Consider the following 45,178-nt stretch of genomic DNA (forward strand, 5'->3'; position numbering starts at 1 on the left):
GCGCTTTGCGGATGGTTTTAAGCTCTTACACACGGATAATAGGTATGATCCAAAATTGGATTTCAACGGGGATGGGCCTGTTGATTTTCGCGATTTTCTCATTTTTGTTTCCCATTTTGGTGAATCGCGTTAAGGGAGTAACGCTGTGATTGTATTGCGAACAGATCGAGAGCTGGATTTGATGATTGAGGCAAACCGCATTGTGGGGCTGGTGCATCGCACACTCAAGCCGCTTGTCAAGGTGGGAACGACGACCAGAGAACTGGATAGCGTGGCCGAAGATGTGATTCGGTCACACGGCGCAGAACCCGCATTTAAGGGCTATAAGGGGTATCCCGCAGCGAGTTGTATTTCTATTAACGAACAGGTCGTACACGGGATTCCCGGATCGCGGAAGTTGATAGATGGCGATATTGTTAGCATTGATATTGGAGTGAAATTGCGAGGCTACTACGGCGATCAGGCGATTACGCGCGTTGTTGGCAATATTTCAGAGCGGGAAAAAGAATTGCTGGAGGTGACGCGAGAAGCTCTGTTTAAGGGGATTGAGCAAGCGGTTGCCGGGAAACGCCTGAGTGATATTTGCGGTGCGGTACAAAACTGGGTCGAGCAATTTGGTTTTTCTGTTGTGCGGCAATTTGTAGGGCATGGCATTGGGCGCAGATTGCACGAAGAACCCGCCGTGCCCAATTATGTGCCCCCAGAGCGCAATCCTCGTTTGCGAAAGGGGATGGTACTCGCCATTGAGCCGATGGTCAATTTGGGAACGCATGAAGTTGTGGTGGCAGATGACGGGTGGACGGCATCGGCGGCTGATGGGTTGCCTTCGGCGCATTTTGAACATGTGGTAGCAATTACACGTGGAGAACCCAGGATTTTGACGATGTTCGAGGAAGATATCGATGCGTAAATCTATTCTCCTATGCGTTCTTATGTGGTTGATGTCTTGTAGCCAGCACTATGAGGAAGGGGCGCATCCGCCGCCAAAGCCTCCACCTGTTCAGACTTCAGCAGCGGATAAAGAAGGACCACAGGCATCAGGCGCCGTGGTTTCAGGGACGATTCGACTGGCCGATGGGCTGGGCGAGCGCATTGGGAGCAATGCCGTGCTATTTGTTATTGCGCGACCTGCCCCTGTTGGTGGACCACCGCTGGCGGTGAAGCGGCTCGACATTTCCGATTTTCCCTATTCGTACACACTGACACGCGGGGATGCGATGATTGAGATTGACTGGTCTGAGATCGATGCGTTGTACGTCTCTGCAAAAATTGATGCAGATGGACGTGTGGGTGGTTCAAAGACAGGGGATATGGAGGGGATTTATCCGCAAAATCCCGTTGCGCCCGGGGCCGTGGATGTGGATATTTTGATCGATACGGTGCATTGAGTTATGAGCTATACGGTGATTCACGCGACACACGAAGCTGTGCGCAAGGCCGGTGGTATTGGAGCTGTACTCGAGGGCTTGATGACTTCTTCTGTGTACCGGGAAGCCGTGAGGCGGTCTTTTCTCGTCGGCCCGCTTTTGCGCCCAGAGGATGAAGATCTCCTTGCGGAAAGTGGCGAGGTGCTTTTTTCGACTATTTCCGGCGTGCAAAATGCGGATTGTGCCGACGCGCTCAATCGCGTCGCAGAGCGGTACAATGTCAATATTGTTTATGGGATACGTCGATTCGGTGGTGGATATGGAGCCGATGTGTTGCTCGTTGATGCCGAAGATATCAACCCTCGGCGGTCCCGCAATTTTAAGTACAATCTCTACCGGCATTTTGGCCTTGCGTCTGACCGATATGATACAATCGCGGATTACGCGCTTTATATCGATAGTGCGGAAGCTATTTACGACGCTGTTGTCGCGCTTATCGGAAAGGACCCCAGCCCACATATTGTGCTGGCCCATGAGTATATGGGCATGCCTGTTGCGCTCAAAACTATTATGGAAAATGATCCGCGCTTTCGAGCGATTTTTTACGCCCATGAGGTTTCGGCGATGCGCGAGATCACCGAGGGCAACCCGGGACACGATGTGATGTTTTACAACGCGATGGCGCGAGCACTTGCACAGGGCGAAGTGGTTGAGGATATATTTGGAGATCAGTCCGATTATTATCGGCACGCGCTGGTTCAATTGGCGTCGCACTGCGATGGTATTTTTGCCGTGGGAGACCCAACGCTCGATGAGCTTCGGTTTATGGGGCTTGAAGCGCAAGCGATAGACTTGGTTTACAATGGCATTCCCGCTGTGCAGATTTCTTATGCAGAGAAATTACAGTCTCGCTCGCGTTTACAGGAGTATGCGCAAAATTTGCTCGGATATGAGCCAGATGTGGTGATGACTCATGTTACGCGCCCGGTGATTAGTAAAGGACTATGGCGTGATTTACTCGTGCTGACACATCTCGATAAATTGTTGGGGAACAAAGGACAAACGGGTGTGTTTTTTGTGCTTACAACAGCTGCGGAACAGCGTAGTGCGCGCGATATTGAGATTATGGAGTCCGAATATGGATGGCCGGTTGTACACCATAAAGGACCACCCGATCTGGTTTCAAATGAGGTGGATATCTGGCGGGATATGGTAGGGTTTAATCGCGAATCTGTTGCCATTCAAGCCATTTTGGTCAATCAGTTTGGATGGGACCAGGCGAGTTGCGGGCAGCGCATGCCGCAAGATATGACATTTGAGGATTTGCGCCGGGGTACGGATGTTGAATTTGGACAATCGATTTACGAGCCGTTTGGCATTGCCGTGCTCGAACCTCTGACTTTTGGTGGGCTTTGTGTGCCGAGTAGTGTGTGCGGGTGTTGCGGATTTTTGGGTCGCGTGACAAAAGAACAGGCCGATCCTCTCGTCATCGTGGCAGATTATACGGCAGATGTCGCATTGGAGAGTGCCGCGTCTGCCCGTGTGATAGGTGAGTATGAACGTCGTATCCAGGAAGGCAAAGTGGCAGAAAAAGTTGCGTGGGATATCGCAGATGCGTTGCCATCATCGGATAGAGAACGCGAGGCGCGATTGCATTCGGGTTACAGGTTAGCCGGACAAATGAGCTGGGATCGCGTGTGCGAAGCGTTTTTTTTGCCGGGTATAGAACGCGCGATTTCCCGTGGTCGAGTACAACGAAACGTTTGACGCTTTGAAGCGTGTAAAGGGCTATTGTAGTCAGCTATTTTTATCCATTGAGTGATGATTATGATGAGAAAACGATTTTTACTGATTTTTTTACTTGTGACCTGTCTCGCTGGTTGCAATACCGAAAAGCGCAACCCATTGGGCGAGGGCTTTGTTGGACGCGATCCCGGTGATACAGTAGCATTGCCCGCGATTCCGCTAACGTCGGCGCGGTCCTTTCAATCTCTGATTATTCCTACTGTGATGGGGGAACAAGAGGAATTGCTGGTCGGGCAGATGAATGGGTTTTTGCTGCGGAGTCTGTTGCGTTTTAATGTGCCGGATGTGTTGTCTGGCGGTGTACCATCGGGGTTGACGATTGATTCCCTGCGCGTCAATCTGGGTATTCGGTCGGCACGATTGGTCGAAAATGCATCGCTGATTGCATTGCGGCCCGATTCGCCATGGGAAGAACTTCAGACCTATGTCGATACGACTCGCTGGGTCGAGTCCGAGGTGCTTGCAACGCCAATACCCGGTGCTGTGACGCAGGTATTTGTGGATCGCGTTCGGATCGATTTGCCCGTGTCGCTCTTGAAGTATGCGGTAGAAGCGGGAGATCAGTCTTTAGAAATCCTGTTGCAACCCGATGGTGAGGCACCTTTTTTGTTGGATATTTTTTCACGCGAAGCTACCGATATTCGTGCAGATGCGCCGATTCCCGAATTGGAGGCCGTGTACCGGGTGGAAGATGTGACAGAGCGTGCGGCTGTTCAGACCGATGCAGATACTTATTGGAGTGCGCGGATCAATGGCGGTCCTCCAAAAGATCTGGCGATTCTTGCCGAGGGTTTTTTTTACGGGAGTGTTTTGAATTTTGATCTGCCCAATATTCCACAAGGCGCGACGATCAATTCGGCCCAATTGCAATTGAATATCGATCTGGATCGTTCCTATTTTTCATCTTTTCCCATTGAAATATATGGCCTGAAAATTGCAGAAGGCGATACCGCGTTTACGCGGTTTAATGAGAGATTACTCATTGAACCAGCGACAGCGACTTACACGATTAATCAGACTTTGATTCAAGCATGGATATCTGGTGTACGAGAAAATCATGGATTGGCACTTTCGCCCGTCAATTTTGTTTCTTTAGGGGGGTTGCCAATGCCTTTAAATTCGCCCTCTCTCATCCGATGGCTTGTGTTAAAAGATGTGCGTTTAAATCTCATTTACTCTCTTCCTCCGGAATTGTAATATGATGCGAATAATTCTCGCTTTGGGTTTTATTTTGTCGATGGTACTGCCAGCTTGTGCCAATACAATTTTTTCTTTTTATGGTGTTGGAGATCCAGTCAGGCGCGTTGATGCGCGATCTCGAAGTATGGGCGGTGCCGGGCGGTCACTTGCAGATGGACTAAATTTTTCATCCCAAAATCCCGCTTTGTTGGGCGCTTTCCGCAGAGCATCTGTGAGTATGCAATTTATGGCTCAGCACCGATTTTTGAATGGCGAAAGCATTGTAAATGACGGGGATGTCGGGGCTTTTCAGATCGCACTGCCTATGAGACGTGGTCCTGTTATAGGTGTCGGACTTGAACCGCTTACAGATATGGATTTCGGGGCGATAGAAGATCGCGGCACGGGTAATTTGAAGTATCAACTGGAAGTGGAAGCGACCGGGGGTATCCAGGCTATTTCCCTGGGGTTGGGACATCGAATTGGGCGCAGGCTTTTTGTGGGAGGGCGTATAAATTGGGTGGCTATGGGGACATTTAACGAGTCCTGGATCAAGGATTTCGACAATGAGACGGTCTTCTTTTCTCACGATGAGATCACGCGCACCCACCGCGGATGGTTGCCTTCATTCGGGATTATCTATACGCCCACTTCGCGGTGGAGTTTGGGGGCAAATGTCGATATCGGAGGCAGTATCAAGCAGCGTCAGGTTCAAAGAAATCGCTTTGTGGGACAGCGTGAAGCCGTTGAGGTCGAGACGGAAAGCGATGTGGAATTTCCCCGGGAATTTGGAGCGGGGATAACGTATCTGGCGGGTTATCGCTGGCTGGCATCGGTTGATGTTTCTCGGGGGCTGTGGCGCGCGACGGGAGATGGACGATTTGATACGTGGGATGTAAGTGCAGGGATGTTGTGGCGCACGGGAGACCCCGATGTGCTGGTGCGGAGCCGGCGCTTTGAATTTGGCGCAGGTTTTCATTATCGGTCGCTTTATTTTCCGACGAGTTCTAATAGCCAGATTGGCGAATTAGGCGTCAGCTTCGGCATGGCGGTGCCATTTGTGAATAATAGCGGTCGTTTTCGCTATGTGCTCGAGGTGGGAAGACGCGGCGACCGCTCAAAACACGGCGCATCAGAGCGGTTTATTCAACACTCTTTTTCCGTAGTCGGTTTTGTAAGGTAGTTTGGGGCAGGACAGACAGTTCAAACGGCCTGTGTTCGGCGCCCGAGCGCTCGGATACGGCCGTTTTTGATTTTTTGAACAATTTGGTCGGATAGAAGGTGCAAAATGGGCAGACCAATCCCCGTGCAAATAAAATACAAGGGAGCTATTTCGGGCGCAATAGATTCAAAGCAGACGATTGCAAGAAGGCCCTGCGACAAGAGCGGAAGCCAGGCTTGAACGGGTTGCGAGGTGAAGCGCCTACATAGCAGACCACCGGCAATTTTGCCCAAAATCAAGGCTGCTATCAGTGCATAAAAATGAGGCGGTACGGAGGACATTTGCCAGTCTAAAACGAGGCCAGTAGCATAGTGTGCGAGAGCAAAAGCAATCAGTGCTTCCGCATTTGGTGGACGCATATTGGGTCTCAGTCCGCGTTTGGTGCGCAAGGACAATGCAAGGCCCACTGCCCAGGCCAAAATAAGGGGCTGAATCCAAACGTGCCATGAAGCAAGCGCGATCAGGAATGACAGGGCAAACCAACTCGTAAACTGGCCTGTGGGGGTGTGGATATGTTGCAACCAGCGATGCACGAGTTCAATGCCAACAACACCGATCAAAACGGCCAGTGCGATATCGGCGGCAAGATGAAGGAAGGAATAGAACCCGTCGTTCAGGATGAATTCGACGCCAAAAATAAGCCCTGTCAAAAAGAGCAAACAGAGACCGATTGCCGTAACACATAAAGAAAAAGGCCATGTATCTCGCAGGTTGTGTTCTGTGCGATCTAAAAATATGGGGGCTGAGATGCCCGATAGGATGGCAAGTTGCAAGGTGGTGACAAGGTGGAGGTCGAAAAAGATGAGCACTGAAAAGGTTGTGAGAACGGGTGCTGCATACAGGTAAATGCTACCCGTAAGCAAACGCTGATTTGCAAAGATAGGACGGGAGAGCGATGTGCCCAAATAAAGGCCGACCCAGGCCATTGCGATATCTGCAAAGGGTTTTATACTTTGGTGACTTTCAGCGGTTGTAATAGGTGCAAAGCCGATGGCGAGCCCCGCGGCTATCATGCCCAGGACATTGGGCAATTTGGCGCGATGAGCCAGTCGCGCACCCACGATAGAGGCCGTTATCAGAAAGCCGACCCAGACCATTTCGGGAGGGGATTGGAGAAGCCAGATCAGGATACCGATACCAAGTGTAATGCAAAGAAGGCGCATGGAAATCGTCTCAGGTGTGAGATTGTGGTGAATTCGCGGGTGGAATGAGTATCATCTGGCTTAAAAAAACGGCAATTACGAGTCCCGTAATGAGCGTGTAGTGCTGAAAGTCGAGGAGATAAATGGCCTGTACGCCAACAGCGATACTCAGCGTGCCCTGAGGGCGCCAGCTCATGGTGAGCAATTCGCGCCAGGTCTGCGGTATTTGCCAGAGGGTTTGGGATACCGTGAAACCGATTGTGCGGCCCATTCCGCGCACGAGTATCACTGTGAGAGCAAGTGGAAAAAGAGGTGACCAAAGAAAAAATATATCGCCGCCAAATTCCCCTATTATTGAGCCGGTCAGTGCGAAAAAGATCGGTTCAATCACGTCATTTGCACGTGTTGTAAATTCGACGATTTCGCGTTTTGCCACGGTTGTGTTAATCAGCCAGATACCCGATAGAAAGCCCACAGCAAGAGATGGTAAGTCCGGAGCCTGGCACAATCCTGAAAGGGCGATCACAATGCCCAGGACAAGGCCCAGTGCGCGAGCACCCGTGCGGTGGCTGCGAAATGAAAAATCGAGCGCGATGCCTCCGACCACGCCTGCGCCGAGCATGAGCAGTGCAATACCAGTTGCACCTATAAATGGCAAGTTGCCCAAATAAAAAATGGGGTTTTCTGCAAGTGGGGGAAAAGCGATGCACAACACGGCCATGGCCGCGATATTACTAAGTGGCAGGTTTTGACCTGGAACAGGAGTTGGAATAGGGCGGTTGGGCCACTGAAAAAAAGGTGTGGGAAAGCGCACAGTAAGTGCGAAGCAGGTGAGCAAGACTATGGCGAGGGGTAAATTTTGGAGCAACCCGAGGTAGCGATAAAGTATTAAACCACTGGCGAAGGCAGCAAGGACGGTGAACCCGCCTGTGGCGAGGACAACGGCTGTTTGTGAGTAAATCACCGAGATCCCGCCGCGGTCTCGCAGATTTTGGAGGTCTGTTGACAGACCTGTTTGCAGGCCAATCCACAGCAAAATAGCGCCGATGCAATTGTACCGCACCACTTCAAACAGGTGAAACACCTCATCGGCTTCAGAAAAAAACATCCCTACGAGAACACCGAGGAGCAGATAATGTGCTCTGCCTATTCGCAGACTGTCTATCAGCGGATATGGTGGCATCCGTCGAAAAATTTTTTGGCCGAGAAAAAAAGCACCAAAACCGACAATTAAGCTGAAAATAAAGGCCATAAAATGCCTGCACTTTAGGGATAACTGGTGTCGCCTTTGCTGCGGTGGATTATACTTTTTTCCAAAGTTTGGGTCAAGGGTGAAGTTGACGACCCACGCTTGACAGTCGTTAAAATATAGTGTATAGTCAAGATTGAGCTGTAATAGATGAGATTTGAGAGAGCACCTTCCCCATAGTTCTGCTAATGTTGTGCTGTGCGCGGAGGCGGATGGCCGGGTACTGGTAGCACAAATTCTGGAGACTCTATGTCCAATTCATTACCTCAGGTGCTAATGCACAGTGCCCCAAGTTTGTACAAGCATCTCGACGCATTTGCCCAGATTGTTGAGTCGGCCGTTCGGCTAGCTGGCGCTTCAGAAGATGAGCAAGTTGATCTGATGGTTGCAGTCATGGAAGCACTCAACAATGCGATTGATCATGGCAATGGTGAAGATGCTTCGAAGAAAGTACATCTCAAGATCGATATCCACCCCGCTTCCATCACGGTCTGGGTGCAAGACGAGGGAGGAGGTTTTGATCCCAATGCCACACCTGACCCGGTTGCGCCAGAAAATCTAATGAATAATTCTGGACGCGGGCTTTTGATGATGCGTGCGTTTATGGATGAGGTGGATTTTATGCCCTCTCAGAAGGGCACACTGGTTAAAATGATCAAGTATTTTTCCTCTAAGTCGTCACCATCTCACTGTTGAGGAGGATGCCCATGCAAATTGACATTTCTGGACACCATTACCATGTCTCCGACAGTACGCGTACCCATATTAAAGCTGCTGTCTCTCGGTTTGAGCGATTTTACACGCCAGTGCTGGGTTGTCATGTCGCCATCAAAAAAGAGGAGCCTGCATTTCGCGTTGATATTATTGTCAATGTGCATGGGCAAACTCTTAAAGCTTCCAACACTGGCAATAAGCTCTTTCCCGTTATTGACGGTTCGGCAAAGAAGATGATCCGACAATTAAAGAAACTTCGCGGCCGACGTAGAAAACCTCGCGTTATTTCTAGTCTAAATGAGGTATGAGCCGTGCCACAGATTTCTATTGGCAAGATGTTAGAGGATTATAGCGACCAACTCTCGCTTTCGTCCGTTGCTGGACAGGAGGGGATTGGCAATACACTATCTACCAGCGATGTCCATCGGCCCGGTCTCGCACTTGCGGGTTTCCTCGGGCTTTTTACTTTTGACCGCGTTCAGGTTATGGGCAATACGGAGATGCTCTATCTGTCGAGTCTTGACCCCGATGTTTGTCGCCAAACCCTTGAAACCATTTTTCAGTTTGATATTCCCTGTATGGTTATCACTGATGGGAATGAAGTGCTGCCGGTGATGGTCGAATTGTCCAATGCGCGGCACATTCCCTTGCTGACCACGCCGTTTGCGACCACCAAGTTCGCCCACCTTTTTTCTCATTATCTCGACGATGTGTTTGCACCGCGCACAGCCATTCACGGTTCGCTGGTTGATGTGTATGGCATTGGGCTGTTATTTGTTGGGGCAAGTGGGATCGGAAAAAGTGAGATTGCCGTTGACCTGGTTGAGCGCGGACACCGATTGGTCGCGGATGACGTCGTGCTCGTGTCGCGCAAGTTACAGGGCATAGTTGTAGGCAGCAGCGGAGAAACACTGCGCGATCATATAGAAATACGCGGTCTGGGCATTTTGAATGTTCGCAATATGTTTGGTGTGCGTGCCGTTCGCATGCAGAAGCGGATTGAGGTTGTTGTCAAACTCATTAAATGGGATGAAACCGCGGCTTACGATCGCATTGGACTCGATGAGGATTGGGTCTCGATTCTCGATCTCGAGGTGCCTCAGGTTACAGTGCCGATCTATCCGGGAAAAAATATTACGGTGATTGCTGAGACGATAGCCTTGAATTATCAACTCAAAATACAGGGCTATCACACGGCGCAAGAATTCAATCGTCGCCTTGTTGAGCGCATGAAAAACAAAATCCGGGACGATATGTCTATTCGCGCGGATATCGAGTAACTATGGAGGCATAAATGAAATTAAAGTGCGTTGTCTTATTGTTGTTTGGGCTCGTGGGGTGTGGGGGACAGAGTGCTTTGGAAAGCGATGCCCAGCGCATGCTGGCTTCTGTACGGGATCTGGAAGAAGAATTGGCCGATTTGCCGCAGGCGATTGCGCGGTATGGAGAAATCTCAGCGCAATTCCCAAATACTGAGGCGGAAAAAACAGCGCGCGCGCGACGGGTTATGCTCGAGCAGGTACAGATGCGCCTGGCGGATCGAGAAGTTATTCCGAAAGATAGTATAGAGACATTTTACGAAGGTGTGGTCGAGATCGCGCCCGATTATTTTGCCGCGTTGAAGGAGCTCGGCACCCATTACAGTAATCAAATACATCTTATCACGCGTTTTGCCGCCAATACAGGGGCGGTGCAAATAAAAGAACAGGCCATAGGAATATGGGTAAAGCAGGATAGTCTGTGGTCGCGCTACACCTTTCGCCCCATTCCATCAAATCGTTTCTGGCGGGATCAGTTGTGTAAGGACGCGCTGAATATTACAGAGATGTTAATTGCTAAGTCTTTTCGAGAGTACGACCGCGCGCAGAGTATCATCAATAAGGGATTGGATTACGCTTCGGGCGAGGATGTGATTTCACGGGCTAAAGTCTATGCCGCCTATTGTGCGTTTTGGCAGGGCAAAGCAGAAGATTTCCAGCAGGGCGTCGCACTGGCAAAAGAGGCTTTGAGCTATGAATTTTTATCGGATAATGACCGCGCGCGCGCCTATCATGTTATTGGTCTGTGTTATGCGTATATTTATCAGGATACAGAAGACATGACCCATCTCGATGAGGCGATAAGAGCACTCAATGAAGCCGTGAATATCGATGGGAATATGGGCGAGGCAAAGCTATTGCTCAAAGAGTTGCGACAACAGCGAGGAAGGGTAGCATCTTGAGATTATGAAAAAAATTGTTTGTAAATTTGGCGGTTCATCAGTTGCTGATGCCACACAGGTCGAGAAGGTAGTGTCTATTGTGCGAAGGGATGGACGCCGCTGTTTTGTCGTGCCTTCCGCGCCTGGTAAGCGGTCTGAAGATGACACAAAAATTACTGATTTGCTCTATTTGTGCCACGAACTCGCGAGACAAAATGTCGAATTTTCAGAGCCTTTTAATAAAATTAGTACGCGATTTTTGGATCTCTCAAAGGCTCTTGGTGTGTCAATAGATATGGAGAGTCTGCTCGCTGAGGTCGAGAGCGGGATAGCGAATGGTGCAGGGCGAGATTACGTGGCGTCGCGCGGCGAGTATTTGTGCGGGCGCATCTTAGCCGATGTTTTAGATGCGGTGTTTGTCGATCCAGCCGAGGCGATACTCTTTCGGGCTGATGGGCGCCTTGACAGCGATTCATATCGGCGATTGAGGGCACGTCTTTCAGATGATCGGCTGTATGTTATTCCGGGATTTTACGGTGCGGATGTAGAGGGTGAGATAGTGACATTTTCTCGTGGGGGGTCAGATATTACCGGTGCGATTGTTGCCCGCGCAGTTGGAGCAGAAATGTACGAAAACTGGACGGATGTGTCCGGATTGCTCATGGCCGATCCCCGCCTGGTGCCCAATCCATTGCCTGTAGAAGAAATTACATATCGCGAGATGCGCGAGTTGGCCTATATGGGAGCCGATGTTTTGCACGACGAAGCGATGTTTCCGGTGCGAACGGCAAAAATTCCCATTCACATACGAAATACCAATCGGCCAGAGGATGTGGGCACGTTGATTTTGCCGAGCCGAGAGCTTACAGAGCGCCTGATCGCCGGGGTTGCGGGACGTCCCAATTTTAGTATGCTATTTATTGAAAAAGATCTGATGAATCAGACAACGGGGTTTGGGCAGCGGGTCCTGGAGGTGGTTGCACGACATGGGATCAGTTATGATCACACGCCGTCGGGTATCGATACAATGTCGGTGATCATACAGGATGAGCAATTGGACGGCAAGGGCGAACTTCTCGTCGAAGATATTCAACGCATTATCGAGCCTGATCGCGCCGAACTGATCCACGGGCTTGCGCTGATTGCGACGGTTGGCGAGGGGATGTCGCACAGGGTTGGCATTGCAGCGCGTCTGTTTACTGCGCTGGCAGATGCAGGTGTGAATGTACGGGTGATTGACCAGGGGGCTTCAGAGATCAATATTATTGTGGGAGTCGAAGAAGCCGATCTCGAGACAGCACTGATCGCGATTTATCGCGCTTTTGTAAAATAAAAAAACTGGGAAGGGCTTTATGAAAATTCTCGTGACGGGGTCACACGGAAGAGTAGGGGGTAATCTGGTCAGACGTTTGCTCGACAAAGGCCACGACATACGCGGCTTTGTCTATCCCGGTGATGCCAGCCGGGCGGACAAATGGGAAGGCATTGATGAAGTCGAGGTCGTAGAAGGCGACTTGCGCGATTACGATGCCGTATCTCGCGCGGTTGAGGGTGTGGATGCCATATATCACCTGGCAGCGGCTTTTGCAAGCCCGCATAGCCATATCGAATATTTGCAGATTAATGGGCTGGGCACACTGCATTTACTCGAAGCTGTGCGAGAGAAAATCCCCAATTTGCAGCGTTTTGTCTATGCATGCACAGAAGCGATATACTGGAAGGTTGAAGAGGCTGGGCGTTTGTTTGAGAAGCCGATTTCCGAAGATATGGTCAGCGCGACTAAAGCGATGCCCTATTTTTTGACCAAGTGGATCGGCGAAGAACTGGTGATGAATTACCACGTTCAATACGGCTTTCCGAGCGTTGTGTGTCGGTTTGCGACCATTTTTGAACCGAGCGAATTTTTGACCGAAGACGGCGTTCCCAAATTTTGTACCCTCAGACCTCCGCTCGAACGGTTGCAACGCCAGAAAAACCCCACAGATGAACAGAGGGCGCAGCTCGCATCTATGGAAAAAGCATGGGCAGATGGTGCGCGGGTTCTGGTTAGCAGGTGTCCCGATGGCAGGAGTTTTAAGCAGGAATGGGCGGATGTGCGGGATATCGCCCTGGGCCTTTCTCTGAGTTTGGAGCGCGATGAAGCCGTGGGCGAGGCATTTACCCTTGGTGGAATGCTCATCGTGTGGGAAGACGATGTTCCAAAAGTTGCCGATTATCTCGGTGTAGGCTATACAGAAGCGACCATGCCTGCGCCGAATTTTTTTGAATTTGATCGATCAAAAACGCAAAATCTGCTCGGATATCATGCCGAACACGACTTGTGGAGCACGCTGAATACGGCTCTGGCGATGCAAGAGGGCAAGGAGACAGATGTTGTTCCCACAGGTGTGCGATACGGACGAAATCCCGCATAATGGGGAGGTCCTATGGCTTTCTTTTGCCGGTATATTCCGATTCTGGTATGCGCGGCATTGTTTTTGGGGGTGAGTGAGGCTCAATCTGTTGGAACTATTACCGGCACAGTGACCGATGCTGCAAGTGGAGAGAAGTTGGAAGCGGTGCAGGTCCATATCCCGGTCTTGAAACTGGGCGCAGTATCGGATGAGCAAGGCCGCTTTACTATCGACAATGTGCCAGTTGGCACGTATGAACTGAAGGCCGATTTGATCGGCTATGCGAGTGCGACAGTCGCGATTACTGTGATGGCTGGACAGACAACGACGGTTGCTTTGCTGATGGCGTTGTCCGCGCTTTATCTGGATGAAGTGGTGGTGACGGGTACGGCGTTTGAGGAATCGCCCATCAGTTTGACCTATGCGGTCGCCGTGGTCGGGCGAGAAAAGATGGCAGAGCAAGGGTCTCCACAGACCGTTGATTTTTTTAAGAATCTGGGGGCGAGTCACGGCGTGATCGGCGAGCGAAACAGTTGGTACAATGCCGGTCAAGCCGCCACGCTTCCAGAGAATATCGCCAATGTGAACCTGCGCGGCCTCGGGGCTTCGCGCACCCTGGTGTTGTTCAATGGCCGGCGTCAGGTCTATGTGCCAGCGCGCTTGATTGGGGGGCGCTTCGTAGATGTAAATGCGATGCCTTCGATAGCTATTGACCGCATTGAGGTACTCAAGGAAGGCGCGGGAGCGATCTACGGATCGGATGCTGTGGCTGGCGTTGCCAATTTTTTGACTCGCGCGGATTTTGAGGGCTTTGAGGTCTCGGCAGCCCACAATTATTTCGCAGGTGCTGGCGATACGAATGTGAGCGCGATATGGGGTAGAAAATTCGGCAACGCCCATGCCGTAATTTCGGCAGAATGGAGCGGTCAGCAGCAGTTGGCGACCGAAGAAAGAGATTATCTGCTGCTGCCATGGCACGGCGGTGGGCAACGCGGGGGATGGTCGGGCATTGGGAATCCCGGCGTCTTCACGCTTGGGGCACCCGCTATCTGGACCGCGGATATCCACGACCGCCGCTGTGAGGAATTTGGCGGGGTGGAATTGAGTTGGACGTGCCGCTTCCGCTATCAACCCTGGGACAATCTGATCGATAAAAAGCAGTATATCCGCGCTTTTGCCGAGATCAACGGTTCTCTGGACAATGGCCCGGATTACCACATTGAGGCATTGCTGTCTGAATCCGAGATTCCCGATTGGCTCACAACGCCTTCTTACCCACCCATCCCTCTGTTTCACACGACCATCATGGAAGTCGCGCCCGACCACCCGGGGCGGCGGGCATTCTGCGAGGACCAGGGAAACTACGCAGGGAGCGGTTCTTACGATGCGGACAAAGTAGCCGAAGCCTGCGCCGATGGGGAGACGAACTGGTATTTTAATGGGCGCACGTTTGGCAATTCGGGCCCTGGGCGCACACTGTCGCGCCAGTCTCGCACCTGGCGCGTAGCTGCTTCCGCAGACCGCGATTTCAAAGCATTTGGTGGGCGGGACGCCAGTTTTGACGTGGGGCTTTCCTATTCCCACACCGCGGGGAACATGAATCTGCCGGGCATCTACAACGAACGCCTGTTCCTCGCCTTTCGAGGTTACGGCGGGCCGGATTGCGGTGTGGGTGTGATCGCAGATGCTTCGAGTGACGCCAAAATGAGACTCGACCCGAGCACCCTCAGTGGCAAAATGCCGGGGCACGGCAACTGTATGTATTTCAATCCTTTTAATAATGCCATTGAGTATTCCGCCCAACCCGGTGCCTTATACCTGGATCAGCGCAATCCGGAATATCGCCCCGAACTTGCAAACAGTCCCGAACTGCGGGAATGGCTCGGCGCAGAGGAAGTCAATTTGCAGAGCACGGCGGATATGATAGTTGCCGATGCGACGCTGACTGGGACATGGACGGAAAATGTCTGGCTCAACGCGAGTTATGCCGCCGGATATCAGTTTCGCCGGATCAGCGCGGTTGGCGATCCCAATGACGCGGGCGATGTCACCATCAATCCCTGTCCGGTTGCAGGCGATAAGGGATGTACTGAGCGCGATAAGTTCGGTCCCTATGTTTTCACGAATGTGCATCGGCCTTATGAGGCAGATCAGACGGTACATCGCTTTTTTGGCGAAATTCCTCTGAGCCTGGGCGAGCGTTTTGACGTGCAATTGGCTGCGAATTACGAATTCCACGATGTGGCGAGCAGTTTTGATCCCAAATTTGGGTGGCGCTATCAACTCTCGGAATCTCCGACCCATTCCGCGTTTCTGCGCGGCTCGGTGCAGACGTCTTTTCGCACGCCATCGCTGGACGATGTCAATGAAAGCCCGTTGACAACGCTCGAATGGGTGCCACAAACGAGCACGTACCGTGCGGTGGATAGAATTGGTAGCCCCGATCTCAAGCCCGAACAAGCGTTCACCTATAATGCGGGCCTTGCTTTAAATACAGAGGCTGGCTTTGAAGCAACGTTGGATTACTGGCACTACGATTTCAGCGATGTGATCGGCGCCATGCCCCATAGTGCGATTGTCAACCTGTATGACGAATCCGCGACCAGGGATCTGGTGAAGCAATACATCGTATGTCCAGATGGTATTGGCACCGGTGCCTGTACGGCTGCAGAACTCGATCGGGTACGCATTGATCTCGTCAATTGGCCGGGGGTCAAAACTTCGGGTTTTGACGTGTATTTGAGCGCCCGGATGCAGGCGGGATCGGGACAATTTACAGCCAGCCTGGACGGCACTTATACCCTCGATTACCAGACAAAGGCTCTGATGCTGGACGATTTGGAGATCCAATCCGAACTGGACGCCGTGGGCTACCTGAACTTCGACAATCCCCTCGTGACATCTTTGCCCAAATTGAAGAGTCGGATATCCGCAGCCTATCACTATAAACACTACAGCCTGGTCAGCTACTTGAACTACATTTCGTCTTATGAAGATCGGGCGTCGGAAGATTTATTTCCCATTATAGACGCTTTTGTCACATGGGACGCCAGCTTTTTGTGGAATTTGTCCAGAGGTATCAATATCGCCATCTCCGGGCGAAATTTGATCGATACCAGGCCGCCGCTGGTCAATGTGGAACAAGCCTACGATGGTTTTACGCACGATCCCAAAGGTCGGCAGTTGAAGTTGGCGGTGACATATCAACTCGGACGTTGACGGAAGGAACGCTTTGCAAATACCTGAAGGATTACATGATAGGGAGTACCGCAAGCTATTCGGTTTAGATATTTATCTGACGCCAGTGTTTGTGATTTCCGGTATTACCATTGTCGCATTTGTGACTGGCGCTCTTGTCTTTCAGGAAGCCGCGACTGAAGGGTTTAAAAATATCCGCGAGTGGCTCACTGCGAATCTCGATTGGTTTTTTATTATTGCGGCCAATCTCGTCGTGCTCTTTTGTTTTTATGTGGCGCTATCGCCTCTTGGAAAGGTGCGCCTGGGCGGCGTAGATGCAAAACCCGAATACACCTATTTAACCTATCTCGCCATGCTTTTTGCTGCTGGCGTGGGTATAGGTTTGCTGTTTTTTGGGGTGGCGGAACCGGTGTACTACTTTAAAGCGCCACCACTCGGCATTACGCCAGGAACTGAGGAGGCCGTATCCATAGGGATAGCAGCGACGGTTTTTCATTGGGGGTTACACGGTTGGGCGATCTACGGCGTCGTTGGACTCGCTCTGGGTTACTTCTCGTACAACCGGGGGTTGCCCCTCACCATTCGCTCGGCGTTCTATCCCTTATTTGGCGACCGCGTCTGGGGCTGGCCCGGACATATTATTGATACTTTCGCCATATTCGCGGGATTGTTTGGGCTTGCAACCTCTCTCGGTCTGGGGGTTCAGCAGGTTACTTCCGGATTAAATTATCTGTTTGATATTCCCGCGAACAATACCACTATGGTGGTGCTAATTGTGGCGATCACGTCCATCGCGCTCATATCGGTGCTGACGGGTATTAATGTCGGTATTAAGCGTTTGAGCCAGTTCAATATCATTATCGCGTTTTTGTTGTTATTGACTGTTATCTCGCTCGGTCCAACGCTCTACATTTTTCGCAGTATCTTCGCTGGATTCGGTAGTTATTTCGCGCAGGTTGTACCGCTCAGCAATTGGATTGGGCGGGAGGATGTCGCCTTCGTGCGAGACTGGACGACTTTCTACTGGGCGTGGTGGTTTGCCTGGGCACCGTTTGTCGGTACGTTCATCGCTCGCATTTCAAAGGGGCGCACAGTGCGCGAGTTTGTCGTCTCTGTGCTTCTGCTGCCAACGCTTTTATGCCTGCTGTGGTTCGGCACTTTTAGCGGTACGGCGTTTTATCAACACATCGTTGAGGGCTATACCGGTGTAACAGAAAATGTCGAGGCGTGGAAGCTCGAAATCGCATTGTTCAAAATGTTTGATAAATTGCCGATGGCGACACTGCTTTCATCTGTGGCGATGCTTCTGACCGTCGTGTTTTTCGTTACTTCGTCAGATTCTGGATCTTTGATTCTCGACACCATTGCAGCCGGCGGCAAGGTTGATGCGCCAGTCGCACAACGCGTTTTTTGGTGTACGATTGAGGGGTTAGTCGCCATAGCGCTTCTGCTGGGCGGAGGTTTGAGTGCGTTGCAGGCTGCCTCGCTCACAACGGGCTTTCCGTTCGCCATTGTGCTATTGGGAATGGCTGTCTGCGTTTGGATGGGGCTTCGCAGCGAAGTGCGGAAATCGCGCGGATGAGAGTCTTAAACAGCTCAACATTTCCGGGCAAGAATTTGGCATTGGGAGGATTTCAACATATTTTTTAAAGAGTCTCTAACCCCTAAAACTATCTGAAGTTCTGCGGTACAGTTGAAATAACAGAAAGGGAGGACCAATGTTTTTCTTGAACAGATTTATTCCGATTCTGGTATGTGTGGGATTGCTTTCTGGCGTGGTCCAGGCGCAATCTGTTGGAACTATTACCGGTACAGTGACCGACGCTACAAGCGGAGATAAATTAGAAGCGGTTCAGGTCCACATCCCGACTCTGAAACTGGGAGTAGTGTCAGATGAGCAAGGTCGCTTTACCATTCCAAATGTGCCTTCTGGGGCACACGAACTGAGAGCCGATCTGATCGGCTATGCGACCGCGACAGCGGTTATTACTGTGACGGCTGGAGAAACCGTGACGGTTGCGTTGCAGATGAATTCCTCCGCGCTTTATCTGGATGAAGTGGTTGTGACTGGTACGGCGTTTAAGGAGGCGCCCATCAGTATGACGTATGCGGTCGCTGTGGTTGGGCGAGAAAAGATGGCAGAGCAAGGGTCTCCACAGGCGGTTGATTTCTTTAAAAATCTGGGTGCGAGCCACGGCGTGATCGGCGAGCGGAGCAGTTGGTACAATGCGGGTCAGGCTGCCACGCTTACGGAGAGTATTGCCAATGTGAACCTGCGTGGACTGGGAGCTTCGCGGACCCTGGTGTTGATCAATAGCCGCCGACAGACCTATGTTCCGGCGCGCTTGATCGGTGGGCGCTTTGTCGATGTCAATGTTATTCCCTCTATCGCCCTTGACCGGATTGAGGTGCTCAAGGAGGGAGCCTCGGCTATCTATGGATCAGATGCAGTGGCCGGCGTCGCCAATTTTTTGACCCGATCCGATTTTGAGGGTTTTGAAGTCTCGGGTGCCCACGAGTATTTCGAAGGCGCTGGCGATACAAATATAGGCGCGATATGGGGTAAAAAACTCGCCGAAGGAACTCATGCGGTTATTTCTGCGGAATGGATGGGACGCCAGGCGCTACCATCTACTGATAGGGATTATTTGTTGCAGCCGTGGCATGGCGGAGGGCAACGTCTCGGATGGTCGAGTTTGGGGAATCCCGGCACCTTTGCCATTGGTGCGCCAGCTCCGTGGACCGCTGCCATCCACGCCCCCCGTTGTGAGGAATTTGGCGGTTTTCGGGAATCGTGGACATGTCGCTTCCGCTATCAGCAGTATGAGAATCTGGTCGAAAAAATGAGCCATATCCGTGTTTTTGCTGAGCTCAATGGCACTCTGGACAGTGGTACGAATTATCACGTGGAGTACCTGTGGGCCGAGGCTGAGATCCCCGATTGGTACACGACGCCTTCGTATCCGCCGTTCCCACTGACAGACACGAGTATTATGGAAGTCGCGCCCGATCATCCGGGGCGGCAGGCATTTTGCGAGGATTACGGTGCAAATCCCGGCGATCTGTATTACGACGCCTGTCGGGGCGGCGAGAACTGGTATTTCAATGGGCGGCCATTCGGGAACTCGGGGCCAGGGCGCACGTTGAGTCGTCAATCGAATACTTTGCGCATGGCGGCTTCGGCAAATGGCGATTTTAAGGCGTTCGGCGGTCGAGATGCCCATTTTGACGTGGGTCTCTCTTATTCGCGCACTGCGGGCAATTACAATTTGCCGGGGGTGTACATTGAGCGATTATTCCTCGGCTTCCGCGGTTTTGGGGGACCAAATTGCGGCGTTGACGTGGTAGCAGATCCGACGTCTCTGGCAGGGATGCGACTCGGACGGATCTACGACCAGGTAGCAGGGCAGGGCAACTGCGAGTATTACAACCCCTTCGGCAATGCCATCGAGTTCACGGATCAACATGGCTCGAATTTTGAGAACTCGCCGAATCCCGGTTATCGTCCCGATCTTGCGAATAGTCCCGAATTGCGGGAGTGGCTCGCTAATCAGGAAGTCGATCTACAGAGTACCGCGGATATCCTGGTCGCCGATGCGACGCTGACGGGAACATGGACAGAGAACGTCTGGCTCAACGCGAGTTATGCCGCCGGATATCAGTTCCGCAAGCTCAGTGCTACTGGCGATCCGAACGATCCGGGTGATGTGACCATCAACCCATGTCCAGTTCCGGGTGATAAGGGTTGCTCAGAGGAAGATAAGTTCGGTCCCTATGCGTTCACGAATGTGAATCGGCCGTACTCCGAAGACCAGACAGTACACCGCTTTTTTGGTGAAATTCCCCTGAGCCTGGGAGAGCGCGTTGATGTGCAACTCGCCGCGAACTACGAGTTCCACGATGTGGCGAGCAGTTTTGATCCCAAGGTCGGCTGGCGCATGCAGCTTTTGGAATCCCCGACTCATTCCCTGTTTATGCGCGGCTCGGTGCAGACGACATTTCGCACGCCATCGCTGGACGATGTAAACGAAAGCCCGTTATCGACGCTCGAGTGGATCAACCAGACGGGTGCGTACCAGACGGTCGATAGAATCGGGAGCAAGGACCTCAAACCCGAACAGGCATTTACCTATAATGCGGGTCTCGCGCTGGTGACAGAGGCAGGCTTTGAAGCGACATTCGACTATTGGAGCTACGATTTCAAGGATGTAATCGGTGCTATGCCCCACGGGAGGATTACCGACTTATATGCCGATGAAGCCAATAAGAATGCCCTGAAGCAATTCATTGTCTGTCCAGATGGGGTAGGCACTGGCACCTGTGCGGCCTCAGAACTCGAGCGGGTGCGAGTTGATATCGTCAACTGGCCGGGAGTCAAGACTTCGGGAATTGATGTGCATCTGGGCACGCGGATACCAGCGGGTACAGGGCAATTCGCGGCCAGTCTGGATGGCACTTATACGCTGTCGTATGAAACAAAGGCTCTGATGCATGGCAATTTGGTGCTCCAGGATGCGGCAGACGCTGCGGGGTACTTGAATTTTGGCAATCCCATTGCGACTTCGCTTCCCAAGTTGAAAGGGCGAGTATCGGCGGGCTATCATTGGAAAACCTACAGCCTCGTGAGCTATCTGAACTATATTTCGTCTTATGAGGACCGGGGATCAATGGGATCCGATAATGATACTATTAGAAATTTATTCGGTACTATTGACTCGTTTGTCACATGGGATGTGAGTTTTCTCTGGAATGTGTCCAGAGGGGTGAATATCGCATTCTCTGGAATGAATCTGCTCGGCACCAGGCCACCTCTGGTGAATATCGAACAAGCCTACGATGGCTTCACGCACGATCCCAAAGAGCGGCGGTTGAAGCTGGGCCTTACATATCAATTCGGGAGTTTATAATATCCGAGAGGCATCCTCGAGTACAATACAAAAGCCCGTCAAGTCGTGATGACGGGCTTTTTTGACCAAATATGCACACAACACGTGAGGTGATTTCACGCCTCACGTGTTTTTTTTCGCACGGCCGACTTTTTTGATTCGCTGTACAATTTCTCAAATGCTTCTGTGTCGTCGTCTTCAATAACATCGAGTGATGAGTCGGGTTCTGATATGGGCTGGGAATCTTCGGGATAGACGTGGTGCATGTCCTGTTTTGTGCAGGCGTAATAGGTAACTTCACCGCTTTTTCTGCGGTACGCGTAAAGGTGGCGAGGAGGATCGACCCAGGTATAGTCTGCGGCGTATTGTTCCAATGCGGCGGGATCAATTTCTACGCCGAGGCCCGGGGTTTCAGTGACGCGGTAAAAGCCGCCTCGAACTTCAATCGCGGGTTTTATGAGTTGGTGTTCCCAGATGTTCATACACGTAATGGCCGGCCATTTGGCCTGGGGGAGGACCGCGCCCAAATGCGCTGCCCAGGCTGTTGTGATGCCAGAGCCGACGAGTTGTAGCCAGAAGGGCTTGTTCCATTGCTCGCATACGGATGCTTGTTTGAGAAGGCGCGAGGCGCCTGCACAGATGACAAAACCATCGGTGACATCTTCTTTCATGGTCGTTTCAATAGGCGGATTGTTGTAGTGCATGGCAATGGGCCGCGCAATCAAATTTCTGATTTGCTTGTTGCCCGCCACGTCGTTTTGCGGAATCGGCGTTTCGATCATCGCCACTTCGGGATAGGCTTCCAATTCTCGAAGATGCGGGATTGCATTGGCGGAATTAGCAAGGGTGCCGTTGTAGTCGAGGTCGAGGTGAAAACCGGGTGGAACTACTTTTTGAACGGCCTGAATGGCTGCGTGCAGGTCAAACCATGGGCGGGCTTTGAGTTTTGAACTGGTATATCCCGCCTGGGCGGCTTGTCGGCATTCTTCCGCCCATCCTTCGGGTGGCATGTCCATATTCCACCACGATATTGGGCACCAGTCGCGCACTTTTGGGCCCAGCAGGCGATATATAGGAACATCTTGCGCTTTTGCTATGGCATCAAACAGAGCCATCTGTACGCCAGCGCCAAGGCTGTCATCCCACATTAATTCAGCGGCAGGTCTGCCGACGATTCTGTCTTCAATATCGCCTGGTACTTTGGCCCAGGTGTAATTGGGTATGGTTTCGCCCCATCCTTCAACGCCATTTTCGAGTGTGATATGACAAACCTGGTGTATTCGCCAGTGGGGAAGCCAGTAGCCGAGGTGTTTCTGGCTGTGTGGCGTGAAGGGGACGTCGAGATTGATGAGTTCAATGGTTTTGATTTTCATGGCTTACCTCTGGGAAAAAGTTGATATAGCGCACAATATGACACATAGTATTCGATGTCAAGTACAACAGGAGAAAGAAAACGTGCATGGGGTAAAAAGTTGGTTTATATTGGTCGCGATCTTATCCATCAACAATTCAAGGAGGCGATGTATGGCAGTGCAGTGTATTCATCTGGGTGTTGGCGGCAGGGGAAAGTGGCCGGTTGCTATGTTTGCCGAGCGAGATGACGTGGAAAGTGTGGCTTTTGTCGATGTTGACGAAGGCAATATGAATGCCGCTATGGAAGTGTCGGGTTTGCCCGAGTCGCGGTGTTTTAGGACGCTTGAACAAGCCATGAACAATGTGGAATCGGATTGTGTGATCGTTATCACACCTCCAGATTCCCACGCGGATATGATTTTGGAAGCGGCCAGAGCGGGTAAGCATGTTCTGGTTGAAAAGCCATTTACAAAAACTCTGGCGTCGGCAAAGTACGTTGTGGACGAAGCCGACCGCATGGGGGTCAAAGTGGGTGTGAGTCAGAATGCCAAATACAATCCGGCGACGATGACCCTATCGCGCCACTTGCGGGAAGAGACGTATGGCAAGGCGAGTTTTGGGCTTTTCACCAAAATCGGCTGGCGCAGCAAGGGGGTACACCATTCGGGTCACGACGATCATTCCTATTTGTGGGAGCGAGGGATTCACGATCTGGATACCATGCGATATATTTTGGGCGCATTGCCCGTGCGGATGTGGGCACATAGCTTTAATCCGCCCTGGAGTCCATATAAAGGCGGGGCAGGTGTTTCCGGGTGGGTGGAATTTGATGGGGGAGCGACTGCGACCTATTTTGCGACTTTTGAACCGCATAAATCGGGTGGCGAAACCCGGGTGGATGTGGATGAAGGTACGCTTTCCCTTGAGGGTGGCAATCTCGTTTTGACGCGCCGCAAGGCCGATCCCGAAATATTGCCTCTGGACGCGGGTCCTACTTCGACAGATCTGATTGTCAATCAATTTGTCGCGTGGATAAATGGCGGTGAAGAACCCGAGTTTTCCGGGCGCAACAATCTGGTGACTGTGGCGATGGTCGAGGGGATGGGCATTTCCTCAGAGTCCGGGCGGATTGTGTCGCTCAAGGAGTTTGTGAATGTGTGATTTAAAAAAAGAGAGATATTGATGGCAGATATACCATTTAACGAAGGCACACAAATATACCAGACATTTCAAATTTTGAGCGATGGAGAGTGGCATTGTGGAAAGCACGAGCTACCAGGAACCCAGCCTGCAAAGCCAATTCAGATCATCAGACAGAATGGCTATGAAGTCGAAAATGGGAATTTTTTTTGCCAAACATGTGGATACAAAACAGTACATCGTAGGCTGGTTTCCACAATACCTACTGGTGATGTAATTGTACGTTCGACATTACCAGAAAGATTGAAGAGACGAGTGAAACGGCTTTACAATAATATCGAAGCAGTTACACAGCGAAAGAACCAATCCGCTCAGTTAGAGGTTGATCACCGCTTCCCACAAGTAAGATGGTCAAGTCCCGAAGATATGAACGATCCTGACATGTCTGATGAAGAGATATTTGAAAAATTTCAACTTCTTACACGGCAGAACAATCTCTGGAAAAGCCGTTATTGTGAGAATTGTGTGCAAACAGGTAAACGGGGCACATTTATTGGTATTGAGTATTTTTATCAAGGTGGTCCGACTTGGCCAGAATATATCGCAGCAGACAACGAAAGGGGCTGTCACGGATGTTTTTGGTATAATCCAGATAAGTGGCGACAAAGCTTGAATGAGCTTATCGCTCGAAACCAATAACGTTCTAATCCGATATTCAGTTTTTAAATGAGGGACACATGAATTACATCGGTAGCAAGTATTCTCTCCGTTACTTCCTTGAGGAGGGTATTTTAAAAAATGTAAATTCAGATTGTAAGGTGTTCTGTGATGTTTTTGCTGGCACTGGTGTTGTGGGGACGCATTTTAAGCAGAAGGGCTTTAAGATTATCGCTAACGATATCCAATACTACTCCTTTTGTCTCAATCGCGCACTTGTAGGCATTAGTCAAGTACCCGCATTTGATGGCGTTCTGGATGATGGAAAAATAGTTCCGACAACACTAATTTGCGACGCAACCGACATTGTATTGGAATATCTCAATACTTTGGATGGAAGGTCCGGATTTATCTATCGAAATTATTGCCCAGGAGGGACAGAGGGGACAGAGTTTAAGAGACAGTATTTCTCTGATGAGAATGGCAGGCGGTGTGATGCGATTCGGATGCAGATTGAAAACTGGTGGCAGGCGGGCAAATTGACGGAGGATGAGTATTTTTATCTTCTGGCGAGTTTGATAGATGCGGCAGACCGGGTTGCGAATACGGCGTCGGTCTATGGTGCATTTTTGAAGCATGTCAAGAAGAGTGCGATGAAGCCCCTGCAATTGAAGCGGCTTGGTATTGTCGAGAGCGATGAAGATCACGAAGTACATAATGTGAATGGGCAAGCGTTGGTCGAGCGTCTGTCCTGCGATGTGCTGTATATGGATCCGCCCTATAATCATCGCCAGTACTGTGCGAATTACCATGTGCTTGAGACAATTGCGCGGTACGATGATCCGAATTTAAAAGGCGTGACGGGCCTGCGTCCACAGGACGACCAAAAATCGGATTTTTGTATGAAGAGGCGGGCGTTACCCGCATTTGAGGAGATGGTTAGAAAGACATCGGCGCAGTATGTATTCCTCAGTTATAATAGCGAGGGGATTATGGGTAAGGATGAAATTTTGCAGGCGATGGGGCAATACGGAGAGGCGGATTTGATGACGCGGGATTACCAGCGTTTTCGGGCAGATGTAGATCGGGAGAACCGGGTTTATAAAGCAGATCAAGTGCAGGAGTATCTGTTCTGTTTAAATAAGCAGTGAGGTGCGCGGCGCTTTATGGATCGGTTTACATATATAGCGTTGTTTTTGGTGCTGGTTTTTGTAGTTCACCAACCATCTCAAATACAGGGTAGAACAATGATTGTTGCAACGCAGAGTTCTTCGGAAAAATCAAAAGCTGCAGCCGATTTTGTGGGCGATGGAATGGGTGATCAGGAGGAGATTTACGCGGCGATTCACGCGCTGCCAGCATCCGGTGGGACGGTGACGCTGATGGAAGGGACGTATGATATTCGCAAGGTGAAAGATAAGCTCGGGGGATTGATTATTGACCGCAGCAATGTGACGCTAATGGGGCAGGGTGCAGCCACGCGGTTGATTCTGGCGCCGGATCAGAATACCAATGTAATCCGCATTATCGGGAATGGCGTGGGAAATATTGTGATTCGAGATCTTTGGGTAGATCAGAATCGGGATCAGAACCCGTATAATGGAGCGGAGTTTGTGAATATTTCGCACGGGCGGTTCGAGTATAATGGCATTAAAGCATTTTGTGCAGAGCCGGGCGGGTCCTGTCCGGAGCCGACGCACAATATTACGATTGAGAATTGTACGGTGCTGAACGCGCAGAGGCTGGGTATTATGCTTGATGGGCCCAATATGCGGGTGGTGAATAACCGGCTGGGCAATGCCCATTCCGATGCGGTGGAGCTTCTGGAGGGTCCGGGTTTTGTGATGGGAAATTTTGTAGAGATTACCGGGCGCACACATGTGGCGGTGGGTTCTGATCGCGGGAATTCGATTATTATGGCAAATAATGTCGTGCATGTGCGAGAGGGCGGCGACCTGGATATTGCTTTTCGGTCCTGGGCAGATTCCGAGCGGCATGTGATTTCTAACAATATTGTTATGGTGGATCAAGGCGGCAAGCTGGGTCTGGCGATGGATGTGCGCGGGTTTGATACGTCTATTACGGGGAATGTGATTCGGGGACGGGACGGGGCAGAGCGCTTGCCGCTTTGGCTTACTGGGGCGGGTATGGCGGTTACTGGCAATCATTTTCAGAATGTGGAACTAATTGTGAATGACCAAACCGGTACGAATCGCCCGATTCTGATTCAGGGTAATATAATGGAAAATTCTGGGGTTTCACATGAGGTGGGAAATTTGATTCGTCCAGAAGGAGATTGAGTATGGTGGGAAATGAGTTGTCATTTGATCACATCCATATCATCAGCGAGGATCCGCGAGCTTCGGCAGCGTGGTACGTGGATAAATTAGGTGCAGAGATCAAAGGCGAGATTACGCTTCGTGCCGCGCCGCAGATCAAGGTAAGTCTGGGAGGGACGACGCTTCTGATCCGCGGAAGACGCCTCGGTGAAGATCCGTCCAAACCCGCGCCGATGCGAGATTTTGAGGATTATTCGAGCCATAACGAATACGGTACCGATCATTTTGGTTTCACATACTGTGGCGACTTGCGGGCATATTGCGAGGTGTTGCGCGATAGGGGAGTAGAGTTCGTGGTTGAGCCATGGGAATTTATCCCCGGCAGCGGCGGTGTGATATGCTATATCGCCGCACCCGATGGTGTCAGTATTGAACTTGTTCAGGCGAGGCAGCGCTGATAGGTAGGGCGATAATACTATCTTGTCTCAGGATGGCATCTGCATTATGTTAAGATAGGTTATGAAACCCATTATTGATTATTTGTGTCGGATAATAGAGGAGATTTGGCATGTCAGAACAGAAATATCGCGTGGCACCGCCGGGGTTTACGCGGGATCAGTGGGACGAATTTCAAGAGGATGGCATGCTCGTTGTGGAAGACGCACTGACAGACGAGGAATGCGATCGCTATATCGAGATGATGGATGCTGCAGCTACCCGCAGTGAAAAATACGATCCCGCGAAATTTTTTGGGCCAAACAATATCGTGGAACGGTATCCCGAATTTGCCGAGTTAATTGATCACCCTCGGCACATCGGCTTTATGCACGATGTGTATGGCGAATTGTTAAAGCTCCATATTTCCCAATTTTTCTTGCGTCCTCGCGATACGAGTCGTAACAAGTGGCATCCCGATGGCGCGCGCGCTTTGCCCTATGGCGTTTTTTCACCGGTTTTGCCCATACAAATCAAAGTGGCGTATTGGCTGACCGATCTTCCCGAGCCAGATATGGGAAATTTTGTCTATATGCCCGGCAGCCACAAGGGGCAGTATTTTGATTTTTACGATACCCATGATGAAGTCCCCGGCGAAAAAGTAATTTGTCCAAAGCGCGGCACGATGACATTTATGCACTGCAATACCTGGCATCGCGTGGCGCCCAATAATACGGATATCGTGAGAAAGAATATCTTTTTGGCTTATTGTCCGTCGTGGATTTGCGAAGCGGACAGGCACCAATGCGATCCCGATTGGCTCGCCACGCTCAACCGCGAACAGCGCATTATTATGCGAAGTTACAATGGCGGATATGCGAGGACCAAGCCCGCAGCAAGTGAATTTCCGCTCTTTCTGGATCGGGAAACGGGCTCTGATCGAGACTATGGCGTTTGGCCCGATCACGTTGCGTTGCATCGGCGCAAACGCATGACCACAGTTGAAAAATTTGAGTTGGCATCTACTTGATGCAGGAGGCAGTTGTGAAGGTATTGATTAACGATCGCCTGGACGATCACCACCTGGTGCAGATTCAATCGTCGGTTGGGGATATCGACCTGATTATCCCCGATTCAAGTGATGATGCGCTGGAAATTATGCCCGAAATTGATATCATTTTTGGAGGCATGAGCCGCGATATGTTCAAACGCGCCGAACGCTTGAAGTGGGTGCAGACCTGGGGCGCGGGCGTCGATGGCATGATGTATGCCGAGTTTGTCCATAGTGAGGTGATTTTGACGAGTGCAAAGGGCACTGTGGGCGTTCATTTATCGGAACACGCGATGGCTCTTTTGCTCGGATTGACCCGGGGAATTGCGCGCGCGATCAGAACGGCTGATTGGAATGAGCGTATGCCCATTCGCCACGCATCGTGGGAATTGATCGATAAAACAATGGGGATTGTGGGGTTGGGTGGCACGGGATGCGATGTGGCAATCCGAGCGCATGCGTTTGGCATGAGAATTATAGCTGTTGATCCAGAAGATGTCGAGGTGCCAGACTGTGTAGAGGCCTGCTGGAATATGGATCGTTTTTACGATCTTTTATCCGCGTCTGACATCGTGGTGGTCTGCTGTCCGTTGACAGAGGAAACGCGCGGGATTTTTGACCGCATGGCATTTGAAAAGATGCAGAGTCACGCGCTTCTGGTCAATGTCACGCGGGGTAAAATTATGGATGACGCATCTCTGGTTGCGGCATTGGAAACCGGACAGATTGCCGGGGCGGGGTTAGATGTGACGCCACAAGAGCCACTGCCAGACGATCATCCGTTGTGGAATATGCCCAATGTTATTATCACACCGCATACTGCGGGAGGGTCTCCCAATAGACAGGATCGCATTGTGAATCTGTTTTGCGAAAACTTGCGGCGTTTTCTGAATGGGGAAGATATGCTGAGTGTGATCGATAAAAATAAGGGGTATTGAATACGTTTTCTCTTGACACAATGTTACAAATATATTGATATTTACAACGAAGCATGCACTGAGGTGTATTACTCAGTATAATTCTATTATTTAATGGTCTCGGGCAAGGGTGACTCGAGGTCATGTGCCCTTCTCTCAAGTAGGAATCCCTGTGTTGGGATCACCGAATCGGGAGAAGGGCGTTTTTTGTGTGGCAGCACCCCCGTAAGGCGTTATATTAGGCGGTCAGAAAGGTAAGAAGGAGGTTTTTGAGTGGCTTTAGCAAGAGAAGTAAGCATTCCCGAATCTGTCAGGCCTGCCGTGACACTCCGCGCACTCGTTTTGGGTACTTTTCTCACGGTGATGGCGACGATTGCCGGGTCTTACGCGAGATTTATTCTTCACACTACGAGGTTGGACCAAAACCATCTTTCAGTCGCTGCTGTTTTTCCCATTGTTGTGATCGCGCTCGTGCTTTTGCGCCCGCTCAAGCTGAGTAGGGGCGAGCTTATTGTCATGTTTTCTATGGCACTGATTGGCGCGACTATGCCCACGTATTTTGTCGGAAAATTGATCGCCAATTTTACGGTGCCGTACTATCTGGCAACACCTGAGAATCAGTGGGCGACCTATTACGAACCCTATTTGCAAGAGTGGTCTATCCTGCCCGCGGGCGAACCCCTGCGATGGTTTTTTGAAGGGCTACCGCGCGGAGTTCCCGTGCCGTGGGATGCGTGGATTGTGCCCGTGTTCTGGTGGATGACTGTGATTGCAGCTTTTTATGGCTGCTGCCTTTTTTTAATGGTTATTCTGCGAAAGCAGTGGATTGAGCACGAGCGCATTGATTATCCGCTGATGGAAATGCCTTTAGCCGTGATGGAAGAGGACAACAGGCGGGGCTTTTTTCCAATTCCCATTATGAATAACCCGTTGTTCTGGGCGGGTTTCAGTCTTACGTTGTGTATTATCCTGTGGAATGTCATTTCCTATTTTAGTCCGACTTTTCCGACGATCCCCTGGCGCTTTGCGAGTATTCAGTTTGGGCGCGAATTTCCCCCTATTCCCGTGCGGCTATATCTAATGGTTGTGGGCTTTGGGTATTTTATCAACCTGGATATTTCGCTGAGTCTGTGGGTGTTCAATGTTCTGACCAATCTGGAAAATGGCTTTTTTAATCGTTTTGGTCTAAAAGCCGGTACAGATGAGGAGTATTCCACAGGGCCGCTGGCGATGGGCGCGCAGTCCATGGGGGCGTTTATCGTGGTGGTACTCGTGGGCTTCTGGATGGCGCGCGGGCATTTGCGTGGGGTTTTTCGCAAGGCATTTTATCGCGATGATTCGGTTGACGATTCCGATGAGATCGTTTCTTATCGCACAGCGGTTTTTGGCATTATAGCCTGCTCTGCCTATCTGGTTGTCTGGCATTTGGCAACGGGCATGGCGTTTAAGTATATCCCGATTTTTCTGTTTGGTGCTCTGGTCATGTATCTGGGGATTACGCGGGTTATTGCAGAGACCGGACTGATTTCTATCCGCGCCCCTCTGATGCCGCAACCATTTGCCATGTTTGTGATGGGATCAGATGTGCTTTCGCAGCAGACGCAGGTTTCTATCGCGCTTTCGTATTCCTGGTGCAGCGATACCAAAACCACGATCATGCCTGCGCTTGCCCATTCTGTAAAGCTTTACGATACTATTCGGGTCAATCAGCGGAGGTTGATTATTCCCATTGTTCTGGCGATGGCCGCAGGGGTGGTGGCTACATTTGCCTATACGATTTATATGGGTTATTTGAATGGCGCCGCAAATTATGGGGGTATTTTTCACGGGGGTCTCGCGCGGTTTCCCTGGGATAATCTGGTCAAGAAGTCGAAAGATCCCTTTTCGGTACAGTGGTTGCCCATTATGTATATGGGTATTGGTGCTGCAGTAACACTGCTCTTGATGATCTTGCGCTATCGGGTTTCGTGGTGGCCGCTGCATCCGATTGGGTTTGCTGCCGGGCCGGTTTATCCTGTGAATAATGTCATTTTTGCAATTTTTCTCGCCTGGGCGATCAAGTCTATTGTTTTGCGGCTTGGCGGCATTCGCGCCTATCGCACTGGTCGGCCGTTTTTTATCGGGCTTATTATGGGGCATTTTGTAGGGGCTGGTATTTCGTTTGTCGTCGATATGATCTGGTTTCCGGGGCAGGGGCATAGCATTCCGTTTTCGGATTAACCTTTTTCGAGGAGTTGCGGGAATGAAAATTACAGGTATTGAACTCGACGCCGTGCAGGTCAATCACCGAGGGGATTGGGTGTTTGTACATGTGCTTACAGATGAGGGCATCCGGGGAATAGGGGAGATGCGATCGGGAAGCAATTATGCGGCGCAACTATCGGCTTTGCGCGATCTGGGTGAAACGGCCAAAGGATGCGATCCGAGAAGGATTGAAGCTTTTGTTTCGCGCTATACAAGCACAGAGCGCACAAAGGTAGAATTGTTCGCCTTGAGTGCTTTTGAACAGGCATTGTGGGATATTTTGGGCAAATCGCTCAATGTGCCCGTTCACGCGCTTTTGGGGGGGGCGTGTCGAGACGAGATCCGGCTGTATGCCAATATCAATCGGGCGACGACAGATCGGTCTCCCGAGGGATTTGCTAAAAATGCAGCTGCTGCAGTGGCGGAGGGATTTGATGCGGTCAAGCTGGACCCTTTTGACGGGGTGCGCGGTGCCGACAATGCCAGAGACGCTGCAAGGGGTATTGCGTGTATGCAAGCAGTTCGTGAAGCTATCGGGACAGAGGTCGATTTGCTCGTGGATTGTCACAGTAAGTTCACGGTTCGCGGCGCGATTGAGGTCGCGGAGGAATTGCGCGATGTCAATCTATTCTGGTTTGAGCAACCCACACCCGAAGCGAGTCTCGATAATTGTCTCGCTGTTAAAGAAAGGTGTGGATTGACCATTGCGGGAGGCGAGCAGCGGGGTTTGCGACGGGATTGGGTTGAGGTGGTGGAGAATCTCAGCATGCATATTCCCATGCCCGATGTGACGGTTGTAGGCGGTATCGGCGAGTTAAAAAAAATAGGGGATATGCTCCACGCCTGGGGGCTGCCCACCGCGCCACATGGTCCCTTTGGTCCTGTGGTGATCGCGGCTGGCGTGCATGCGATGGCTTCTTTACCCGGATTTCTCATTCTGGAATACGGATGGGGAGAGATTCCCTGGCGAAAAGATCTGACCATTCCAGGCGAGGAGATTTTGAATGGACGCATTCGCATCAATGATCGCCCGGGCCTCGGCGTTGAATTAAATTCCGAGATGGTTGAAAAGCACAGAGTTCAGGTGTGATGTCCCATAAAATAAAGGAGTATTTCGATGTTTAAAAGTCTCAATGCGGGTGCGATTGGCGTAAGGGGAAGCGTTGATGAGCTAATCGGCTATGCCAAACGCGCTGGATTTCAGGGGGTTGATCCCAGTATTCAGGAGATTACTTCTCTGATCAATACACATGGTGCAGAACATGTGAAAGGGCTGTTTGCCGATGCCGGTTTGAGAATAGGCGCGTGGGGTTTGTCTGTGAATTGGCGAGGCGATGAAGCCGAGTTCAAGGCTGGTTTATCAAAGCTGGCAGAGTTTGCCGCTGCCGGTGCTGCGGTAGGAGCTACGCGGGTTGCTCAGTGGGTGCCATCTGCTTCTGAAGATCGCAAATTTGGCGACAATTTCAGGTGGCATATTGATCGCTTTAAGCCGATTGCCGAAATTTTGGGCGAACATGGATGCAGCTTGGGGCTGGAATTCATTGGGCCGCGCACTCTGCGGACGGATAAATCTTACGGATTTATTCACTCGATGGATGGCATGCTCGCGCTTGGTCATGCGATTGGCACCGGCAATGTGGGGTTGCTTCTCGATTGCTGGCACTGGTACACGGGTTTGGGTACTATATCAGACCTGATGGCTTTGACTGCTGACGATGTGGTGCATGTTCACGTCAATGACGCGCCCGATGGTGTTGATGTGAGTGAGCAGATTGACAACAAACGCGCATTACCGGGTGAGACGGGCGTGATCGATCTGGTTGGTTTTTTGAGCGCGCTACAAAAAATTGGCTATGACGGCCCGGTGTCGTCCGAGCCTTTTAGCCAGTCGGTGCGGGAAATGGCGGCGCAAGATGCCGTGCAAACAACACACGACGCGCTGGATAAGAGTTGGCAAGCCGCACTGTCACCGTGAGGAGAATTGCGATGGAGGCTTTTGTCGAGAATTATATCGCGCAAAATTTGACCTTGCTCAAGTCGCTGGATGCTGGGGCGATAGCCCGTATTATTGCCGAGTTTGGCAAGGCGAGAGATGCGCGCAAGAGAATTTACGCCATCGGGAATGGAGGCAGTGCGAGTACGGCGTCGCATTTTGTGAACGATATGGGCAAGGGCGCTTCAATTGGGCGCGAAACGCGCTTTAAGACGATTCCGCTGACGGATAATGTCGAATGGATGACGGCGCTGAGCAATGATTTGTGTTACGAAGATGTGTATGTCGAGCAATTGAAAAATTTTGCAGAATCCGGCGATGTTTTGCTGGCGATAAGCGGCAGTGGAAATTCCGAAAATGTGTTGCGGGCGGTGCGATATGCCAACGAGGTTGGCTGTGTCACCATTGGGTTTACGGGATTTGAGGGTGGAAAGCTGAGAGAACTCGTTCAACATTGCGTGGTGATCCCCTCTGACCACATGGGGCGTATCGAAGATATGCATCTTATTTTGCAACACATGATCTGTTATTATTTCATGGAACAGTGAGCATTATGCATGGTTCGACTATTTGGGTTTCTGCTCATTCTCGCGCTCGGATCCGAGATCGGGTATCTCTATCAGTTGCTCAAAGGGCAGGTCGCGCTTCTGTGGCGAGCAGAATCCATTGAAAAAGTGCTGGAAGAGGGGACACTCTCGCCCGATCAGCGCGCAAAATTGGAACTCGTGCAGGCTATTCGCGCGTTTGCCCAACGCGAAATTGGTCTGAACACCTCGAAAAATTATACTACGTATGTCGATATCGGGCGCGGGCCAGTGTCGTGGAATCTCGTTGTTTGCCCCAAAGATCGCCTCGAACCGCTCGAGTGGTCTTACCCTGTTGTGGGCGCGGTTCCCTACCGGGGATATTTTGATCGCGCAAAAGCCGAGGAAGCGCGCGATAGATATGTGGCTGAGGGGTATGACACCTATTTGCGACCGGTGAGTGCGTATAGTACGCTGGGGTGGTTTTCAGATCCGGTATTGAGCTCTATGTTGCGCTATGCCGAAGGCAATCTGGTCGATCTCATCATTCACGAGTTGACGCATGCAACTGTGTGGATTGAAGGGGATGTTACCTTTAATGAGAGTCTGGCGAGTTTTGTCGGTGAAGCCGGGGCATTGATGTGGTTGCAGCGCAAATACGGTACGGATTCCGAAGTAGTGTGTCGGGTGCTTGACGAGCGTGCAGATGGTGTTGTTTTTCTCAAATTTATGCGCGATATTGCCTCCCGCCTCGATTCACTTTACCAGTCCGATTCTCCCCATAAAATAACGCTCCGCCAGCAGATTTTCGATTTCGCACGCACAGAGTTTCGCACTCTCCCTCTTAAGACTGAGCTATATGCCCGATTTCCTTCGTGGGAACTCAACAATGCGCGGATGGCTCTTTACCGGGTTTACCGGGAGCGCACAGATGTATTTGCGCGCGTATATCTGGCGTGTGATAATGATTTGAAAGCTACGGTCGAGGTTTTGCGGAGGTGTGCGAGTGCAGAAAATCCGGGATTGTGGCTGGAGGAATGGTTGCGTAAAACAGGATAAGGATTCGCTATGACTTACAGAGTCGGTATTATTGGATGCGGTTCAATTGCGCGCAGTCACGCCGATGGGTATTTGCGCGTTGCCAATGCAGAGATGGTGGCGGTTGCCGATCCCCATCCGGTTGCACGAGAGCAATTTTGCGAGGAGTTTGGCATTCCCAATGCCTATGCTTCGTTGGAGGAGATGGTAGCTAAAGAAGGACTCGATATCGTCAGCGTTTGCACATGGCATCTTCTCCATCCAGATTGTACGATTGGTGCGGCGAATGGCGGTGTGCCAGGTGTTATTTGCGAAAAGCCTATGGCGATTGGTCTTGGCGAGGCAGATCGCATGCTGGATGCGTGTGAAAAAAATGGGACAAGGCTGGTGGTCAGTCATCAGCGGCGTTTTACGCCCGGTTGGGAAAAGGCGCGGGCGTTGATGCGCGAGAAGGTCATTGGCGATGCTATAATGGTGCATGGACAGGTCGCGCAGGGGTTGATTAACTGGGCGACGCATACTATCGACGGCATTCGGTTTGTATTGGACGATCCAGAGGGCGAATGGGTGATGGGTGCTGTCGAGCGGCAGACCGATCGCTTTGAGCGCGATACGCCGATTGAAGATGCGTGTATGGGGCTGGTCGCGTTTGCCAATGGCGCTCAGGCTTTGATCCAGGCAGATTTGAACCGCCCGGGTGAACAGGCAGGGCATTTTCAGATTCGTGGCTCAGAGGGATTGATGGAGGTGACCGAGAACTCGGTTCGCGTATTCAGTGCAACGACCGATGGGTGGGAAGATGTGGAAATTGCGGCTGATGAGGGGGCTCGCGCAATTGGTGGCGAGACCAACGCCGCTTCTGTGCGCGAGTTGATCGCCTGGTTAGAAGGGGGTGAGGAGCACCGCGCTTCGGGACACAAGGCGCGTGCAACTGTCGAGATTATGATGGCGCTTTTTGAATCGGCGCGGCAACATCGGGTTGTGCATCTGCCGCTCGAGGAAATGGATTATCCGCTGCAATTGATGATCGAAGAGGGCAAGTTGCCCGTTGCAGTGCCCGGACGATACGATATTCGCGCATTTCTCAATCCCGAGGGTATGGATGAAGCGGCTTACAGGCGACTGCGGGCTGAAGGTGTGAGCCATTCTGCTGCGATGCGGCAGCTTGCAGACGAAAATGAGTGATGGCTATGGACGCAAATCGAAAGTTTTTGCCTTTTCTAATTATCCTCTTTGTGGGAAGTGGATGCGCCGCGCTCATTTATGAAATTGTCTGGTTTCAGATGTTGCAACTGATTATCGGGTCTTCGGCAATTTCTCTCGGCATATTGCTGGGTACGTTTATGGGCGGGATGTGCGCTGGTAGTGTGATGCTTTCGCGCATTATTTCAACGCGCTACCATCCGTTAAAGGTCTATGCACTTTTGGAATTGGGTATTGGTGTCATAGGCCTGATTTTGCTTTTCGTTCTGCCCTTGATTGGCACGATTTATATCGGTGTGGCAACCTATGGATTTTGGGGACATTTCCTGCGGGGGATTGTCTGTGCGATCTGTCTTTTTTTTCCCACAGTGTTGATGGGTGCGACCCTGCCTGCGATAGCGCGGTGGACAGAGTCAACGCCTCGCGGTGTTTCGTGGCTTGGTTTTTTTTACGGGGGAAATATTGCCGGTGCTGTTTGCGGGTGTTTGTTCGCGGGTTTTTATCTGCTGCGCCTGTACGATGTGGTTACGGCGACTTATGTGGCGGTCGCGCTTAATTTAGCTGTGGCACTTGCCGGGTATGGGTTGGCAAAATGGGCTGAATACGATGCGTCAAGGGGAAAGACGACCACGCGCAGTTTGTGGATGATAGACGCCTGGCGAGTTTATGTGGCTATTGCAATTTCCGGCGCGTGCGCGCTGGGTGCTCAGGTAATTTGGACGCGGTTGCTGTCGCTGATGATGGGGGCGACTGTTTACGCTTTTTCGATTATCCTGGGGGTTTTTCTAATCGGGTTGGGTGTGGGGAGTAGTGTAGGGGCGTATTTTGCACGCACAAAAGTAAATTCCAAAATCGCACTTGGGTGGTGCCAGCTTCTTCTTGTTGGCGCAATTGCCTGGGCGGCTTATGCGCTTTCTCAGTTGCTTCCCTATTGGACATCGGGGGGGACTTATGCAGTGCAATTTCAATTGGATTTGCTGCGTTGTTTTGTGGCTATTTTCCCCGCGACTATGCTGTGGGGCATGAGTTTTCCACTGGCGCTTGCTGCGGCGCGTTTACAGGGGCGCGATCCCGGCGCGCTGGCCGGCAGTGTGTATGCGGCCAATACGGCAGGTGCAATTGTGGGGGCACTCGGTTTTAGTGTGGTTTTGATCGCGCTTTTGGGGACGCAGATAGCGCAACAGGTGTTACTCATCCTTTCTGCATTTGGGGCCGTTTTGATGTTTGGGCGCAGTTTGTGGCAGGTGAGAGATGGGGATAGAAGGGTCAGGTCAGATCGGTGGGTTGGCGTTGTGGTGGGGGTTTCTTTGCTGGTGTGGAGTATGCCGGGACCGCCGCCATCGCTGATTGCTTACGGGCGTTCGATTCTCGATTGGGGAGAGGACGCGACATATATTTACGTGGGTGAAGGGATGAATGCATCGGTTGCAGTGTCTGAGTTGGACAATGGTGTGCGGAATTTTCACGTTAGTGGAAAAATTGTGGCTTCCAGCGAGCCACAGGATATGCGTTTGCAGCGCCTGTTGGGGCATCTTTCTGCATTGATGCACAGGGAACCGCGTTCTGTGCTCGTGGTTGGGTGTGGTGCGGGGGTGACGGCGGGAACTTATGTTTTATATCCGAGTGTTGAACGCATTGTGATCTGCGAGATCGAGCCGTTGATTCCGCCAGCAGCCGATGTGTATTTTGGCCCAGAGAACTACGATGTGTTAAAAGATCCCCGGGTGGAGATCATTATTGACGATGCGCGACATTATCTTCTGGCAACAGATGAGAAATTCGATATTATTACGTCAGACCCGATTCACCCCTGGGTTAAGGGTGCTGGCGCGCTGTATTCGAAAGAGTATTTTGAATTGTGCAAAGAGCGTTTGAATCCCGGAGGTGTGATTACGCAATGGGTTCCACTTTACGAGTCGCGGTTAGATGCGGTGAAGAGCGAGATAGCGACTTTTTTTGAGGTGTTTCCGCACGGGACAATTTGGGGCAATCAAGATGATGGCGAAGGGTATGATGTTGTGCTGTTGGGACAAGAGGGACCTCTATCCGTCGATGTCGATGCTTTGCAGGAGCGTTTGGATCGCGAGGATTACACGGAGGTGTGGCACTCGCTTGATGAGGTGTCTCTGGGATCGGCTGTCGCGTTGCTTTCGACGTATGCCGGGCGCGCACGCGATCTCGGCGAATGGCTCACAGATGCGCAGATCAATCTGGATCGCAATATGCGGCTCCAGTATTTGGCGGGATTGGGTTTGAATACCTATGAGGCAGATGCGATTTATACAGCTCTCTTAGAGCATGCGCGTTATCCCGATAATTTTTTTATTGCGACCGAAGCGATGGAAACCGCATTGAAGGCGCAACTTGACCGGCTGCACGAGGGGCGATGATGACAGATTTAAAGGAGGTGTTGGCATTATGGAAAAGGTGAGAGTTGGCATTATTGGCATTGGCGGCAGAGGGGGAGGTCACGCGAAGTATTTTGCGGAGGACGATATTCCGCATGGTGAATTGACAGCGGTCTGCGATGTCGATCCGAATAGGATTCAGTGGGCGCGTGAAACTCTCGGGGAAAACGTGCGGACATTCGACAATGGCGATGATCTGATCACGTCGGGGGCTGTTGATGCGATTATTGTGGCGACGCCGCATTACGATCATCCGACTTATGCGATAAAGGGATTTGAGAACGATTTGCATGTATTGATCGAGAAACCCGCAGGCGTATATACCAGGCAAGTCTATGAGATGAATGAGGCCGCAGAAAAAAGTAGCAAAGTGTTTGCCCTGATGTTCAATCAGCGAACTCGCCCACACCATCAAAAATTGCGAGAATTGGTGGCTTCTGGCGAATTGGGAGATATTCAGCGCACGAATTATATCGTCACGAACTGGTTTCGCGCTCAAAGTTATTACGATAAGGGCGAATGGCGCGCGACCTGGTCGGGCGAGGGGGGTGGTGTGTTGATGAATCAGTGTCCCCATAATTTGGATCTGTGGCAGTGGATCTGCGGGATGCCTTCGCGCGTGCGCGCTTTTATCAGCTATGGCAAATATCACGATATTGAGGTGGATGACGATGTCACTGCGTATGTGGAATACGACAGCGGTGCGACGGGCGTGTTCATTACCACGACCGGAGAGTTTCCCGGAAGCAATCGCCTGGAGATAGCGACGGATCGCGGCAAGGTGGTTATGGAAAACAATAAAATTGTGTGGTGGCGTTCGAACGTTTCCCTGAGCGAATTTTCTCGGGGATATACGGGCGGCTTTGGTAAACCCAAATCGGAAAAGCTCGATATTCCTCTCGGCGAAGATGGTGGGGCGCACCGCGGCATCATTAACAACTGGTGTGATGCCATATTGAACGGCAACCCATTGCTCGCGCCCGGGGTTGAAGGCATTCACGGCATTGAATTATCAAATGCGATGCTTTTGTCTTCCTGGCTGGACGATTGGGTCGATATTCCCGTTGATCGAGATCTGTATTTTGAAAAATTGCAAGAAAAAATTCGAAATTCGCAGCAGGGGACTTAAAATGGTACCGAGTATTGCGGTATTGGATAAGGCGGCTGAAAAACCCGTTCTGGTCTTAGATGGGCTGGATGAGCCGGTTGTGATCGAATCCATTCAGTTGCTCAAAGATGAGCGGGAGTATTACGTGCATGTGCGTTCGAGAGATGGTGCAGAGGGTCTGGCATTTACAAATGGGCGGGCGCAATACGTGTATCCGATTCTCAACCGGTTGGTGATTCCCTATTTTATTGGCAAAGATGCCCGCGATCTCGAAGACCATCTGTGGGGCGTGTACCGCCACAGCAGCAATTACAAATTGCAGGGGTTGGCTTTCTGGTGCTGCGTGGCGTGGGTTGAGATGGCACTGTTGGATTTGCTCGGTCGGATTGTGCAAAAATCCATTCCCGAGCTTCTGGGCGGTGTCGTGCGCGAGTGGATTCCCTTTTACGTTGCGAGTGGACGCAGGGATAGCACACCTGAAGAAGAGGTGGTTTATTTGCAGCGTCTGATAGACGAGACGGGCGCGCCAGCCGTGAAGTTTAGAATTGGCGGTCGTATGAGCAAAAATGCAGATGCCATGCCCGGGCGAACACCGGATTTGATCGCGTTGTCTCGCAAGGTGCTCGGTGATGCGATTGATATTCACGCGGATTCCAATAGTTCTTACGATCCGCCGCAGGCGATTGAAGTGGGACGTATGCTCGAAGATATTGGAGCGGTTTATTTTGAAGAACCCTGTCCGTTTGATCATCTCGAAGATACGAAGGTCGTTGCCGATGCGCTGGACATTCCCGTTTCTGGGGGCGAACAGGAGTTCAGCGACCGGCGGTTTCGATGGATGATTGCGAATCGCGGTGTGGATATTGTGCAGCCCGATCTGCACTATTACGGGGGACTTATTCGCTCTACGCGCGTTGCGCGAATGGCCGCTTTGGCCGAGATGCCTACTACCGTACATATTTCTGGTGGCTTTGGGTTTATCTATATGCTTCACTTCACCGCATGTACACCGGATATCGGCCGATATCAGGAATACAAAAGGGGGATTGAGAAATACCGCGAGTGGTTTGATCCTGCGCTCGAGATTCGAGATGGGAAGATGAGTGTTCCCAGGGGGCCAGGGTGTGGGATTGTGGATATTCAGTCTATTATTGACGGTGCGGATCGCTTATAGGACTACCAATCATGGAAATGGCACAGCATGGGGGACCGCCGCTACGCGATGTGGTGGCGGCGAGGCGCTCGCAAAGGGAGACGCGCCGAAATAGCTGGTTGCTGGTGATCAACGGCGGCATGGTGATGATGGCGTACACGTTTATCAGCGCTGATCTGGTGATGCCGGCTTTTGTGCAAACGCTGACCGAGTCCAGTATTTTGATCGGGATGGCGGGCGCGCTGATGAGGATGGGATGGGCCTGGCCGCAGGTTTTTATCTCTCGGATTATCGAACCCAGACCCCGAAAGATGCCTTTGCTGATCTGGGCAGGTATGGCGCGAAGTGTGATGTGGATTCTGGTGGGTGTGATGACCTTTTTTCTCGGCGGGTTGAAGCCCGCAATTTTTTTGTTTTTATTTATGGTGTTTTACGCTTTGGGAACATCGCTGATGGGCGTGATGAATGTGCCGTGGATGGATTTGATGGGCAAGGCGATTCCAGCGTCGCATCGGGCAAAAGTTTTTGCTCTGCGCCGCTTTTCAGGTGGTGTGATGTCGATGGTTGCGGGTGTTCTGATTTCCTATATTTTGAGCGCGCAGAGCGGTCTTGCGTTTCCCCATAATTACGCGGTATTATTTATGCTGTCTGGTTCGGGTACGGCACTGGCCGTACTGACATTTGGCATGATCCGCGAACCCATTGAAAAACGTACGCGCGCACAGCTTTCTCTGAAAAATTATTTGATCAGTGGCCTGAGTTTGATGAAGGAGGATGTGAATTTCAGGCGTTTGTGCATGGTGCAATTTTTGTGGGGTTTTAGCATGATGGGCGGGCCGTTTTACGTGCCTTATGCGATTTCTGGGTTGGGTATTGGAGTCGTTTATATAGGGTTTTATGTGATTGCGATGCAGTTTAGCTCGGTTTTTTCAAATGTGGCGTGGGCATGGGTGGGGCGTTACAAGGGCAATCAGGCGTTGTTTTTGTACGGCACCTGCTTGCTCGCGTTGTCCATTCTGATTCCGATATGTATCGTGTATGTGCCCAATCACCTCCTCAATTTCTGGGGTACAGAGGTGGATTTGAGAGTTGTGGTGTATGCATTTACGTTCATTTTTTCTGGCGCAGCACAAAGCGGCATGTATTCGGGGCGCATGACGTATGTTCTCGATATCGCGCCTGCTGACCGAAGGCCGACTTATACCAGCTTTATGAATATGTTTATGTTTCCGCAGGGGTTATTGCCCATGCTGGCCGGAGTGCTGGTCGCGTGGATTTCCTATCAGAATTTGTTTCGCATTTCCCTGTTATTTATCCCATTTGCCGCAATGCTCGCCTATCAGTTAAAACCCGTTATTCATCGCGAGGACTGAATTTCTTCAACGAGGTCTTCTGCCGGATAGGTGAGTATTTCCGATAGTGTGGGGTGGTAATGCGGGATGCTCAGGAGGTCTTGTACTGTGCCGCGAAAGTGCATGATGGCAATGAGTTCGTGAAAAAGTTCGCCGGCTTCTGGACCGACGATATGCCCGCCGATGATTTCGCCTGTTTCGGGATGGCAGAGGATTTTGACAAATCCATGAAGTTCTCCCAGGACCATGGATTTGCCGTGGTCGTCAAAGGGATAGGACGCAACGCGATAGGGGATCTTTTGCTCGCGGCATTCTTTCTCGGTGAGGCCCACAGACGCAAATTGCGGATCGGTGAAGACTACTTCGGCTTTGAGCCTGTAGTCAATGCGCTGCTTTTGGGTTCCATCAACGGCGTTGTGACCAGCTATCTCGCCTTGCTGAACGGCGATGTGTACGATTTCGTAGAGTCCCGTACAATCGCCCGCTGCATAAATATTGGGCGCGCTGGTGCGCATGTGATGATCCACGAGAATACGTCCGCGCTCGACGTTTACGCCAGCATTTTCAAGTGCGAGCGATTGGATGGCGGGCACGCGCCCCAAAGCATGGAGGATTATGTCTGCCGAAGCGCGACGGAGTTCGCCTCTGTGGTGAAAATGAGCGATTTTGGCATTGTTTTTGGTCGTAAATTTTTGCAATTGCGTGTCGGTAAAGACTTTCATGCCTTCTTCTCTAAAGCGGGCTTCTACCGGACGCGCGAGGTCCTCGTCTGTGCTGCTGAAGATGTGATTGCTACGTTGAATGAGTGTGGTGTGTGTTCCCAGACGGCAGAAAAATTGCGCAAATTCCGTTGCGACAGGTCCGCCGCCTAAGACGATCATCGATTCTGGCAATTCTCTCAGTTCAAGTGCTTCATCGCTGGTGATATACCCCACTTCTTTCAAGCCGGGAATGGCGATGTCGGCAACGGTTGATCCCGTGCTGATGATAAAACTTCGCGCGGTGATATTTTGTTTTCCCACTGTGATGGTGTTGCGATTGACAAACTGCGCCGTGCCGTTGATGAGAGTAAATCGCGGATTGCGCAGTTGCTCGATGCGATAATCGGCAAATTCGCTGATGAGTGCGCGTTTGCGGTCGTTGATTTCGGCGAGATTTGCGCGCAAATTAGAAGCGCGCAGGCCAAATTCTTTTGCGCGGCGCATCAAGGACATGATTTCGGATGAGCGCAGGATGGTTTTGGTGGGCATGCAGCCGCGCAAGATGCACAGACCACCGAGAGGCCCTTTGTCGATAATGGCAACTTTTGCGCCGAGTTCTTGTGCCGTGCGTGCAGCGGCGTATCCCGCACTCCCGCCGCCAATGACGATGACATCGTAATCCATGGTGATTTCCTTAGAGATGAGACGTAAAATTAAGACGATCCAATCTCTCTCGTGTTTCCCCTTTCAGGTCTTATTTTGGAGAACGATTGGGTATGCTGATAACTTAAAATGTCTCTTTAATTTGAGCAAGGAGTTTGGAGGTTTTTATGCATGAACTCGTGAATGGTATTGTGCCGATAGAGGCGGGTGAACAGGAGCGGTTGATTCAGGTTCGCGATTTGAGAGAGACGACGCAACGGCTTTATGAAGCGGTTGGCGTGCCGAGGGCAGATGCGCGGTTGATGGCCGATTTGCAAGTTGAGACAGATGTGCGCGGGGTTCATTCACACGGTACGCGGGCTGTGCCGGGTTACTTAAAGCGCATTCAAACTGGTCACACAAATCCCAAACCCGAAATTCGCGTTGTCCGCGAAGGACCCGCGTCGGCAACGGTAGATGGCGATGGGTGTTTGGGACATTTGGCATCTTATCGCGCGATGCAACTGGCAATTGCAAAAGCAGATAAACTGGGGATTGCTGCAACAACAGTTATAAATAGCCGTCACTACGGCGCAGCGGCCTGTTATGCGACAATGGCATTGGACCGGGATATGATCGGTTTTTGCGTGTCGAGCAGTAGTCGGGGCGTGGCGCCTTATGGCGGGATAGACAGGTTGTTGGGCAATCACGCGCTGGCTTATGCGATTCCGGCGGGTCGGGAATATCCCATTGTTCTGGATATGGCGACGGGACGGTCCGCTTGGGGGCGAGTGGGCACTATGCGTTTGTACGGACGAAAATTAGATGGCGAGTGGGTGTTAGATGAGGATGGGCAGGTGACTGATGATCCCCATCGCGCGCACGCGCTGGTAGCGCCCGGTGGTGCAAAAGGATCGGGGCTAAATGTGGTGATGGATGTTTTGAGCGGTATTCTGCCTTTTTGCCTGGCAACGGTAAATCGGGAAGATGAATATCAGGGACAGCGACGGGCCAGTCACTTTTTTCAGGCGATTAAGATTGAGACATTTTGCGATGTGTCAGATTTTAAACTGGAAGTTGACCGGATGATTCAAGCGATTCGGGCTTCTCGCCCAAAAGAAGGTGTGGATCGCATTTACGCGCCCGGTGAGATTGAGTGGCTTAAAAAGGCCGCGTGGGAAAAGACGGGGATTCCGATGCATAAAACCCATGTGGAAAGTTTGGAAAAAGCGGCTGAGGAATTGGGTGTAGAGGTGGCGTTTTGATAGAGGAAGTCCGAGATTTTCAGATGGAAGAGAATAATAAACCATTGGTTTCAATTATTATTCCCCATTATTTGGGGGATATTCTTTCCGAGTGTCTGGCATTTGTTTATGCGCGGACATCGGATGTTCCTTTTGAAGTTATTGTAGCAGATGATCAGCCTTATCCCGACGGCAGTCTGGATCGGGCATTGGAAAAGTTTCCGGATATTCGCATTGTGAAGACGGGTGGGGGAAATGGAAAGCCGAGCAAGGGGATGGGCGCCGGGTGCAACCGGGGGTTGGAGATTGCAAAGGGCGCGTATGCGATGTTGTTGAATTCGTATGTGGAGGTGGGCGAAGGGTGGTTGCCGCCGCTGATT

The 45,178-nt window shown here is 51.3% G+C and carries 37 protein-coding genes; 33 read left to right on the forward strand and 4 right to left on the reverse strand.

Going from position 1 to position 45,178, the window contains the following annotated elements:
- The first annotated feature begins 145 nt into the window (after window positions 1-145).
- The 5 genes from map to F4Y39_14615 all read left to right on the forward strand — a co-directional run bounded on the left by map (window position 146) and on the right by F4Y39_14615 (window position 5,535).
- The gene (map, locus tag F4Y39_14595; GenBank protein MYC14947.1) at window positions 146-910 is read left to right on the forward strand and encodes a type I methionyl aminopeptidase; all 765 of its coding nucleotides are present in this window, start codon (window positions 146-148) and stop codon (window positions 908-910) included.
- The gene (locus F4Y39_14600; GenBank protein ID MYC14948.1) at window positions 903-1,388 is read left to right on the forward strand and encodes a hypothetical protein; all 486 of its coding nucleotides are present in this window, start codon (window positions 903-905) and stop codon (window positions 1,386-1,388) included. The genes map and F4Y39_14600 overlap by 8 nt, the downstream gene beginning before the upstream one ends.
- Before the next feature lie 3 nt (window positions 1,389-1,391).
- Entirely contained in the window at window positions 1,392-3,134 is a 1,743-nt protein-coding gene (locus F4Y39_14605; protein MYC14949.1) for a hypothetical protein, read from the forward strand.
- A 96-nt stretch (window positions 3,135-3,230) separates the two neighbouring features.
- Window positions 3,231-4,370: a hypothetical protein gene (locus tag F4Y39_14610; protein ID MYC14950.1), complete on the forward strand. Its 1,140-nt coding sequence runs from the start codon at window positions 3,231-3,233 to the stop codon at window positions 4,368-4,370.
- A gap of 1 nt (window position 4,371) precedes the next feature.
- Window positions 4,372-5,535: a hypothetical protein gene (locus F4Y39_14615; protein ID MYC14951.1), complete on the forward strand. Its 1,164-nt coding sequence runs from the start codon at window positions 4,372-4,374 to the stop codon at window positions 5,533-5,535.
- Window positions 5,536-5,555: 20 nt separating this feature from the next.
- Here the strand turns inward: F4Y39_14615 and F4Y39_14620 are convergent, their stop codons facing one another.
- Both F4Y39_14620 and F4Y39_14625 read right to left on the reverse strand, forming a co-directional pair.
- Window positions 5,556-6,737 (reverse strand): hypothetical protein, encoded by a 1,182-nt coding sequence (locus F4Y39_14620; GenBank protein ID MYC14952.1) that lies wholly within the window; start codon window positions 6,735-6,737, stop codon window positions 5,556-5,558.
- A 10-nt stretch (window positions 6,738-6,747) separates the two neighbouring features.
- Window positions 6,748-7,968: a hypothetical protein gene (locus tag F4Y39_14625; GenBank protein ID MYC14953.1), complete on the reverse strand. Its 1,221-nt coding sequence runs from the start codon at window positions 7,966-7,968 to the stop codon at window positions 6,748-6,750.
- Between the two features lie 246 nt (window positions 7,969-8,214).
- Between F4Y39_14625 and F4Y39_14630 the strand changes: the two genes are divergently transcribed.
- The 9 genes from F4Y39_14630 (at window position 8,215) to F4Y39_14670 (ending at window position 21,377) form a co-directional block, all read left to right on the forward strand.
- Window positions 8,215-8,661 (forward strand): ATP-binding protein, encoded by a 447-nt coding sequence (locus F4Y39_14630; GenBank protein ID MYC14954.1) that lies wholly within the window; start codon window positions 8,215-8,217, stop codon window positions 8,659-8,661.
- 5 nt (window positions 8,662-8,666) lie between these two features.
- Window positions 8,667-8,987 carry a ribosome-associated translation inhibitor RaiA gene (gene raiA / locus F4Y39_14635; protein MYC14955.1) on the forward strand — a complete coding sequence of 107 codons (321 nt, stop codon included), beginning with the start codon at window positions 8,667-8,669 and terminating at the stop codon, window positions 8,985-8,987.
- A 3-nt stretch (window positions 8,988-8,990) separates the two neighbouring features.
- Window positions 8,991-9,959, forward strand: a complete 969-nt coding sequence (gene hprK, locus F4Y39_14640) for an HPr(Ser) kinase/phosphatase (protein ID MYC14956.1) — start codon at window positions 8,991-8,993, stop codon at window positions 9,957-9,959.
- A gap of 14 nt (window positions 9,960-9,973) precedes the next feature.
- Entirely contained in the window at window positions 9,974-10,900 is a 927-nt protein-coding gene (locus tag F4Y39_14645) for a hypothetical protein (GenBank protein MYC14957.1), read from the forward strand.
- 4 nt (window positions 10,901-10,904) lie between these two features.
- On the forward strand, window positions 10,905-12,212 hold the full coding sequence (locus F4Y39_14650; protein ID MYC14958.1) for an aspartate kinase: 1,308 nt from the start codon (window positions 10,905-10,907) through the stop codon (window positions 12,210-12,212).
- Window positions 12,213-12,231: 19 nt separating this feature from the next.
- On the forward strand, window positions 12,232-13,293 hold the full coding sequence (locus F4Y39_14655) for an NAD(P)-dependent oxidoreductase (protein ID MYC14959.1): 1,062 nt from the start codon (window positions 12,232-12,234) through the stop codon (window positions 13,291-13,293).
- A gap of 12 nt (window positions 13,294-13,305) precedes the next feature.
- Window positions 13,306-16,491: a TonB-dependent receptor gene (locus F4Y39_14660; protein ID MYC14960.1), complete on the forward strand. Its 3,186-nt coding sequence runs from the start codon at window positions 13,306-13,308 to the stop codon at window positions 16,489-16,491.
- 13 nt (window positions 16,492-16,504) lie between these two features.
- Window positions 16,505-18,052: a BCCT family transporter gene (locus F4Y39_14665; protein MYC14961.1), complete on the forward strand. Its 1,548-nt coding sequence runs from the start codon at window positions 16,505-16,507 to the stop codon at window positions 18,050-18,052.
- Between the two features lie 136 nt (window positions 18,053-18,188).
- Complete coding sequence (locus F4Y39_14670; GenBank protein MYC14962.1) at window positions 18,189-21,377, forward strand: TonB-dependent receptor; 3,189 nt, start codon at window positions 18,189-18,191, stop codon at window positions 21,375-21,377.
- Window positions 21,378-21,472: 95 nt separating this feature from the next.
- Here the strand turns inward: F4Y39_14670 and F4Y39_14675 are convergent, their stop codons facing one another.
- Window positions 21,473-22,729, reverse strand: coding sequence for an enolase (locus F4Y39_14675; protein ID MYC14963.1), 1,257 nt, complete (start codon window positions 22,727-22,729; stop codon window positions 21,473-21,475).
- Between F4Y39_14675 and F4Y39_14680 the strand changes: the two genes are divergently transcribed.
- The 17 genes from F4Y39_14680 (at window position 22,704) to F4Y39_14760 (ending at window position 42,232) form a co-directional block, all read left to right on the forward strand.
- Complete coding sequence (locus F4Y39_14680; GenBank protein MYC14964.1) at window positions 22,704-23,870, forward strand: Gfo/Idh/MocA family oxidoreductase; 1,167 nt, start codon at window positions 22,704-22,706, stop codon at window positions 23,868-23,870. The genes F4Y39_14675 and F4Y39_14680 overlap by 26 nt on opposite strands.
- A 21-nt stretch (window positions 23,871-23,891) precedes the next feature.
- Window positions 23,892-24,548 carry a hypothetical protein gene (locus tag F4Y39_14685; protein ID MYC14965.1) on the forward strand — a complete coding sequence of 219 codons (657 nt, stop codon included), beginning with the start codon at window positions 23,892-23,894 and terminating at the stop codon, window positions 24,546-24,548.
- Window positions 24,549-24,586: 38 nt separating this feature from the next.
- Window positions 24,587-25,657, forward strand: a complete 1,071-nt coding sequence (locus F4Y39_14690) for a modification methylase (GenBank protein MYC14966.1) — start codon at window positions 24,587-24,589, stop codon at window positions 25,655-25,657.
- 15 nt (window positions 25,658-25,672) lie between these two features.
- Window positions 25,673-26,806 (forward strand): hypothetical protein, encoded by a 1,134-nt coding sequence (locus F4Y39_14695; protein ID MYC14967.1) that lies wholly within the window; start codon window positions 25,673-25,675, stop codon window positions 26,804-26,806.
- Window positions 26,807-26,808: 2 nt separating this feature from the next.
- Window positions 26,809-27,243, forward strand: coding sequence for a VOC family protein (locus tag F4Y39_14700; protein ID MYC14968.1), 435 nt, complete (start codon window positions 26,809-26,811; stop codon window positions 27,241-27,243).
- A gap of 110 nt (window positions 27,244-27,353) precedes the next feature.
- On the forward strand, window positions 27,354-28,250 hold the full coding sequence (locus tag F4Y39_14705; GenBank protein ID MYC14969.1) for a phytanoyl-CoA dioxygenase family protein: 897 nt from the start codon (window positions 27,354-27,356) through the stop codon (window positions 28,248-28,250).
- A complete protein-coding gene (locus tag F4Y39_14710; GenBank protein MYC14970.1) occupies window positions 28,250-29,209 on the forward strand; it encodes a D-2-hydroxyacid dehydrogenase in 960 nt (319 codons plus the stop codon). Before F4Y39_14705 ends, F4Y39_14710 begins: the two co-directional genes overlap by 1 nt.
- A 252-nt stretch (window positions 29,210-29,461) precedes the next feature.
- Window positions 29,462-31,408 carry a hypothetical protein gene (locus F4Y39_14715; GenBank protein MYC14971.1) on the forward strand — a complete coding sequence of 649 codons (1,947 nt, stop codon included), beginning with the start codon at window positions 29,462-29,464 and terminating at the stop codon, window positions 31,406-31,408.
- Between the two features lie 22 nt (window positions 31,409-31,430).
- Window positions 31,431-32,522 carry a mandelate racemase/muconate lactonizing enzyme family protein gene (locus F4Y39_14720; GenBank protein MYC14972.1) on the forward strand — a complete coding sequence of 364 codons (1,092 nt, stop codon included), beginning with the start codon at window positions 31,431-31,433 and terminating at the stop codon, window positions 32,520-32,522.
- A 27-nt stretch (window positions 32,523-32,549) separates the two neighbouring features.
- Entirely contained in the window at window positions 32,550-33,407 is an 858-nt protein-coding gene (locus tag F4Y39_14725) for a sugar phosphate isomerase/epimerase (protein ID MYC14973.1), read from the forward strand.
- A gap of 11 nt (window positions 33,408-33,418) precedes the next feature.
- Window positions 33,419-33,973 (forward strand): SIS domain-containing protein, encoded by a 555-nt coding sequence (locus F4Y39_14730; protein ID MYC14974.1) that lies wholly within the window; start codon window positions 33,419-33,421, stop codon window positions 33,971-33,973.
- A 9-nt stretch (window positions 33,974-33,982) separates the two neighbouring features.
- Entirely contained in the window at window positions 33,983-35,008 is a 1,026-nt protein-coding gene (locus tag F4Y39_14735) for an aminopeptidase (GenBank protein ID MYC14975.1), read from the forward strand.
- Between the two features lie 9 nt (window positions 35,009-35,017).
- On the forward strand, window positions 35,018-36,172 hold the full coding sequence (locus F4Y39_14740) for a Gfo/Idh/MocA family oxidoreductase (GenBank protein MYC14976.1): 1,155 nt from the start codon (window positions 35,018-35,020) through the stop codon (window positions 36,170-36,172).
- Entirely contained in the window at window positions 36,172-38,580 is a 2,409-nt protein-coding gene (locus F4Y39_14745; GenBank protein ID MYC14977.1) for an SAM-dependent methyltransferase, read from the forward strand. Before F4Y39_14740 ends, F4Y39_14745 begins: the two co-directional genes overlap by 1 nt.
- Before the next feature lie 28 nt (window positions 38,581-38,608).
- Window positions 38,609-39,727 (forward strand): Gfo/Idh/MocA family oxidoreductase, encoded by a 1,119-nt coding sequence (locus tag F4Y39_14750; protein ID MYC14978.1) that lies wholly within the window; start codon window positions 38,609-38,611, stop codon window positions 39,725-39,727.
- Window positions 39,615-40,880, forward strand: a complete 1,266-nt coding sequence (locus F4Y39_14755; protein ID MYC14979.1) for a mandelate racemase/muconate lactonizing enzyme family protein — start codon at window positions 39,615-39,617, stop codon at window positions 40,878-40,880. The genes F4Y39_14750 and F4Y39_14755 overlap by 113 nt, the downstream gene beginning before the upstream one ends.
- 11 nt (window positions 40,881-40,891) lie before the next feature.
- Complete coding sequence (locus tag F4Y39_14760) at window positions 40,892-42,232, forward strand: MFS transporter (protein MYC14980.1); 1,341 nt, start codon at window positions 40,892-40,894, stop codon at window positions 42,230-42,232.
- Here F4Y39_14760 and F4Y39_14765 read toward each other — a convergent pair.
- On the reverse strand, window positions 42,217-43,596 hold the full coding sequence (locus tag F4Y39_14765; GenBank protein MYC14981.1) for a dihydrolipoyl dehydrogenase: 1,380 nt from the start codon (window positions 43,594-43,596) through the stop codon (window positions 42,217-42,219). The two genes, F4Y39_14760 and F4Y39_14765, sit on opposite strands and share 16 nt — an antisense overlap.
- Window positions 43,597-43,742: 146 nt before the next feature.
- Here F4Y39_14765 and F4Y39_14770 point away from each other — a divergent pair, with 146 nt between their 5' ends.
- Both F4Y39_14770 and F4Y39_14775 read left to right on the forward strand, forming a co-directional pair.
- Window positions 43,743-44,819 carry an Ldh family oxidoreductase gene (locus tag F4Y39_14770; GenBank protein ID MYC14982.1) on the forward strand — a complete coding sequence of 359 codons (1,077 nt, stop codon included), beginning with the start codon at window positions 43,743-43,745 and terminating at the stop codon, window positions 44,817-44,819.
- On the forward strand, window positions 44,816-45,178 hold a 363-nt coding region (locus F4Y39_14775; GenBank protein ID MYC14983.1), incomplete at its 3' end, for a glycosyltransferase. The genes F4Y39_14770 and F4Y39_14775, both read left to right, overlap by 4 nt.

Source organism: Gemmatimonadota bacterium (assembly GCA_009838845.1).
GTDB lineage: Bacteria > Latescibacterota > UBA2968 > UBA2968 > UBA2968 > VXRD01.

Coding starts and splice junctions, on each gene's coding strand:
- F4Y39_14600 (MYC14948.1), top strand. CDS start 903: ATGCGTAAATCTATTCTCCTATGCGTTCTTATGTGGTTGATGTCTTGT.
- F4Y39_14605 (MYC14949.1), top strand. CDS start 1,392: ATGAGCTATACGGTGATTCACGCGACACACGAAGCTGTGCGCAAGGCC.
- F4Y39_14615 (MYC14951.1), top strand. CDS start 4,372: ATGATGCGAATAATTCTCGCTTTGGGTTTTATTTTGTCGATGGTACTG.
- F4Y39_14620 (MYC14952.1), bottom strand. CDS start 6,737: ATGCGCCTTCTTTGCATTACACTTGGTATCGGTATCCTGATCTGGCTT.
- F4Y39_14625 (MYC14953.1), bottom strand. CDS start 7,968: ATGGCCTTTATTTTCAGCTTAATTGTCGGTTTTGGTGCTTTTTTTCTC.
- F4Y39_14630 (MYC14954.1), top strand. CDS start 8,215: ATGTCCAATTCATTACCTCAGGTGCTAATGCACAGTGCCCCAAGTTTG.
- raiA (MYC14955.1), top strand. CDS start 8,667: ATGCCCATGCAAATTGACATTTCTGGACACCATTACCATGTCTCCGAC.
- F4Y39_14645 (MYC14957.1), top strand. CDS start 9,974: ATGAAATTAAAGTGCGTTGTCTTATTGTTGTTTGGGCTCGTGGGGTGT.
- F4Y39_14650 (MYC14958.1), top strand. CDS start 10,905: ATGAAAAAAATTGTTTGTAAATTTGGCGGTTCATCAGTTGCTGATGCC.
- F4Y39_14655 (MYC14959.1), top strand. CDS start 12,232: ATGAAAATTCTCGTGACGGGGTCACACGGAAGAGTAGGGGGTAATCTG.
- F4Y39_14660 (MYC14960.1), top strand. CDS start 13,306: ATGGCTTTCTTTTGCCGGTATATTCCGATTCTGGTATGCGCGGCATTG.
- F4Y39_14670 (MYC14962.1), top strand. CDS start 18,189: ATGTTTTTCTTGAACAGATTTATTCCGATTCTGGTATGTGTGGGATTG.
- F4Y39_14680 (MYC14964.1), top strand. CDS start 22,704: ATGAGTTCAATGGTTTTGATTTTCATGGCTTACCTCTGGGAAAAAGTT.
- F4Y39_14675 (MYC14963.1), bottom strand. CDS start 22,729: ATGAAAATCAAAACCATTGAACTCATCAATCTCGACGTCCCCTTCACG.
- F4Y39_14685 (MYC14965.1), top strand. CDS start 23,892: ATGGCAGATATACCATTTAACGAAGGCACACAAATATACCAGACATTT.
- F4Y39_14690 (MYC14966.1), top strand. CDS start 24,587: ATGAATTACATCGGTAGCAAGTATTCTCTCCGTTACTTCCTTGAGGAG.
- F4Y39_14695 (MYC14967.1), top strand. CDS start 25,673: ATGGATCGGTTTACATATATAGCGTTGTTTTTGGTGCTGGTTTTTGTA.
- F4Y39_14700 (MYC14968.1), top strand. CDS start 26,809: ATGGTGGGAAATGAGTTGTCATTTGATCACATCCATATCATCAGCGAG.
- F4Y39_14705 (MYC14969.1), top strand. CDS start 27,354: ATGTCAGAACAGAAATATCGCGTGGCACCGCCGGGGTTTACGCGGGAT.
- F4Y39_14710 (MYC14970.1), top strand. CDS start 28,250: ATGCAGGAGGCAGTTGTGAAGGTATTGATTAACGATCGCCTGGACGAT.
- F4Y39_14720 (MYC14972.1), top strand. CDS start 31,431: ATGAAAATTACAGGTATTGAACTCGACGCCGTGCAGGTCAATCACCGA.
- F4Y39_14725 (MYC14973.1), top strand. CDS start 32,550: ATGTTTAAAAGTCTCAATGCGGGTGCGATTGGCGTAAGGGGAAGCGTT.
- F4Y39_14730 (MYC14974.1), top strand. CDS start 33,419: ATGGAGGCTTTTGTCGAGAATTATATCGCGCAAAATTTGACCTTGCTC.
- F4Y39_14735 (MYC14975.1), top strand. CDS start 33,983: ATGGTTCGACTATTTGGGTTTCTGCTCATTCTCGCGCTCGGATCCGAG.
- F4Y39_14740 (MYC14976.1), top strand. CDS start 35,018: ATGACTTACAGAGTCGGTATTATTGGATGCGGTTCAATTGCGCGCAGT.
- F4Y39_14745 (MYC14977.1), top strand. CDS start 36,172: ATGGCTATGGACGCAAATCGAAAGTTTTTGCCTTTTCTAATTATCCTC.
- F4Y39_14750 (MYC14978.1), top strand. CDS start 38,609: ATGGAAAAGGTGAGAGTTGGCATTATTGGCATTGGCGGCAGAGGGGGA.
- F4Y39_14755 (MYC14979.1), top strand. CDS start 39,615: ATGCGATGCTTTTGTCTTCCTGGCTGGACGATTGGGTCGATATTCCCG.
- F4Y39_14760 (MYC14980.1), top strand. CDS start 40,892: ATGGAAATGGCACAGCATGGGGGACCGCCGCTACGCGATGTGGTGGCG.
- F4Y39_14765 (MYC14981.1), bottom strand. CDS start 43,596: ATGGATTACGATGTCATCGTCATTGGCGGCGGGAGTGCGGGATACGCC.
- F4Y39_14770 (MYC14982.1), top strand. CDS start 43,743: ATGCATGAACTCGTGAATGGTATTGTGCCGATAGAGGCGGGTGAACAG.